At 59.5% G+C, this 57671-nt stretch carries 48 protein-coding genes, 1 tRNA gene and 1 pseudogene (1 of these 50 running past the window's edge); 19 read left to right on the top strand and 31 right to left on the bottom strand.

Annotation, left to right across the window (positions count from 1 at the left end; all coding sequences use genetic code 11):
• The 19 genes from ODQ19_RS17615 to ODQ19_RS17525 form a co-directional block, all read right to left on the bottom strand.
• Positions 1 to 7474, bottom strand: the 5' portion of a protein-coding gene (locus tag ODQ19_RS17615; protein ID WP_330210751.1) for a two-partner secretion domain-containing protein. The gene continues 5090 nt to the left of window position 1, outside the view; the window shows 7474 of its 12564 coding nt (coding positions 1-7474); the start codon lies at positions 7472 to 7474; its stop codon lies beyond the left edge, outside the window.
• Between the two features lie 30 nt (positions 7475 to 7504).
• Positions 7505 to 9229, bottom strand: a complete 1725-nt coding sequence (locus ODQ19_RS17610) for a ShlB/FhaC/HecB family hemolysin secretion/activation protein (protein WP_330210750.1) — start codon at positions 9227 to 9229, stop codon at positions 7505 to 7507.
• A 398-nt stretch (positions 9230 to 9627) separates the two neighbouring features.
• Positions 9628 to 9703 (bottom strand) — tRNA-Lys (locus ODQ19_RS17605).
• Positions 9704 to 9826: 123 nt separating this feature from the next.
• Entirely contained in the window at positions 9827 to 10474 is a 648-nt protein-coding gene (gene queE, locus ODQ19_RS17600) for a 7-carboxy-7-deazaguanine synthase QueE (RefSeq protein WP_330210749.1), read from the bottom strand.
• 164 nt (positions 10475 to 10638) lie between these two features.
• Positions 10639 to 11469 (bottom strand): tol-pal system protein YbgF, encoded by an 831-nt coding sequence (gene ybgF, locus ODQ19_RS17595; protein WP_330210748.1) that lies wholly within the window; start codon positions 11467 to 11469, stop codon positions 10639 to 10641.
• Between the two features lie 6 nt (positions 11470 to 11475).
• A complete protein-coding gene (gene pal / locus ODQ19_RS17590) occupies positions 11476 to 11976 on the bottom strand; it encodes a peptidoglycan-associated lipoprotein Pal (protein WP_003193861.1) in 501 nt (166 codons plus the stop codon).
• Positions 11977 to 12031: 55 nt separating this feature from the next.
• Complete coding sequence (tolB, locus tag ODQ19_RS17585) at positions 12032 to 13312, bottom strand: Tol-Pal system beta propeller repeat protein TolB (protein ID WP_032874245.1); 1281 nt, start codon at positions 13310 to 13312, stop codon at positions 12032 to 12034.
• 17 nt (positions 13313 to 13329) lie between these two features.
• Positions 13330 to 14403, bottom strand: coding sequence for a cell envelope integrity protein TolA (gene tolA, locus ODQ19_RS17580; protein WP_003193863.1), 1074 nt, complete (start codon positions 14401 to 14403; stop codon positions 13330 to 13332).
• Positions 14403 to 14855 carry a protein TolR gene (gene tolR / locus ODQ19_RS17575; protein WP_161793227.1) on the bottom strand — a complete coding sequence of 151 codons (453 nt, stop codon included), beginning with the start codon at positions 14853 to 14855 and terminating at the stop codon, positions 14403 to 14405. The genes tolA and tolR overlap by 1 nt, the downstream gene beginning before the upstream one ends.
• A gap of 23 nt (positions 14856 to 14878) precedes the next feature.
• Positions 14879 to 15574: a protein TolQ gene (gene tolQ / locus ODQ19_RS17570; RefSeq protein WP_003193865.1), complete on the bottom strand. Its 696-nt coding sequence runs from the start codon at positions 15572 to 15574 to the stop codon at positions 14879 to 14881.
• A gap of 1 nt (position 15575) precedes the next feature.
• Positions 15576 to 16031 carry a tol-pal system-associated acyl-CoA thioesterase gene (gene ybgC / locus ODQ19_RS17565; RefSeq protein WP_330210747.1) on the bottom strand — a complete coding sequence of 152 codons (456 nt, stop codon included), beginning with the start codon at positions 16029 to 16031 and terminating at the stop codon, positions 15576 to 15578.
• Between the two features lie 240 nt (positions 16032 to 16271).
• Positions 16272 to 17330 (bottom strand): Holliday junction branch migration DNA helicase RuvB, encoded by a 1059-nt coding sequence (ruvB, locus tag ODQ19_RS17560; protein WP_003193867.1) that lies wholly within the window; start codon positions 17328 to 17330, stop codon positions 16272 to 16274.
• Positions 17331 to 17942 carry a Holliday junction branch migration protein RuvA gene (gene ruvA, locus ODQ19_RS17555; protein WP_003193868.1) on the bottom strand — a complete coding sequence of 204 codons (612 nt, stop codon included), beginning with the start codon at positions 17940 to 17942 and terminating at the stop codon, positions 17331 to 17333.
• A gap of 72 nt (positions 17943 to 18014) precedes the next feature.
• Positions 18015 to 18539 (bottom strand): crossover junction endodeoxyribonuclease RuvC, encoded by a 525-nt coding sequence (gene ruvC / locus ODQ19_RS17550; RefSeq protein ID WP_057723842.1) that lies wholly within the window; start codon positions 18537 to 18539, stop codon positions 18015 to 18017.
• A gap of 171 nt (positions 18540 to 18710) precedes the next feature.
• Positions 18711 to 19457, bottom strand: coding sequence for a YebC/PmpR family DNA-binding transcriptional regulator (locus ODQ19_RS17545; protein ID WP_330210746.1), 747 nt, complete (start codon positions 19455 to 19457; stop codon positions 18711 to 18713).
• A 135-nt stretch (positions 19458 to 19592) separates the two neighbouring features.
• The gene (aspS, locus tag ODQ19_RS17540; protein WP_003193871.1) at positions 19593 to 21368 is read right to left on the bottom strand and encodes an aspartate--tRNA ligase; all 1776 of its coding nucleotides are present in this window, start codon (positions 21366 to 21368) and stop codon (positions 19593 to 19595) included.
• Between the two features lie 108 nt (positions 21369 to 21476).
• The gene (locus tag ODQ19_RS17535) at positions 21477 to 21698 is read right to left on the bottom strand and encodes an FmdB family zinc ribbon protein (RefSeq protein WP_003193872.1); all 222 of its coding nucleotides are present in this window, start codon (positions 21696 to 21698) and stop codon (positions 21477 to 21479) included.
• A 162-nt stretch (positions 21699 to 21860) separates the two neighbouring features.
• Entirely contained in the window at positions 21861 to 22214 is a 354-nt protein-coding gene (locus ODQ19_RS17530; protein ID WP_116665955.1) for a ribbon-helix-helix domain-containing protein, read from the bottom strand.
• 181 nt (positions 22215 to 22395) lie between these two features.
• The gene (locus ODQ19_RS17525; RefSeq protein ID WP_003193874.1) at positions 22396 to 22869 is read right to left on the bottom strand and encodes a Dps family protein; all 474 of its coding nucleotides are present in this window, start codon (positions 22867 to 22869) and stop codon (positions 22396 to 22398) included.
• A 427-nt stretch (positions 22870 to 23296) separates the two neighbouring features.
• Between ODQ19_RS17525 and ODQ19_RS17520 the strand changes: the two genes are divergently transcribed.
• Positions 23297 to 23899, top strand: coding sequence for a cold-shock protein (locus ODQ19_RS17520; RefSeq protein WP_003193875.1), 603 nt, complete (start codon positions 23297 to 23299; stop codon positions 23897 to 23899).
• Positions 23900 to 23974: 75 nt separating this feature from the next.
• Here ODQ19_RS17520 and ODQ19_RS17515 read toward each other — a convergent pair whose 3' ends face one another.
• Positions 23975 to 24181, bottom strand: a complete 207-nt coding sequence (locus ODQ19_RS17515; RefSeq protein ID WP_003193876.1) for a SlyX family protein — start codon at positions 24179 to 24181, stop codon at positions 23975 to 23977.
• 3 nt (positions 24182 to 24184) lie between these two features.
• Complete coding sequence (locus ODQ19_RS17510; RefSeq protein ID WP_116665953.1) at positions 24185 to 24610, bottom strand: HIT domain-containing protein; 426 nt, start codon at positions 24608 to 24610, stop codon at positions 24185 to 24187.
• Between the two features lie 742 nt (positions 24611 to 25352).
• On the opposite strand from ODQ19_RS17510, the gene ODQ19_RS17505 reads away from it, so the two are divergent.
• Positions 25353 to 26651 (top strand): OprD family porin, encoded by a 1299-nt coding sequence (locus tag ODQ19_RS17505; protein WP_116665951.1) that lies wholly within the window; start codon positions 25353 to 25355, stop codon positions 26649 to 26651.
• 182 nt (positions 26652 to 26833) lie between these two features.
• Here the strand turns inward: ODQ19_RS17505 and ODQ19_RS17500 are convergent, their stop codons facing one another.
• Entirely contained in the window at positions 26834 to 27676 is an 843-nt protein-coding gene (locus ODQ19_RS17500; RefSeq protein ID WP_014719720.1) for a mechanosensitive ion channel family protein, read from the bottom strand.
• 137 nt (positions 27677 to 27813) lie between these two features.
• On the bottom strand, positions 27814 to 28299 hold the full coding sequence (locus tag ODQ19_RS17495; protein ID WP_003193880.1) for a YajQ family cyclic di-GMP-binding protein: 486 nt from the start codon (positions 28297 to 28299) through the stop codon (positions 27814 to 27816).
• 123 nt (positions 28300 to 28422) lie between these two features.
• On the opposite strand from ODQ19_RS17495, the gene ODQ19_RS17490 reads away from it, so the two are divergent.
• From ODQ19_RS17490 to ODQ19_RS17480, 3 genes are read left to right on the top strand one after another with little or no spacing between them, the layout of a single operon-like run.
• Positions 28423 to 29340 carry a putative 2-dehydropantoate 2-reductase gene (locus ODQ19_RS17490; protein ID WP_330210745.1) on the top strand — a complete coding sequence of 306 codons (918 nt, stop codon included), beginning with the start codon at positions 28423 to 28425 and terminating at the stop codon, positions 29338 to 29340.
• 46 nt (positions 29341 to 29386) lie between these two features.
• Positions 29387 to 31423, top strand: coding sequence for a sensor histidine kinase (locus tag ODQ19_RS17485; RefSeq protein WP_330210744.1), 2037 nt, complete (start codon positions 29387 to 29389; stop codon positions 31421 to 31423).
• 2 nt (positions 31424 to 31425) lie between these two features.
• A complete protein-coding gene (locus tag ODQ19_RS17480) occupies positions 31426 to 32004 on the top strand; it encodes a cob(I)yrinic acid a,c-diamide adenosyltransferase (RefSeq protein WP_330210743.1) in 579 nt (192 codons plus the stop codon).
• Positions 32005 to 32130: 126 nt separating this feature from the next.
• Here ODQ19_RS17480 and ODQ19_RS17475 read toward each other — a convergent pair whose 3' ends face one another.
• The 3 genes from ODQ19_RS17475 to secA form a co-directional block, all read right to left on the bottom strand.
• Positions 32131 to 33075, bottom strand: coding sequence for a Nudix family hydrolase (locus ODQ19_RS17475; protein ID WP_330210742.1), 945 nt, complete (start codon positions 33073 to 33075; stop codon positions 32131 to 32133).
• A gap of 143 nt (positions 33076 to 33218) precedes the next feature.
• On the bottom strand, positions 33219 to 34436 hold the full coding sequence (gene argJ / locus ODQ19_RS17470) for a bifunctional glutamate N-acetyltransferase/amino-acid acetyltransferase ArgJ (protein WP_330210741.1): 1218 nt from the start codon (positions 34434 to 34436) through the stop codon (positions 33219 to 33221).
• A 124-nt stretch (positions 34437 to 34560) separates the two neighbouring features.
• Positions 34561 to 37296 carry a preprotein translocase subunit SecA gene (gene secA, locus ODQ19_RS17465; protein ID WP_116665945.1) on the bottom strand — a complete coding sequence of 912 codons (2736 nt, stop codon included), beginning with the start codon at positions 37294 to 37296 and terminating at the stop codon, positions 34561 to 34563.
• A 306-nt stretch (positions 37297 to 37602) separates the two neighbouring features.
• Between secA and ODQ19_RS17460 the strand changes: the two genes are divergently transcribed.
• Entirely contained in the window at positions 37603 to 38058 is a 456-nt protein-coding gene (locus ODQ19_RS17460) for a DUF721 domain-containing protein (protein WP_330210740.1), read from the top strand.
• A 4-nt stretch (positions 38059 to 38062) separates the two neighbouring features.
• Here ODQ19_RS17460 and ODQ19_RS17455 read toward each other — a convergent pair whose 3' ends face one another.
• Positions 38063 to 39541: a helicase HerA-like domain-containing protein gene (locus ODQ19_RS17455; RefSeq protein ID WP_330210739.1), complete on the bottom strand. Its 1479-nt coding sequence runs from the start codon at positions 39539 to 39541 to the stop codon at positions 38063 to 38065.
• Between the two features lie 205 nt (positions 39542 to 39746).
• Here ODQ19_RS17455 and ODQ19_RS28195 point away from each other — a divergent pair.
• The 5 genes and pseudogenes from ODQ19_RS28195 to ODQ19_RS17430 form a co-directional block, all read left to right on the top strand.
• Positions 39747 to 40778 (top strand): annotated as a pseudogene (locus ODQ19_RS28195) (HAMP domain-containing protein); the annotation flags it as partial.
• Between the two features lie 93 nt (positions 40779 to 40871).
• On the top strand, positions 40872 to 41636 hold the full coding sequence (locus ODQ19_RS28190; protein ID WP_370694806.1) for a methyl-accepting chemotaxis protein: 765 nt from the start codon (positions 40872 to 40874) through the stop codon (positions 41634 to 41636).
• 221 nt (positions 41637 to 41857) lie between these two features.
• On the top strand, positions 41858 to 42979 hold the full coding sequence (locus tag ODQ19_RS17440; RefSeq protein ID WP_330210738.1) for a glycosyltransferase family 4 protein: 1122 nt from the start codon (positions 41858 to 41860) through the stop codon (positions 42977 to 42979).
• Complete coding sequence (locus ODQ19_RS17435) at positions 42972 to 43724, top strand: polysaccharide deacetylase family protein (RefSeq protein ID WP_330210737.1); 753 nt, start codon at positions 42972 to 42974, stop codon at positions 43722 to 43724. The genes ODQ19_RS17440 and ODQ19_RS17435 overlap by 8 nt, the downstream gene beginning before the upstream one ends.
• Positions 43712 to 44821, top strand: a complete 1110-nt coding sequence (locus tag ODQ19_RS17430; protein ID WP_330210736.1) for a lysylphosphatidylglycerol synthase transmembrane domain-containing protein — start codon at positions 43712 to 43714, stop codon at positions 44819 to 44821. Before ODQ19_RS17435 ends, ODQ19_RS17430 begins: the two co-directional genes overlap by 13 nt.
• A gap of 123 nt (positions 44822 to 44944) precedes the next feature.
• Here ODQ19_RS17430 and purU read toward each other — a convergent pair whose 3' ends face one another.
• Positions 44945 to 45793 (bottom strand): formyltetrahydrofolate deformylase, encoded by an 849-nt coding sequence (gene purU / locus ODQ19_RS17425; protein ID WP_102061326.1) that lies wholly within the window; start codon positions 45791 to 45793, stop codon positions 44945 to 44947.
• A 351-nt stretch (positions 45794 to 46144) separates the two neighbouring features.
• Here purU and mvaT point away from each other — a divergent pair, with 351 nt between their 5' ends.
• Positions 46145 to 46519: a histone-like nucleoid-structuring protein MvaT gene (gene mvaT / locus ODQ19_RS17420; RefSeq protein WP_019821235.1), complete on the top strand. Its 375-nt coding sequence runs from the start codon at positions 46145 to 46147 to the stop codon at positions 46517 to 46519.
• Between the two features lie 90 nt (positions 46520 to 46609).
• Here mvaT and sbcB read toward each other — a convergent pair whose 3' ends face one another.
• A complete protein-coding gene (gene sbcB / locus ODQ19_RS17415; protein WP_330210735.1) occupies positions 46610 to 48037 on the bottom strand; it encodes an exodeoxyribonuclease I in 1428 nt (475 codons plus the stop codon).
• A 167-nt stretch (positions 48038 to 48204) separates the two neighbouring features.
• Here sbcB and ODQ19_RS17410 point away from each other — a divergent pair, with 167 nt between their 5' ends.
• From ODQ19_RS17410 to ODQ19_RS17385, 6 genes are read left to right on the top strand one after another with little or no spacing between them, the layout of a single operon-like run.
• On the top strand, positions 48205 to 48897 hold the full coding sequence (locus ODQ19_RS17410) for an RDD family protein (RefSeq protein WP_330210734.1): 693 nt from the start codon (positions 48205 to 48207) through the stop codon (positions 48895 to 48897).
• Positions 48894 to 49874 (top strand): stage II sporulation protein M, encoded by a 981-nt coding sequence (locus ODQ19_RS17405; protein WP_330210733.1) that lies wholly within the window; start codon positions 48894 to 48896, stop codon positions 49872 to 49874. Before ODQ19_RS17410 ends, ODQ19_RS17405 begins: the two co-directional genes overlap by 4 nt.
• On the top strand, positions 49861 to 51390 hold the full coding sequence (locus ODQ19_RS17400) for a DUF4129 domain-containing protein (protein ID WP_116665936.1): 1530 nt from the start codon (positions 49861 to 49863) through the stop codon (positions 51388 to 51390). Before ODQ19_RS17405 ends, ODQ19_RS17400 begins: the two co-directional genes overlap by 14 nt.
• Entirely contained in the window at positions 51387 to 52544 is a 1158-nt protein-coding gene (locus tag ODQ19_RS17395) for a DUF4350 domain-containing protein (protein WP_330210732.1), read from the top strand. The genes ODQ19_RS17400 and ODQ19_RS17395 overlap by 4 nt, the downstream gene beginning before the upstream one ends.
• Positions 52541 to 53524: an AAA family ATPase gene (locus ODQ19_RS17390; protein WP_116665934.1), complete on the top strand. Its 984-nt coding sequence runs from the start codon at positions 52541 to 52543 to the stop codon at positions 53522 to 53524. Before ODQ19_RS17395 ends, ODQ19_RS17390 begins: the two co-directional genes overlap by 4 nt.
• 7 nt (positions 53525 to 53531) lie before the next feature.
• On the top strand, positions 53532 to 54863 hold the full coding sequence (locus ODQ19_RS17385) for a DUF58 domain-containing protein (protein WP_330210731.1): 1332 nt from the start codon (positions 53532 to 53534) through the stop codon (positions 54861 to 54863).
• Positions 54864 to 54915: 52 nt separating this feature from the next.
• On the opposite strand, the gene ODQ19_RS17380 is transcribed toward ODQ19_RS17385, so the two are convergent.
• Positions 54916 to 55275 (bottom strand): PilZ domain-containing protein, encoded by a 360-nt coding sequence (locus ODQ19_RS17380; protein ID WP_330210730.1) that lies wholly within the window; start codon positions 55273 to 55275, stop codon positions 54916 to 54918.
• A 222-nt stretch (positions 55276 to 55497) separates the two neighbouring features.
• A complete protein-coding gene (locus ODQ19_RS17375) occupies positions 55498 to 55872 on the bottom strand; it encodes a tetratricopeptide repeat protein (protein WP_116665931.1) in 375 nt (124 codons plus the stop codon).
• Positions 55873 to 56045: 173 nt separating this feature from the next.
• Here ODQ19_RS17375 and pyk point away from each other — a divergent pair, with 173 nt between their 5' ends.
• Complete coding sequence (gene pyk / locus ODQ19_RS17370; protein ID WP_003193904.1) at positions 56046 to 57497, top strand: pyruvate kinase; 1452 nt, start codon at positions 56046 to 56048, stop codon at positions 57495 to 57497.
• The last annotated feature ends 174 nt before the right edge of the window (positions 57498 to 57671 follow it).

The following is a 57671-nucleotide window of genomic DNA, read 5'->3' as shown; positions in this document are numbered from 1 at the left end:
TTTCACCAGACGCCTCCGTTTTAAATACCTGCTGCCACACTAAGTGCGATGGAACGATTGCTGGACTGGTAAGGGGAGAGTCACATCCAAAACAGCGAGTACCGATAGAAGACCACAGCAAACTTGTAGCCTCAATATTAATGTCTTCCATTTTATTGGTCGTGATTTCAGACTTAAACAACATATTTTCTAGAGACTCAATCCTGCCGGAAAGGTTATCGACTCTACTGGCCCGCCCTCCGTTATCACCCGTGACCTCAAGACTCCCAAGGCTATAGATATCGCTATAGATATTGGTAAGTGTTCCTACCTGCAGCTTCATATCGCCACCACTGAGCAGTAACGAACCTTCATTCGCTCGAATGCGATCATTAGTCAGGGTCTGTGCATTGATTAGCAGGTTCTTCGCGCTGGCCAAGGTACCTAGGTTGCTGACACCCGTAGCGTTGACACTCATCCCACCGTCGGAGGTCAAGCGTCCGCGGTTGATCAACTGCCCTTCGACGTTCACCGTGGTCATCCCGCCACCGGCCATACTTGCCGGTTCGTTGAGAGTCAGTTGTGAGGCGGTTACATCAAGGGTCCCAACGCTGCTGACTCGACCACTGCCGCTATAGGCCCCGCCCAGAGTCAACTTGAGGTTACCGTCACTGGCAATCAACCCATCATTAATCCAATTACCGCCGTCACCTATAAGGCTGTCGGAGGCCAGCAATTGGCCTCCTGCGCTCTGGTTGAGCGTCTTGACGTTGACTGTCAACCGCCCCGCCTGGATCACACTGCTGTTGGTCCAACTGTCAGCGGTCAACGTCAAGCCCCCGCGGGTGATGAGGTTACCCCCAGCACCAGTCAGGTTGGCCATGCTAATGTCGAATGTGCCAGTACCAACGTGCAGTACACTGCCGCCAGTATTCTGAAGAGCACCGTTGAGCGTCAGGTCCGTGTTGGCAGTTTCCAGTCTGCCGTTGCGGTTATCAAACACCCCCCCAATCTGAAAGTCAGTCTTACCGCTCTTGCCCAAAGCCCGCAGTTGCCCGCCCTGGTTATCCACGCTATCCGCCTCGACCTTCAGCGTGGTGTCACTTTCAATAATGCCTTTCTGGTTGTTCAGTGCCCCGCCACTGAGTTTGAGGTCAACCTGCCCGCCTGCCACCTGGCCGCGTACATCACCGCCGTTATCAAAACTACTACCGATGACCTTGACCATCCCTTTGGCGTACAGCCCGCCATCGCGGTTGTCGAAGGCGCCGGTGGTGACGTCGGTGTCGCCGGTTTGCGCGGCGATGCGGCCGCCGTTGTTGTTGAGGCTGGCACTGGTGAGGATCAGGCTTTGGGCCTGGATGATGCCGGCCTGACGGTTGTTGCTCAGGTCGAAGTCGTTGCGCAGCAAGCCACCCAGCGCTTTGGCTTGCAGAGTGCCCTTGAGGCTGGCCAGGGTGCCGCCACGGTTGTCGATGGATGTGGCCTTGATGTCGACAGCGCCGTTTTGCGCGATGACTTTGCCGCTTTGGTTGTCGAGGGCGCCGCTGATGTCGAGGTTCAGGGCGGTCTGGCTTTGGATCGAACCCTTGGCATTGTCGAGGCTGGCGGCCTTGAGTTTCAGGTCGGCGTTCTGGCTGTAGATCAACCCGTCGCCGTCGTTTTGGATGGCGCCGGTGGTGGTGGCCAGCAGCGTGCCGTTGGACGCGACGGTGCCGCGTTTGCGGTTGTCCAGGCTGCCCGCGAACAGGGTCAGCAAGCTTTGGCTGACCAGTTGGCCGCCCTGGTTGTTGACCTCAGTGGCGCGTTTGAGCAGCAGCGCACCGGCGCTGGCAAGTTTGCCGTCGGTGTTGGTCAGGGCGCCGAGCAGGTCGAGGGTTACGCTGCCGTTGCCGATCAGGTTGCCGGCGCTGTTGTCGAGGCTGGTGCCGATAAGGCTGAGGGCCTGTTGCGCATTGACCGTGCCGCCTGCGTTGTTGAGTGTATGCACGTTCAGATCGAGGGCCGCGCCGCTGTCGATCAATCCACCGCCGGCGTTTTTGAGCACCCCGATGACGGTCAGGGTTTGCCCGCCCGCACTGGAAAGGATGCCTTTGTCGCTGTTGTCGAGGTTGGCGGCTTTGACGGTCAGGGCTTTTTGGCTGACCAGTGCACCGGCACCGCTGTTGAGCAGGCTTTTGCTCAGCGTGGCATCGACGTTGCCAAAACGGCTGGAGACGGTGCCTTGGTTGCGGTTGTCCAAGTCCACGCCATTGACACTGACACCTTGCCAACCCGAGATCAGGCCACCTTGGTTAGTCAGCTGGGTGCCGTCCAGAGTGAGCACAGTGTTGCTGATCAGTTTGCCTGCGCTGTTATCCAGCGTGCGGCCATTGAGGGTGAGGTTTTGCGCGGTGGAAATCTCACCACTCTGGTTGCTCAGGTCGCGCAGGCGTTTGATGGTCAGTTGACCTTCGGTGGTGATCAGGCCCTTGGTGTTGTTCAGGTCACCGCCGCCCAGGTCGATGGCTATCGACTTGCCCAACACAGAACCGCCCTGGTTGTTCACACCAGCGCTGTTGAGGGTTAGAGCATTAGCCGCGTTGATCAACCCCTTATCCTGGTTGGTAAGCTGGCCGTCGACATTAAGCAACGTGTCGCCACGGCTGGTCAGGGTGCCACCGCTGTTGTCCAGGGTGGTGGCGCGGCCGTCGATGGACTGGGCGGCAATCAGGCCTTTAACGTTATTCAGGGCCTGGGTGATGCGCAGGGTCAGGGCCTGGTAGCTGAGCAATTTACCGCGGCTGTTATCCAGGCTGTCAGCGGTCAGTGTGAAGGCTTGGGCACTGGAGATTTCACCGCCCTGGTTGTTCACGCCCTTGAGGTTTTTCAACATCAACAGCGGGCCATTAATCAGGCCGCCCTGGTTATTCAACTGGCCGTTTTTCAGGTCCAGTGCGACAGACGTGTTGCTGAACAGCTTCCCACCTTGTTGATCCAGGCCGGTGACATTGGCAGTCAGCGCTTTTTCGCTGGTCAGGCGGCCAGCGTCGTGGTTGGTCAATTGCCCTGCGGTGATATTCAGCGTGTCGCGGGTGCTGACGTTGCCGGAATGGCTGTTGTCGAATGCGCCGGTGGTGATGACCAACGCACTTTTGCTGCTCAACGTACCTTTCTGGCTGTTGTCCAGGCTGGTGCTGTTCAGGGTCAGGCCTGCGTCGGTGACCATCTCACCGCCCTGGTTATCGACGGCGCCGTGGGCGGTGACGTCCAATGCCCCAGCACCGGACAGCTTGCCTTTGCGGTTGTTCAGACTCCCAGCCTCGACGGTCAACAGACCTTCACTGCTCAGCCGCCCTTGGTTGTTATTCAGCTCGCCGCTGAGTTCAAGGCCAAGGTCTGTTTGGCTGATAAGGCTGCCGTCGCTGTTGTCCAGCGTGGTGCCTTCCAGGGTCACACCACTCTGGCCGCTGAGTTGGCCCTTGTTACGGTTGAGTACGTCATCGACGTTCAGCGTCAAGTCGGTCGCGGCGAGCACCATGCCGCCGTCACTGTTATCCAAACCTTGACCGGTTATCTGAACAGCGGCCTTGCTGGAGATCTCGCCGCCCCGGTTGTCCACCTTGGTCATTTTGACGTCGGTCTTTTGGGTGGCGCTCACGTAGCCTTTTCGTTGGTTATCCAGCGTCTGGCCGTCAAGGGATAACGCGCCTTGTGCGATCAACTTACCGTTCTGGTTGGTGATATTGGTGATGCCTGCGGTGAGGTCGCCTTTGCTGGAAATCTCCCCGTCATTGTTCTCCAGGCTGGCCGCCGTCAGCTTCATGCCCGCGTCGCTTACTATCGTGCCATCTTGGTTCTTGAGTACTCCATCGACGGTGATCGTCAACTGGCCCCGGCTACTCATCATGCCTTCACTGTTATCCAGGCTGGCGCCATTAATCTGCAACGCCGCAGCGGAAATTTTGCCTTTGATGTTGCTAATGGCCTGGTCGATGCGCAGGGTCAATGCCTGGTTGCTGATGAGCTTGCCGTTGCTGTTGTCCAGGCTTTTGCTGGCCAGGGTGAACGCCTGGGTACTGGAAATCTCGCCGTTCTGGTTGTTAACCCCATTGAGGTTTTTCAGCACCAACAAAGGAGCATTGATCATGCCTTGCTGGTTGTTCAGTTGGCCGTTGTTCAGGTCCAGGCTCAGTGACGTCACACTGGTAAGCTTCCCGCCCTGCTGGTCAAAACCGGTGACACTGGCGGTCAGTGCGTTGTCGCTGACGATGCGGCTATTCACACCGTTGCTGACCTGGCCAGCGGTCAGGGTCAGCGTGTCCTTGCTGATCAGGCTACCGGCGTGGGTATTGTTGAAAGCGCCGGTGGTCACTTTGGCCGCGCCCTTGGCGCTGAGTGTGCCGCTGCGGTTCTCCAGACTGGCACTGTTGAGGGTCAACCCTTTATCGGTGGTCACTGCCCCACTGTGATTAGTCAGCGCACCCGTGGCGCTCAGTGCAACAGCTCCGGTACTCGATACTTTGCCTGACGTATTATTTAGTCCGCCGGTTGTGGCGGTGATGCCGCTTTCGCTGGTGAGCAAACCACTGGTGTTATCCACGTCACCGCTATGGGTCAGGGTCAGACCGTGTACACCGGATACTGTGCCGCCACTGTTGTCCAGACTCTTACCTTGCAGCGTCACCTTGCCGTTACCGAACAACAGGCCTTCGCTCTGGTTGATGACTTGCGCCACCTTGAGGCCCAAGTCAGTGCCAGCCAGCAGCTTGCCCTTACGGCTGTTATTCAGGTACGTGCCCGCCAGGTTGACGTCTATGGCGCTGGAGATTGCCCCGGTCTGGTTATTGATGTCATCGACGGTCAGCGTCAGCGCTTTTGTCGCACCTATCGTGCCACCGTTACTGTTATCCAGCGTGCTGCCAGTCAGCATCATGGTGCCTGACGCAACCAACTCGCCCTTTTGCTGATTGAAATGGGTGACATTGGCGATCAGATCGCCTTTGCTGGAGATACGCCCGCTGGCGTTTTCCACGGTCGTCGCGTCCAGGCGCACCGGCCCGACGGCGCTGAGCAAACCACCCTGGTTATTCAGGGTCGCCCCCAGGTAACGGACCGCCGCCTGCCCGACCAGCAGGCCTTTGCTCTGGTTGTTCAAGCTGGCGACGTTGAGTTGCATGTCCTTGTCAGCGCTGACATTGCCGCCTCGGTTGTCGAGGCTGGCGGTGGTCAGGGTCAGCAAGTCTTTACCGCTCAAACTGCCGCCACGGTTATCGAGGCTGCCCGCCTGCACATCCATCTTGGCTTTGGCGCTAAGCAAGCCGGTGCTCTGGTTGTCCAGCAGGCCCGCAATACGCGTGGTAAGGCTGGCGTCACTGATCACTTTGCCGGTGTGGCTGTTGTCCAGGCTGGCGGCACTGATTGATACCGTCTGGCCGCTACCGAGCACGCCTTCTCGGTTGTTCAGCGCACCGCTTACATTGACCGTCAATCCGGTATCGCCGGTGAGTTTGCCACCGTGGTTATCCAGGCTGGCAGCATGCAACTCGGTGCTGTTGCCGCTGGAGACTTCACCTTCTGTGTTAGTCAACGCCCCATCCAACCGCACGGTCAAACCCTGCTCACTGAGCAGTTTGCCGCCGGTGTTGTCCAGGCTCTTCGCCGCGAAGGTGAAACCCTGTGTACTGGAGACTTCACCACCCTGGTTGCCGACGTCGGCGAGGTTGTTCAAAACCAGCGTCGCCCCTTTGATCAAACCTTTCTGGTTGTTCAGCTGGCCCTTGTTTACGTCCAGCGTCAGCGATGTGGTACCGGTCAGGTGTCCGGCGTTGTTGTTCAAGCTGGCGACGTTGGCGGTCAGGGCCTGAGTACTGGTAATGCGCCCTGCAGCACTGTTATCCACGGCCTTGGCGGTGAGGTTCAATGTATCCAGGCTGGTGAGTTTGCCGCCCTGGTTATTGATGGCGCCGCTGGCAGTGATGCGTAGGCCCTGATTGGCGGTCACTAAGCCTGCGACGTTGTCCAGCGTGGCGATATTCAGCGTAGCGGCGCCCAGGCTGGACACCTTGCCACTGCGGTTGCTCAATTGGCCGACAGTGGCGGTCAGCGGCCCGTTACTGTTGAGCAGCCCACCTTGGGCGTTGAGCAATTGGCTGGCGTTCAGCTCAAGACTGCCTGTGCTCAACACTCGGCCATTGTTCTGGTTGTCCAGGGTGCCGGCGCTGACATTGGCGGCCTGTTTGGCGCTCAAGGTTCCGCCCTGATTGTTCAGGGTTTGTGTGGCGGTGACGGTCAGGTTACGGCTGGCGACCACGCTGCCGCCGTTGTTGTTGTTGACGACTTGTGCGCTCAGGCTCAGATCGCCGATGGCGTTGCGAATGAGGTCTGGATTGATCCCGGACTCGATAATCCCGCGGTTGGTCAGTTGGCCGCCGCTGGACAGCGTGATGCGGTCGCGGGCACTGAGTTTGTTCTGATTATTCAAGTCACCGAGGCTTTGCACATCCAGTGTCGTGCCAGCATGTACATGCCCTTGCGTCTGCACACTGGCGGCCTTGATGTTGATAGCGCCGCTATTGGCTCTGGCCTCTGCCATCCTCAAATGCCCACTGGCATCGAGCTGAATATCCCCCCCACTGGCCATCAGCGCCCCGTCGAGCTTCACCCCAACCCCGGCCTCGGTCCCGACCAGTTTGATCGCCCCCGCGTACATCCCACCCAACGCCGTCGAGTCAATCGCCAGCTCCGGCTTGGCACTGCCGTCATCGGCCCGTGCAGTGGCACTCAAGGTTTGCGCATTAACATCATTGCGCCCAGCAACCACACTCAACTTGCGCGCATTGATCTGCGCATTGATCTTGGCCGAGCGGGTGATGATTTCGAAGTGGTCAACGTTGCCTGCATCCAGGCCCTGGCCGTCAACGGTCACCGCACCGCCATCGACCTGGTAGCGGTCCAGCCGGCCGTTATCGAGGATGGGTTTGCCGGTGGTCAGGGTGACATTGGGGGTGTTGATGAAGCCGCAGCCGTTGCAACTGATGCCGTAGGGGTTGGCAACGATGACCTTGGCCGACTGGCCCGCCACTTCGGTGTAGCCGCGCAACTGGCTGGGGCTGCCGCCGTTGACTTCGTTGAGGATGATATTGGCGGCGCGGCCTTGCAGGTTCGGGTTGCCAAGAATGAGGCCGCCCAGTTGCGTGGATTGAGTGCGTTCGGTGGCGTTGTTGAGGATCACCCCGTTGGCGCCAACGTTGTACTCCTTGAACTGGTTGTGGGACAAACCACTGCCATTGGGCGCCGCGATATTGACGATCGGCACGCCATTGCCGGCCGGCCCGACGGTTGTGCCAGGTGCGCTGACCACGATGCCGTCGGCATTGGCCAACAGGGGCTGCCAGAACAGAGCGTTCGCCAAAATCAGCACCAGGCCACGCTTGGGCAAACCCAAAAAATGCTCACGTGGTTGCACACGGGCAGAGGGTTGGCGGGCCATGAAGGCGAGGTGGCGAACGTCCATATTAAATTCTCGATGCAACTAGGCGTTGAATTACAGGAAAAAATCCATGCGGAAATAGATCGGCGTTTCGCGCTCAAGCAACGCGGCCGGTCGTTCCAGCGAGTGGGCAAAGGTCACGCTGGTGCTGACGTGTTGGCCGCGGGCGAACAACTCAAGCGAGTTGCTCGAGACTCGGCCGTGCTCTTCGCGGTTGTAGCGTCCATTACGGATCACGCCTTGGTCATAGCCGACGCTGGCGCCGTATTCACCGAACACCGGGCGCAGCCAACCGAGGGTCACCGGGCGACTCCAGCGCAGGTCATTGCGCCAGTAGCCGCCGCTGTCGCCATAGAGTTGCTGGTCCTTGAAACCGCGCACCGACGAGGAGCCCCCGAGGCTCAAACGCTGAGGGCTGAACAGCACATCTTCACTGCGCTGCCCGGTGGCCAGGCTGGTGAAACTGAACGACTCACCCCACAGCTTGAACGGCTGCAGGTAGCTGACGGTGGCGGTGTATTTGCGGTAGTCCGGGGTGGGGGTGAGATTGCCTTGCCGGTCGCGCTGTTGATCGTTGCTCTGGGCATCGAAGGCACCGATGCCGTTTTGCATACCGATATCGAAGTTGACGAACGCACTGCCGATACGTCGGCCGTGGTTAATGCCCAGTTGCAGTTCACTGAGGCGATTACTGCTCTGTCTGATACGGCTGCTTTCGATGTAGTTATTGGTGCGCAGGTGGGACAGGCCGACGTTGACCGACGTCTTGCTCACGGCATCGCGGTGGATCACCCGTTCAGCGCGCAGTTGGTGGTTTTGGCTGTCGCCGGTTTGCTTGAAATTGAAACCGTCGCCTTGGGCAATCGAGCGATAGTCGCTCTCGTTGTAGCTGTAGCTGAAGTTCCACCAGCCCCAGGGCACGTTGTAGTAAAGCATCGCGTTCTTGGCGGTTTTCTGGTGGTCGCTGATGGCGTCATGGCCGCCGCGCAAAATCAGCTGATCGGCCAGGCCCAGCGGGCTGTCCCATTCAAAGCCGGTGCCCCACTGCTGTTCGCCGGTGCTTTTCTGGCCATCGTTGTTACGCGACAGGCTGGCACGCCATGGCTTTTGCGGGTTGTTTTTGACCAATACCGAGCTGCCGCCCACGGCATCGCCCGGGGTCAGTTCCATTTGGGCTTGGTTGGACGGCAAACGGTTGAGTTGATCGACAGCCTGCTCGATTTCTCGCAGGTTCAATATCTCGCCGCTTTTGCCGGGAAAGGCCATGGCCAGTTCGCGATCCGACAGCTTGCTGCTGTCGGCGCCCTTCAAGCCTTCAAGCTTGCCCTCCACCACCAGGACTTGCAGATGCCCTTTGGACATATCTTGCTGCGGCAAGTAGGCGCGGCTGGTCACCAGGCCTTTGTCGATGTAGTAGTTGGTGATGTCTTTGAGCAGGGCGTTGAGTTGTGCGACGCCCAGGCATTGACCAGTGTAAGGCTTGAGCAGACGCTCGCGCTCAGCGGCAGGCAGGTGGCCGGCACCCTGGAGGTCAATGGTTTGGATCGGGAAGCAACGGCTGTCCACCGGGGCTGCCGGCGCTTCGGGCCTGGCCTCTTTGCCGGGCAGTTCCTTGAGCTGCTCAAGGCGGCGCTGTTGATCTTCCAACAGGCGGTTTTGCCGCTCGCGGATCAGGTCCTGATCACCCGGCAGGGTTGCCGCCATCACGCAGTGGGAAGCGAGGCAGGCAAGCAGGGCAATGCTCAGTGAATACCGAGTCCGTGGCAGTGAGGCAGACATGTTCGATCCAACGCGTGACGAAGGATGGCAAACTAACATCGCGGGAATGGCGCGCCAATAAACTGACTAAACTTTAGGAAATTTCCTACAAACAACTAACGTTATGATTTTTAACGTAAATATTAAAAACAAATAAATATCGACTGAAATCTTGAAGAATTTTCCGACAAGCGGTATCAGACTTGATACGCATTGAACACGCACACAAACGATCGGACTATTCGGCCAACGCCGGTCCGCGCATGAATATTTGATTGATTTAAGGCATGTCTGGACGACAACGGGAATCTGAGCAGACGCTGACCCAAGGTCGACTCGGCCAGGCCAAATGACAGGCAAAAAAAAACCCGGAAATCCTCACTTACGTGGGCCTTCCGGATTTTCTAAACCGCCAAAAATGGTGGGTCGTGTGGGATTCGAACCTACGACCAATTGGTTAAAAGCCAACTGCTCTACCAACTGAGCTAACGACCCGCTGTGTGGTGGCGCGTATAATACTGATTTCTAAGGATTATTCAACACCTTATTTTAAATAAATCAGAAAAAACGCATTTCAACTGTAATTCGGTGGGCAGAACGCTTCTCGCAGCCGCCGGATCAGCGCCCTGGCTCGTCGTTCCACAGGTACTTGTGCAGCTGCAATTGCAGGCGCACCGGCAGGTTGTCCGCCACTACCCAGTCGGCCAGCTCCCGGGCGTTCAGGTCGTGATGGCTGGGCGAGAACAGTACCTCGCCCGCACGGCGCTCCAGGCCATACTGGATCAGCTTGGAGGTGGCCCAGTCATAATCGTCGCGTGAACAGATGACGAACTTGACCTGATCGTTGGCCGTCAGCAAGTCCATGTTCTCGTAGCGGTTGCGGTGCGCTTCCTTGGAGTCCGGGGTCTTGAGGTCAACCACTCGACTGACACGCGGGTCGACCGCAGAGATGTCCAGGGCGCCACTGGTTTCCAGTGAGACCTCGTAGCCGGCATCACACAGGCGCTCGAGCAGTGGGATGGCATTGGGTTGCGCCAATGGCTCGCCGCCCGTCACACAGACGTAGCGTGGCCGGTAGCCGGCAACCTGTTCCAGGATGTCGTCGAGGGTGCGCACGGTGCCGCCACTGAAGGCGTAGGCGCTGTCACAGTATTGGCAGCGCAATGGGCAGCCGGTCAACCGTACAAAGACAGTGGGCAGGCCAGCAGTGCGCGTTTCACCCTGCAACGAGTAAAAGACTTCGGTAATACGTAATGTGTCTTGCATAGTCGCCACGGGCGTAACAGCTAAACAGGCTGTCCGCCTCCGTCAGGCACTTCAAGGGATTGCGCCAACGCGTCAACCCCAGGAAGCGTGTTTCATAAAAGGGCGTGGATTCTAACGAAAAAACCCGCGACAAGCGCGGGTTTCTTCTAAACGGGCTGCATGGCTTACAAGCGTTGCAGGTCCCGCTGGGCCAACTGCGCCGCGGAGGTACCCGGATACTGGGCAACCACCTGCTGCAGAATGCCTTTGACCTTGTCGGTATGACCCAGGCGGCGTTCTACGTCAGCGAGTTTGTACAGCGAATCCGGAACCTTGGCGTGCTTGGGGTACAGCTGGCTGACCTTGGCAAAAGCCTGGCCAGCCCCCTGCAAATCACCCTTTGCCAGGTTGACCTCACCCAACCAGTACTGGGCATTGCCCGCGTACTGGCTGTTGGGGTACTTGCGCAGGAAAGCGGTAAAGGCCTGGCTGGCCTTATCGAAATCCTTGGCCTTGATCAGGTCGAAGGCTGCATCGTAATACAGTTTTTCCTTCGCCGGATCACCCGGTTCACTGCTGGCGGCAGGGGCAGCCGCGGCGGCCCCAGCTGCTGCGCCACCGGCAGCAGCGCTTGGCGCGCCACCGGTAGAGGAATTATCAGGAGTAGCGGCAGGTGCAACACCGGCTCCAATACGACGATCAAGATCCTGGTAACGCTCCAGGCCTTCTTGCTTGAGCTGGTTCACCTGGTTCTGCAGCACTTCAATGGCGCCTTGTTGCTGGGCCAATTGATCCTGCATGCGTTGCAGCTGGTTGAACAGCTCGCCCTGTGCCGAGGGAGCGGACGTAGCCGCTCCCCCCGCATAGGCGCCGTTCGTGCCATAACCTGCTGGCGGATAACTGCTCCCGCTATTGTTATAGCCTGAGTTGCTATCCGTTACAGGAACCGCAGCCCACACCGCAAGCGGTGCGAGGCTGAGAGCCAATACAGTCAGAGCACGACGGCACGTTCGCATGACGAATTACTTACGCAGTTCGACGCGACGGTTCTGAGCCCACGACTGTTCGTCGTTGCCAGTTGCAACTGGACGCTCTTTACCGTAGGAAACCAGTTCCAGTTGGCCTGGAGCAACACCTTGCAGTACCAGGTAGCGCTGAACGGCTTTCGCACGACGCTCGCCCAGTGCCATGTTGTACTCACGAGTACCACGGGCGTCAGTGTTACCTTCCAGAACAACGCGAGCGCCGTTAGCTTTCAGGTCCTTGGCGTGAACGTCCAGAGCGCGCATGGCTTCTGGCTTCAGGTCCGAACTGTCGTATTCGAAGTAGAAAGTGGTGATAGCGCGCAGAGCAGCTTCTTCGCTCAGGGAGCCGTCGACCGCACCAGTGTTGGCGCCGTAACCAGCGTTTGGATCAACAGCTGCGCCTTCACCGGCATTGTCGCCGCCTTTAGAGGAGCAACCAACGGCTACGGACAGAGCCAGAGCCAGAGCAGCAAACTTACCAAACTTCAGCATTTCCATCGTGAAACTCCTAATGAACCCCAGTGTGTTAAGTACTTCTTTTTGTAGCGCCGCGTCAGTTCAGGTAAGGGGACCAGGATGGTTCTCTGACTTCGCCTTGTGCGGTAGGAAGTGGGAGCCTTACGCGTCCATTGATGGACACGAGCATCAAGACTCCCCGGCCCTGCTGGCGGGTGGCGTAGATTACCATGGTGCCGTTGGGCGCAACAGTGGCTGACTCATCAAGGTTGGTATCTGTAAGGATTTTTACGGTTCCGCGCTGCAAATCCTGGGCCGCAACCCGGAAATTAGTGAAACCATCCTGACGGTGAATCATCACCAACGTCTTTTCATCGGCCGAAAGCTTGGGGTTGGCGTTGTAGTTACCAATAAAGGTCACACGTTCCGCACCGCCGCCGTTGACATTTGCCTTGTAGACCTGAGGCTTGCCGCCACGGTCGGAGGTGAAGTAGATGGTCGAACCATCCTTACCCCAGAACGGTTCGGTGTTGATGCCCGGGCCGCTGGTCACACGCGAGAGTTGACGCGAGGCCATGTTCATCACGTAGATGTCCGGGTTACCGTCCTTGGACAGCACGAAAGCCAGGCGCGAACCGTCCGGCGACCAGGCTGGCGCACCGTTGAGGCCTTCGAAGTTGGTGATCTGCTCACGACGACCCGTATCAATGTGCTGCACAAAGATGCGCGGGCGACGCTGTTCGAACGATACGTAGGCGATACGCTTGCCGTCCGGCGCGAAGCGCGGCGACAGGATTGGCTCACGGGACTGCAGCAAGGTCACTGCACGTGCACCGTCGTAGTCCGAACGCTGCAGGGTGTAGCGGGTATTGTCTACAGAGAAACGCTCAGCCGTCACATACAGCAGGCGCGTCGAGAACGCCCCTTTGATACCGGTGAGTTTTTCAAACGACTGGTCCGAGATGTAATGAGCCATGTCGCGCAGTTGCTCGGCGGTACCCGATACGCTGCCGGTCAATACCTGCTGCTCGGTGGCCACGTTGAACAATGTGTACTGGATCTGAAGGCGACCGCCGGCTGGCGTGATGCTGCCGACCATCAGGTACTGGGCACCGACCGCCTTCCAGTCACGGAAGATGACTTCGCTGGCCTGGGTTGGCTGGCTGATCATGTTGCCTTTTGGAATCGGCGCGTAGTAACCGGAGTTACGCAGGTCGTCGCTGACGATCTGGGCCATGTCGTCCGGCAGCACGCTGCCGCCCTGCCAACCGAACGGCACGACTGCAATCGGGGTGGCCCGATCACTGCCGCTGGTTACCAGGATGTTCTTTTCATCCGCCGCCGCTATCCCTGCCATACAGCAAATAACGACAAGCATTCCTCGAAGAAGGTTTCTCACAAGGCTAGATCCTCAGGTGTGAATGTCATCTTGAATGAACGATAGGGAGCGAAGTCACTTGGTTTCATTCCCTGCATCTCGGTCAACCGGCCAATATTCTTGACCGCGGCAACCGCCGAACTGTCGAACGAACCGTCACCACTGGACTTGGCCACGCTGACCGAAGTCACCGTACCGTCCGGCAACATGCCGATCTGCAGCACTACTGTCATGCCTTTACGTGCCGAAGGTGGACGTGTCCAGCCTTCCGCTGCCCGCGCCCGAATCAGGTCGTCGAAACTGCCCGCGACTTCATCGCCACGCTCATCGGCCAAGGCTTGCTGACGCTGCGGCGTGTCGGAAAGCAAATCTGCCAGGGCCTGGGCCTTTTTCTCTTCGGCGGATTTGCGTGCTGCTTCCTGGGCCTTCTTCTTGGAGGCGTCGGCGGCAGCTTTCTTCTTCGCTTCGTCGGCGACTTTCTTCTTCGCCTCGTCTGCTTCAGCTTTTTTCTTGGCGTCTTCGGCGGCTTTCTTCTTCGCGTCTTCGACTATCTTTTTCTTGGCTTCTTCAGCGGCCTTTTTCTTGGCCTCTTCTTCGGCAGCCTTCTTGGCTTCTTCTTCCGATTTCTTCTTGGCTATATCAGCCAATTGTTTCTCTTCGGCCTTTTTCGCTTCGGCAGCTTTCTCGGCTTTCTTGGCTTCATCAGCCTTTTTCGCCTCGTCGGCCTTCTTGGCTTCGTCAGCCTTTTTCGATTCCTCGGCCTTTTGAGCCGCCTCTTCTTTCTTTTGTTCCGCAGCAGCCTTCACCGCTTCCTGCTCGACCTTCTTCTGTTCCATCTGCTCGACTTCAGTCTGGCGCGCGGCCGACTTCTGGGCCTCACCCGCAATCTTCTGATTGGTCTGGGTGGTAGCCTGGCTTTTCGATTTCAGCTGATACAGGGTCGCCTGCACGATCGGTTTGGCTGGCGGCAGGTCCGGGGTCATGGCAAAGCTGACAAACAGCATGCCGAACACCAGGACGTGCAGGGCAATTGCCCACACGCCAGGCCAGAAGTAGCTTTCCGAGGCGGACGGCTCTCGCTGTTGCTGCATCAGGGCGCCTCGGTAATCAAGCCAACGTTACCGACGCCGGCCTTCTGCAGCCCGCCCATAGCGCCCATGACGGAGCCGTAGTCGACCGATTTGTCACCCCGGATAAACACCTGGGTGTGCTTGCCGCCTTCGTTGCCGGAACGAATGATCTTGGTCACCGCATCGGTCATGGCCGGCAAGGTCAGGGCCTTGTCCTGCTGCTTTTGCGTGTCGACTTCGCTGCCAAGGTTCCAGTAATAGGTCTTGTCAGCCTTGATCGAAATGGTCAGGACCTGCGTGTTGTTGTCCTGCGGCAAGGCTTCACTGGAAACCTTGGGCAGATCAACCTTCACGCCCTGGTTGAGCATCGGCGCGGTCACCATGAAGATCACCAGCAGCACCAGCATCACGTCGATGTAGGGCACTACGTTCATCTCGGCGACCGGCTTGCGCTTTTTGCGAGCTCGAGCGATTAAAGCCATTGGGAATTACCTGCTTATTCTTCGCTGGTGTGCACTTTACGGTGCAGGATCGCCTGGAATTCATCGGCGAAGGTGTAGTAACGGCCGATCAAGGTTTCGCTGGTTGCGGCAAAACGGTTGTAGGCGATTACTGCGGGGATAGCGGCGAACAGGCCGATCGCGGTGGCGATCAGGGCTTCGGCAATACCCGGGGCCACGGTGGCCAGTGTGGCTTGCTGCGCTTGGGCCAGGCCGCGGAAGGAGTTCATGATGCCCCATACGGTACCGAACAGGCCGATATACGGGCTGACGGAACCCACGGTGGCGAGGAACGGCAGGCCCTGCTCAAGCTTCTCTTCTTCGCGGGAGATGGCCACGCGCATGGCACGGGCCACGCCTTCCATCACCGCTTCCGGGTCGACGCCAGGCTGCTGGCGCAGACGGGAGAATTCCTTGAAGCCGGCACGGAAGATCTGCTCGACGCCTGAGTCCGGGTCCGGGTTGCTGCCGGCCTGGCGGTACAGCTTGGACAGGTCGATACCCGACCAGAAGCGCTCTTCAAAGCTCTCCAGGGCACGTCGACCGGCGCGCAACATGTTGCTGCGCTGAAAAATCATGACCCAAGAGGTAACCGATGCGGCTACCAGGGTCAGCATGACCAGTTGAACCACAACACTGGCATTGCTGACCAGGCTCCACATGGAGGAATGGTCGACGACGGTAGGTTCCACGCTAAATCTCCTGCTTTGATTGTTGACCCGCGCCGCTCACGGCGGCAAAGGCCGCGCGTAGAGTTTCGGGAATGGCCCGAGGTTTCAAGCTGTTGGTGCGCACACACGCCACCAGGAACTGCCCCTCACAGAGCAGCGTTGCATCCGTGGCCCGCCTGACCTGCTGTTTGAAACGCAGGCTGGCACGGTTCAATTCAATGACTTCGGCACTGACCAGCAATTCATCGTCCAGTCGCGCCGGTGCGTGGTAACGCGCCTCGCTGGAATGCACGACAAATAACAGGTCCTCGCCTACCAGCTCGGACTGGGCAAAACCCAACGCCCGCAGCCGCTCGGTTCGAGCCCGTTCCATGAATTTCAGGTAATTGACGTAATAAACGATGCCGCCGGCATCGGTGTCCTCGTAATAAACGCGACAGCGATGTGCGAACGACTGATCCCCGTTTTGCGCGCGCATACTCTAGTGCTTACTCCTCGGGTTGCCAATTGGCTGGGCAACTGTTTTTTTCATTCCTGAACGCTTTCAGATGACGACGCCAGACACTGGGACAGCACAAAGCTCGGATAAATCTCCCCACATGACAAATACCCTGTAGGAGCGAGCTTGCTCGCGAAGAACCTGAGCGTGCCGCGGACAACCAGACATAGCGCGTTATCGTTGACGTTTTTTCGCGAGCAAGCTCGCTCCTACAATTTTTTAATCGTCTACTGCATCGAGGAATTCGTCTACCACAGGCATCTCTCCCAATCGTGACGGAATGTTTAGCCCAAAGTGCAGGTAAGCATGACGCGTCACCACCCTGCCCCGCGGGGTTCGCATGATGTAGCCCTGCTGAATCAGGTACGGCTCCAGCACATCCTCAATGGTATGGCGCTCTTCACTGATGGCTGCGGCCAGGCTGTCCACGCCGACCGGGCCACCGTCGAATTTCTCGATCATGGTCAAAAGTAGACGTCGATCCTGATGATCAAAGCCATGCTCGTCCACATCCAGCAGGTTCAAGGCCAGGTCCGCGACCGCCTTGGTGATGTGGCCCTTGGCACGCACCTCGGCAAAGTCGCGCACGCGGCGCAGCAGGCGGTTGGCGATTCGCGGCGTGCCACGAGCACGTCGAGCGATCTCAAAGGCGCCTTCCGGGTCCAGGGGCAAGCCAAGGATACTCGCCGACCGGCTGACAATGGTCGCCAGATCGGCGGTGCTATAGAACTCTAGACGTTGAACAATGCCGAAACGGTCCCGCAGCGGGTTGGTCAACATGCCCGCGCGGGTGGTGGCGCCCACCAGTGTAAACGGCGGCAGGTCGAGCTTGATCGAACGGGCCGCAGGGCCTTCGCCGATCATGATGTCGAGCTGGAAATCTTCCATGGCCGGGTACAGCACTTCTTCAACAATCGGCGACAAGCGATGGATTTCGTCGATAAACAGCACGTCATGGGGTTCAAGATTGGTCAGCAGCGCCGCCAGGTCTCCAGGACGCTCCAGCACCGGACCGGAGGTGGACTTGATCGACACGCCCATTTCCTGGGCGATGATATTGGCCAGGGTGGTCTTGCCCAACCCCGGCGGGCCGAAGATCAGGGTGTGGTCCAGGGATTCACTGCGCCCGCGCGCGGCCTGGATAAACAGCTCCATCTGCTCGCGCACGGTGGGCTGGCCGATGTATTCGGCCAGGCTCAACGGGCGGATGGCCCGGTCCTGGACTTCTTCACGGTCACGCGGGCCGGTGGCCGCGATCAGACGATCGGCTTCAATCACTTAAATCATTCCCTTCAGGGCACGGCGAATCATGTCTTCAGCGCTCAGGTTCTTGTCCTTGATGGCCGATACGGCCTTGCTGGCTTCCTGGGGTTTGTAGCCCAGGGAGATCAGCGCATTGACGGCATCGCTCTCCGCGCTGGCGACCTGGGCGGCCGGCATATCCGGCTGGTTCGGTACCAGGGCGAACATGCTCGGCACCACCTCCCAGGCTTTGAAGCGGTCCTTGAGCTCGACCAACAAGCGTTCGGCGGTCTTCTTGCCCACCCCCGGCACCTTGGTCAGGGCCGAGGTGTCCTGGGCCGATACAGCACGCACCAACTCATCCACTTCCAGGCTCGACATCAAGGCCAGGGCCAATTTGGGCCCCACGCCATTAAGACGAATCAGCTCGCGGAAGAAATCGCGGTCGCGCTTGCCGATGAAACCATAGAGTAGTTGCGCGTCTTCGCGCACCACTAAATGCGTGTGCAAGGTTATCGGCTCGCCGACCGACGGCAGGCGATACAGGGTGGTCATGGGCACTTCAAGCTCATAACCCAACCCATTCACATCCAGAATCAGGTGCGGCGGCTGTTTCTCAGCCAGGGTGCCGCGCAAGCGTCCAATCACGGTTCAGATCCTTAAAGCTTTGGGGGGTCAGATCGGGGCCTGACCGCAAAAATAACGATTGCACTGATGCTATCAGAGACGCAGGCGCCCGCCACGACTACGTGCTGCGCCCAAGCCGTGAGGCAACAGGCTGGAGCGGGTATGGGCATGGCAAATGGCGATGGCCAGGGCGTCGGAGGCGTCGATCTGTGGTTTTGACGTGAGCTTGAGCATGTGCATCACCATCATCTGCACCTGCTCCTTGTTGGCACCACCGGTACCGACCACAGCCTGCTTGACCTGGGTCGCGGTGTATTCAGCGATCTCCATACCCTCCTCGGCACCCGCCACGATGGCAGCGCCACGGGCCTGGCCGAGCTTCAACGCCGAGTCGGCGTTCTTGGCCATGAAGACTTTTTCGATGCCCATGGTGACCGGGCCGTAGGTCTGGATGACTTCACGTACGCCGCGATAGACGATTTGCAGCCGCTCGGCCAATTCCCCTGCGCCAGTGCGGATGCAGCCCGAGGCGACGTACACACAGCCGCGCGGGGTGTGTTGCACCACGCCAAAACCGGTGATGCGCGAACCGGGGTCGATACCTAGGATTAAAGTCATAACGCCTGCGGGTTGGATTTACAACGGTATGTGCCAGGCACACATTTGTGTAACAGCATAGAACCCCTGTGGGAGCTGGCTTGCCTGCGATACGGGCACCTCGGTACTTCTGTCAAATCGAGGTGATGCTATCGCAGGCAAGCCAGCTCCCACAGTGGATATTCATCGTTCTTAAGCGAGTTGTTCGGCCACAGACTCAGGGATGTCGGCATTCGAATACACATTCTGCACATCATCCAGGTCTTCAAGCATGTCCAGCAGCTTCAGCACCTTTTGCGCACCGTCCAGGTCCAGTTCGGCACTGGTGGTCGGCAGCATCACGATCTCCGCGTCGGTGCCGTTGAAACCAGCGGCTTCCAGGGCATTACGCACGGCGTAGAAGCTGGCGAACGAGGTGAGCACATCGATGGAGCCGTCTTCGTTGGTGACCACGTCATCGGCATCCGCTTCCATCGCGGCTTCCATCAGCGCGTCTTCATCGGTGCCCGGTGCGAAGGTGATCTGCCCCTTGCGCTCGAACAGGTAGGCCACCGAACCATCCGTGCCGAGGTTACCACCGCACTTGCTGAACGCATGACGTACGGCCGCCGCTGTACGGTTGCGGTTGTCGGTCATGCATTCGACCATCACCGCCACGCCGCCCGGGCCATAACCTTCGTAGGTCAGCTCGACCATGTCGTCGGTATCGGCCGCACCGGCACCACGGGCCACGGCGCGGTCAATGATGTCGCGGCTCATGTTCGCGCCCAGGGCCTTGTCCAGCGCCAGGCGCAGACGCGGGTTGGAACCCGGATCACCGCCACCCTGGCGGGCCGCGACGGTCAGCTCGCGGATCCACTTGGTGAAGATCTTGCCTTTCTTGGCATCCTGACGCTCTTTGCGGTGCTTGATGTTCGCCCACTTGGAATGGCCAGCCATAACACAACTCCGAATTCTCTAGAAACCTTATCAATCCCGCCCCAGGCGAGATTTCCCTCTTTTAAACGCAAAGGCGCATCCGAAGATGCGCCTTTTTGACTGCCTGCTACCTTATCGCGCTTTCACGCAGCAGCCTTACTCAGCCTTCGGCGTCTCGCGCAGGCGAATGTGCAGTTCGCGCAGTGCCTTGGCATCCACCACACCCGGCGCCTGGGTCATGACGTCCGCAGCGCTCTGGGTTTTCGGGAAGGCGATCACTTCACGGATCGACTGGGCGCCGGTCATCAGCATCACCAGACGGTCCAGGCCGAACGCCAGGCCACCGTGCGGCGGCGCACCGTATTTCAGGGCGTCGAGCAGGAAGCCGAACTTCTCTTCCTGTTCCGCTTCGTTGATGCCCAGCAGGCGGAAGACCGCTTGTTGCATCTCTTTGCGGTGGATACGGATCGAACCGCCACCCAGTTCAGTACCGTTCAACACCATGTCGTAGGCACGGGACAGCGCGCCTGCAGGGTTGGCCTCCAACTCTTGTGGGGAGCACTTCGGCGCGGTGAACGGGTGGTGCAAGGCGCTGAAGCTGCCGTCGTCGTTCTCTTCGAACATCGGGAAGTCCACAACCCACATCGGTGCCCATTCGCAGGTCAGCAGGTTCAGGTCGTGACCGAGCTTGATACGCAGCGCGCCCAGGGCCTCGCTGACGATCTTGGCCTTGTCGGCGCCGAAGAACACGATGTCGCCGTCAACCGCACCGACGCGATCAAGGATCACGTTCAGGTTGGCCTCAGGGATGTTTTTCACGATCGGCGATTGCAGGCCATCGACGCCGTTGGCGCGTTCGTTGACCTTGATGTACGCCAGGCCCTTGGCGCCGTAGATGCCGACGAACTTGGTGTAGTCGTCGATCTGCTTGCGCGGCATGCTCGCGCCGCCAGGCACGCGCAGGGCGGCGATACGGCATTTCGGGTCGTTGGCCGGGCCGCTGAACACCTTGAAGTCGACGTCCTTGAGCTGGTCGGCCACGTCCACCAGTTCCAGCGGGTTACGCAGGTCTGGCTTGTCGGAACCGTAGCGGCGCATGGCTTCTTCGAAGGTCATGTGCGGGAATTCGCCGAACTCCAGGCCCAGCACTTCCTTGAACAGGTTGCGGATCATCTGCTCGGTCAGGCCCATGATCTCTGTTTCATCGAGGAAACTGGTCTCGATGTCGATCTGGGTAAATTCAGGCTGGCGGTCAGCGCGCAGGTCTTCGTCACGGAAGCACTTGGCGATCTGGTAGTAACGGTCGAAGCCGGCCACCATCAGCAGTTGCTTGAACAGCTGCGGCGATTGCGGCAAGGCGAAGAAGCTGCCGGCGTGGGTACGGCTAGGCACCAGGTAGTCGCGCGCGCCTTCCGGGGTGGCCCGGGTGAGGATCGGCGTTTCGACGTCGAGGAAGCCGTTTTCGTCGAGGAAGCGGCGAATGCTGGTGGTCATGCGCGAGCGCAGGCGCAGCTTCTCGGCCATTTCCGGACGACGCAGGTCCAGGAAGCGGTAGCGCAGGCGGGTTTCTTCGCCCACGTCGGAGTATTCGTTGAGTGGGAACGGCGGGGTTTCCGATTCGTTCAGCACTTCCAGCTCATAGCCCAGCACTTCGATGCCGCCGGACGCCATGTTCTTGTTCACGGCACCGGCCGGACGCAGGCGTACCTTGCCGGTGATCTTCACCACATATTCGCTGCGCACGCGGTCGGCGGCGGCGAAACTCTCGGCGCGGTCCGGGTCGAACACCACCTGGGCCAGACCATCACGGTCACGGATGTCGAGGAAGATCACCCCGCCGTGGTCGCGGCGACGGTGAACCCATCCGCAAAGGGTGATTTCCTGACCTTCCAGGGTCTCGTTCAGTTGGCCGCAATAGTGGCTGCGCATCATGGTCGTGGTTTCACTTCTCGTAATTCGAAATTCGGTGGCAGGCCTGCCTCGTCACCGTACAGTTAAGCAGGGGACGGATAATGCAGGAGCCTGCGCGTAGAGTTCAACTCAGTCTGCTTTGTCGCCGCCCGCCAGGTTCTTCTTGGCGCCGGTCTTGAAATCAGTCTCGTACCAGCCGCTGCCGCTCAGGCGGAAGCCCGGCATGGACAACATCTTCTTCAACTCAGGTGCCTGGCAGGCAGGGCAATCGACCAGCGGCGCGGCGCTGATCTTCTGAATGGCTTCCAACTGATGACCACAGGAAGCGCATTGATAGTCGTACATGGGCATGGGGATGTCTCGGCGATCAGATCGTTACAGCGCCACGCCCTGCCCTGTGCATAAAGCCCGGCATGCGCAGCAAAGCGCGGGATTATATCTGGTAAATCAACACAGCGCAGCCGGCTTTGTGCCCAGGGCCCGGCCCGCCGGGATGACGGGCCGACCACCGGACTACTGCGCGAGCGTGTCCGCGGACGTGAGGGCGCTCCGCCCTTTGAGCACATGGACCACGCACACCACCCTCACCAGCCCACTGAAGTTCTTCACGCCTCCGTAACGCAAATGCACTTCCCGATCGACATAGGACAACAATGCACTGACCGAACAGGTATTGAGCCTAGCGATTTCCGTCAGGATGTTCCAATAGATCTGTTCAAGCCGCAGGCAGGTAGAAAACCCATTGAGCCTGACCGACCGGGACAGTGGCTTGGCCAGCCCCATATCAAAACCCTTGGCAAAAGGGTCGACCTTTATCTTGTGAAAACCACAGGTTTCCATCACTCCCTTACCCACTCCACGTGACATACACCTGACACTCCATTGCCAAACAGCAGCCAACAGGTTTCTCCCATTGGACGATGGGCCTATAAAACAGCAGCCAGCACAGAGCAGCCAGAAGACGGGGAGTTGTTAGTCGTAGGACAACGCCAGGAAGCGCAGGGAAACCAGCAGGCGGCGCCCAAAAGGCGCCGCCAGGGTTCGACAATTACTGGTTTTCGAGCAGGGAGCGCAGCATCCACGCGGTTTTCTCGTGAACCTGCATACGCTGGGTCAAGAGGTCCGCCGTCGGCTCATCACTGACTTTGTCGAGCAATGGGAAGATGCCCCGCGCGGTACGCGTGACCGCTTCCTGGCCGGCGACCAACTGCTTGATCATCTCTTCGGCGCTCGGCACACCCTCTTCTTCCTTGATGGAAGACAGGCGGGCGTAAATCGAATAGGCACCCGGCGCCGGGAAGCCCAGGGCACGGATACGCTCGGCAATGGAGTCCACTGCCAGCGCCAGCTCGTTGTACTGCTCTTCGAACATCAGGTGCAGCGTACGAAACATGGGGCCTGTAACGTTCCAATGGAAATTGTGGGTCTTCAGATACAGAACATAGGTATCGGAGAGCAGGCGGGAAAGTCCGTCGACGATGGATTTACGGTCTTCTTCACTGATACCAATATCGATTGCCATGTGTTTCCCCTTCAATTGACGAGCATTCATTGATCAGGTGCAGCTCCACTCTAGCAAGAGAGTGCGCCACGTGCAGCCCGACACACTCGGGTGGCATGCGGCAAATCGCCCCGCACCGCCTGCGGGATCTGATCTTGCAAGCCTGTTTACCTGTAGGAAGGATCTAGGCCGCCACTGAAAAAATCCCGCACCTGTCTAGGACAAGCGTTTGACGCAGAAATGCCGCGGCCGTGGCAATACCCCGAAATGCTTGATTTGAGTAGGCACAGCCTTTGCTGTTAAATAGACGCGGTGTGGCTGCCGTTTATTCCTGCGGCACGTCACATAGGCTGATACCCGCGCACGTGCTCAACGCCTCCCATTGTTCAGAAGCGAACCGTGCCAGTCAGCTCTTCCTTGTGATCCGTCTTAACGTGAGTTAACCAAAATGTTGAAAATCGTCCACCTGCTAACGGGCGTTGCAGCGTTGCTGCTGTCCTTTATTCCGAGCCTGCAGCCTGAAAGCCTGCCCTACCTGGAACAACACGACGCCCTGTACCTGGCCTTGTTCGGCCTTCTTAACCTGACGCTCGCACCGGTAATCCCTTACTGGAACAAAGGCACGCGTCATCAACTGCAAAACCTGGTCAGTGCGCTGCTGGTGCTGACTGTTGTCGTACAAACCCTTACCCTCCTGGCGCCCATGCCTGAAGTCGGGGGCCATCCGGCCATCCTGCTCAGCCTGGTGATTGCTGTGGTCGCCATCGTTCTTCACCTGGCCATCAGCTTCTACCGCTCGTCTCCAGCGGCCGCGTCGCAAAACTATGACATGACCAACCGGGATACCGGGACCGTCAAGTGGTTCAACACCTCCAAGGGCTTCGGCTTCATTTCCCGCGATTCGGGCGACGATATCTTCGTCCACTTCCGAGCCATTCGTGGCGAAGGCCATCGCGTCCTGGTCGAAGGCCAGCGCGTGGAGTTCTCGGTGATGAACCGTGACAAGGGCCTGCAAGCTGAAGACGTCATCGCTGCCCTGCCGCGTCGCTGATTCCACAGCCTTCGCAGCAAAAAAAAACCGCGATCCAGCCTTGGCTGGGTCGCGGTTTTTTTATTGCGTGCGCATTCAATAGTGGGGTGGCGGCGCTTCTTCTTCGGATGACTCGAACTGCCCGCCCATTTCTTCCTGGCGCTTGAGCAGTGCAGTCATCTGCAATTGCAGGCGTTCGACGGCCCGCTGCTGGGCAACCAGGATGTCATTGAGGGTTTCAATGGTGTCGTCCTGGAAGGCCAGGCGGCTCTCCAGGTCGGTGACGCGTTCTTGCAGGTCCATGGTTCAGTCCTGGGTAAAGATGAAGTCGGCAGGCAATAGCTCGCGCAATCGGCTGCGAATGGCGGCCACCTGCTCTTCGGTATAGGGCCGGGCCTGGTGCTTGCCCCACACCGGGGCTGGCCAGGCGGCATCATCGCGCTTGCGCACAATCACATGCACATGCAACTGGCTGACCACGTTACCCAGCGCGCCGATGTTCATCTTGTCGGCCGCCAGCCCCTCGTTAAGCATCTGCGCCAGGGCCGTCGTTTCTTGCCACAAGGTTTGTTGATCTGCGACATCCAGTTGAAACACTTCGCTGATACCTTCGATGCGCGGCACCAGAATGAACCAGGGGTAATTGGCGTCATTGGACAGCAGCAGGCGACAGAGCGGGAAGTCCCCAATGGCCAAGGTATCTTGTTGCAGGCGTTGATCTAAGGCGAACACGTGGGCACTCCGTTCGGCAGGTCAGTAACAGGTGCCCAGCATACCTTCGAATGCCCAAGGCTTCACGGGCAATGCTGGCGGCCTTGAGGCAACCGGGCAAAAAAATGCACCCTTTAGAGGCAGTGACCCAGGTGAGCAACGCTAGGCCGGGCCTTAACGGGATGCACCAAAATGACCCACCTGTGCCTCAAAGGGATCCGCCGATTACCCACTGATAAGGGTCAACCGGTAACGTTTTACCCAGGTACAGGATTCAGGTACCACCGAACCGGGGTAACACCCCGGCGTCAAGCCCAACCCAAATGGCGTACCCCCCCCGTGCTTATGCGGTTTTTACAGGTTCATCACACTTTTCACGAAAAAATGACATTCGGTCAGCGGTTTGAGCACGCTTGTTGCATTCACCCCCATATCGTCGGCAACGGCACCCGTTTGGACACAGGTGTTTCGCGATAAAAAACAGTGGCGTTTCAATGTGTATCAGGGAAGCGTTCAAACTTTGGAAGAAGTCTGAAAACAGCATTGAAGTTGTCAGCCTGGATACATTTCTGGCTGTGAATTTGCGACATGGATCTAGCGATTTACGACAGCCTCGTAAAGAAGCTGAAAGGATAGTTGAGTAAGTATCGTCAATAGGGTCTGCGTGAGATAACTTTGCGCCGACACAAAAAGAAAGAGCCGCCCAGATAAAAATACAGGTGGGACGGCAGTACTCTTCCTAAAACCAAAGGAGCAAATCACGATGCGCGTGATGAAGTGGAGCATGATCGCCCTGGCTGTTTCAGCAGGCACCTCGCAGTTCGCAATGGCGTCCGCCCAGGACGATTCCAAGGGCTTTGTTGAAGACAGCACGTTCAGCATCAATACTCGCGCGCTGTACTTCAGCCGTGACTTCCGTAATGAGCCAGGGGGCGGTTACAGCACCGTCAACGGCAAGCGTAAAAGCCGAGCTGAAGAAACCGGCCTGGGCTTCAATGCCCTGTACGAGTCGGGCTTCACCCAGGGCACCATTGGTGTCGGTGTTGACGTGATCGGCCTGATGGGCGTCAAGCTCGACAGCGGCAAGGGCCGCGCCGGCACCGGCCTGTTCCCAACCGGTTCCGACGGTCGTTCGCAAGATGACTATTCCAAAGGCGGCGGCGCGGTCAAGTTCCGCATCTCCAACACTGTGCTGAAAGTCGGTGACCAATACACCACAGCCCCAGTGTTTGCCTCCGACGACAGCCGCCTGCTGCCCGAGCTGCCACAAGGTATCTCGATCACCAGCAACGAAATCAAAGGCCTGAAGCTTGAAGGCGGTCACTTCACTTCCAGCGTCGCGCAGAACCAGACCTACCACGACAGCCTGGGCCTGACCAAAACCGACTTCGTCGGCGGTGTGTATGCCTTCACTCCAGAAGTCACCGGCAGCCTGTACTACGCGAAAACCGAAGATTACTTCCGCAAGTACTACAGCAACCTGAACTGGACCCACGCCCTGAGCGATGATCAGTCGTTCGCCCTGGACTTCAACATCTACGACACCAAGAGCGACGGCGCCGGCCTGCAACGCGCAGAGAAAGATGGCGTGACCAAGCTCGACAACCGCGCCTTCAGCTTGCAGGGCGCGTACACCATCGGTGCTCACACCTTCACCCTGGCAGCCCAGAAAGTCACCGGTGACGGCGACTACGGTTACGGCGTAGACGGCGGCGGCACTGTGTTCCTGGCCAACTCCATCGCCCGTTCCGACTTCAACGCCGAAGGTGAAAAGTCCTACCAGGCGCGTTATGACATCAACATGGCGACCTTCGGCATTCCGGGCCTGAGCTTCATGACCCGTTACGTCACCGGTAGCGGCGCCAACACCGGCACCACCTCGAACGGCAAAGAGTGGGAACGCGACATCGAAGCCAAGTACGTGATCCAGAGCGGCCCGGCAAAAAACCTGAGCCTGCGTCTGCGTCAAGCGACTTACCGTTCCGGTGATGGCGTGTACTACGGTTCGCCGTCGATCGACGAGCTGCGTCTGATCGCGAACTACCCGCTGAACATCTTGTAATTGCCGGTTTAATTACAACGATGGCTTGAGGCTTCGGCCTTAAACAAAAAGCCGCTCCTCTGTTTAAACAGGGAGCGGCTTTTTTATTGCAGTTTTATTTCATCCCGCAAAACAACTAGCAAGCTAAGTAACTAGTTTATCAAAGCTGACCTATCGGCCAACTTCGATAGCATCACGCCAAGTTATTTCGGCGCACTTTCCTGCATCACGCGAATAACCCGTTGCGGGAACGGAATATCAATCCCTGCCGCTTTCAAACGGTCACGCGCCAGTTCATTGAGCATGAACATCACGTCCCAATAATCCGGCGTGTTGGTCCAGCAACGCAGGGAGACGGTGATGGAACTGTCGCCCAAGGTCGACACCACCGCCACGGCGGCAGGGTCCTTCAGTACACGCGGGTCTTCAGCCAAAGCCAGCAGCACTTCTCGGGCCTTCTGCAGGTCCGCCTCATAGTCCACCCCCACGTCAAACACGACCTTGCGGGTCGGCTGGCGGTTGGTGTTGGTGATAAGGCCGTTGGACAGGCTGCCGTTGGGAATGATCACCGTCTTGTTGTCGCCGGTGCGCAACACCGTGTGGAAGATCTGGATGCTGTCGACGGTACCCGAGGTACCCTGGGCTTCGATCCAGTCACCGATACGGAACGGGCGGAACAACAGGATCAGCACGCCGCCGGCAAAGTTCGCCAGGCTGCCTTGCAAGGCCAGGCCGATTGCCAGGGTAGCGGCACCGATTGCCGCAACGAACGAGGTGGTGGCCACACCAATCATCGAGGCCACGTTGACCACCAGCATGACTTTGAGCGCGATGTTCGCAAGGCTGGTGATGAAGTGTTGCAGTGCCAAGTCAGCGTTGCGCATGGCCAGCAGACGGCCCACGCGGTGAGTCAAAACATTGATCAGCCACCAGCCAATGGCCAGGGTGACCAACGCCAGCAATACCCGGCTGCCGTATTCCATGATCATGGGGAGCCAAGACTGGGAGGTCTTGATCAGGTGATCCATTTCAGCGTTCAAATCCATCTACTTTCTCCTATTGTGCGGCGATAAGGCTGTATTGACTGCCTGACAACGCAATTGAGCCCCGAAGGGCTCAATTGTAGGCAATGATGCTTGGGGCGTGGGACGTCAAAAGTGCCCACAGGTTCCCCAAAGTGCCATCAGTCGCGGAAGTTATTGAACTGCAGCGGCATGTCAAACGTCTTGGCGCGCAGGGCCGCGATGGCCTCTTGCAGGTCGTCACGCTTCTTGCCGGTGACGCGAACCTGCTCGCCCTGGATGGCGGCCTGGACCTTGAGCTTGGCGTCCTTGATGTGCGCGACGATCTTCTTCGCCAGTTCCTTGTCGATGCCTTCCTTGAGCACGGCTTCCTGCTTCATCAGCTTGCCGGAAGCGTAGGCGTCCTTGACTTCAAGGCACTGCACGTCGATCTTGCGCTTGACCAGGGCCAGCTTGAGGATCTCGATCATCGCTTCCAGCTGGAAATCGGCTTCAGCGGTCAGGTTGACGGTCAGTTCCTTTTCCTTGAATTCGAAGCTGCCCTTGCCTTTCAAGTCATAGCGACGGTCCAGTTCCTTGACGGCGTTCTCGACGGCGTTGGTGACTTCGTGTTTGTCCAGTTCAGATACCACGTCGAACGAAGGCATGTGATTTCTCCAATATAAGGGGCGGGCTCAGTAGAGATGGAACGCGCCCGAGCTAAAATGCCGGGGCATTATAGCGGTTCTTTCGCGCCGTTCACCGCTGGCGACCTTATGGAGTACACACTGATGTCGACCCCCTGGCATATTCTTGGCGCCGGCAGCCTGGGCACCCTCTGGGCCACGCGGCTGGCGCGCGCAGGCGTGCCCGTCAGGCTGATCCTGCGTAACCAGGCGCGCCTGGCCAGCTATCGCGCAGGCAAAGGGCTGACCCTGGTGGAGCACGGCGTGGAACAGACTTATCCGGTCATCGGCGAAACGCCTGATAGCTCGGAGCCGATTCGGCGTCTGCTGGTCGCGTGCAAAGCCTACGACGCTCAAAGCGCCATCGCACAGTTGCAACATCGACTGGCGCCCGACGCGGAACTGATCCTGCTGCAAAACGGCCTTGGCAGCCAGGACACCGTGGCTGCGCAATGGCCGTCGGCGCGCTGCATCTTTGCCTCCAGCACCGAGGGCGCATTTCGCGATGGCGATTGGCGGGTAGTATTTGCCGGCCATGGCTACACCTGGCTGGGGGACGCGAGCCATCCCACTCCGCCGCTGTGGCTGGATGATTTGCAAGCGGCGGGCATTCCCCATGAATGGGCCACCGATATCCTGACGCGCCTATGGCGCAAGCTCGCGCTCAATTGCGCCATCAACCCACTGACCGTGTTGTACCACTGCCGCAACGGCGGTTTGAACGCCCACCACTGCGAGGTCGCCACGCTCTGCGCCGAACTGGCCGAACTGCTGGAGCGCTGTGGCCAGCCTGCGGCTGCACAGGACTTGCACAGCGAAGTCCAGCGGGTGATCCAGGCCACCGCCGCCAACTATTCCTCCATGTACCAGGACGTCGCCAACGCCCGACGCACCGAGATCAGTTACCTGCTGGGCTACGCTTGCCAGGCCGCGGCCCGCCATCAGTTGGCAGTGCCGCACCTGCAACAGGTACACACGCGGTTGGTGGCGCATTTGCTTGCACACGGATTGGCCAGCGACTGAGGCACGCGCTACCCTGCCTACCTGTCTATCACCTGGGAAAACCCTGATGCCACTGCGCCAGCGTCTTGAAAATCTACCAGTAGGACAAAAACTGCTGGCGGCCCTGCTGGTGCTTCTCACCACCGTATTGCTGGTGGCCAACCTGACGTTTATCAGCGCCGCCTACTGGATCTCCCAGGAAAGCATGGCCCCCCAGGCCTTGCAGGCTATAGGTAGACTGGTGTCCAACCCCTCGCTCGCCGCCGAGGCGCTTGAGTCTCCGACCAAAGCCGAGGCACTGCTCAATGAGCTGACCAGCTATTCGCCCTTGCGCGCCGCCGCGCTGTACGACGGCGAAGGCAACCGCCTGGCGCAAATGCAGCACGGCGACCGCCTGCACCTGCCAGACCACTACCGGCATATCGAAGCGTGGCGCCTCACCGAATTTCGCAGCAACCAGATCATCACCCTGCCCCGCGGCAACCAGCCTTCGGGGCATTTGTTGCTGGTGGCCAGCAGTGAGCTACCGGTGGCGTTCTATACCGGCACGCTGACCGCGAGCCTGGGCATCCTGATTTTCAGTGTGTTGCTGTGGCTGGTCATCGCCCGGCAAATCAAACGCCTGATCACACGACCGATTCATGAACTTGAAGAACTGTCCCGCCAGGTGACCCGCGAGGAGAACTACGCTTTACGCGCCGGGCGTGGCAACCGTGATGAAATCGGTAGCCTGGCCGAAGCGTTCAACACCATGTTGTCGCGCATCGAAGCCCGCGAGCAGCAGCTCAAACGCGCACGCGACGACTCCCAGGCTGCGTATGACCAGGCTCAGGGCCTAGCCGAAGAAACCCGGCATACCAACCGCAAGCTGGAACTGGAAGTCCAGGTACGCAGCAAGATCGAGAAAAAGCTCACGGGCTTCCAGAACTACCTGAACAGCATCATCGACTCGATGCCCTCGGCGCTGATCGCCCTGGATGAACAACTCTACGTTACCCAGTGGAACCAGGAAGCTACTGCCCTATCCGGCACGCGCCTGGACGAAGCCCTGAACCAGCCGGTGTTCCTGGCCTTCCAGCCGCTCAAGCCGTACCTGCCACAGATCAAGGCGACTGTGGAGCAACATACGGTGGAGCGGATCGAGCGAGTCACCTGGATCAAGGACGACGAGCCCAAGCATTACGCGCTGACGTTCTACCCATTGATGGGCGGCGCCGGGCGCGGTGTGGTAATCCGAATCGACGACATCACCCAGCGCTTGTCCCTGGAAGAAATGATGGTGCAATCGGAAAAAATGCTCTCCGTGGGCGGCCTGGCGGCGGGTATGGCCCATGAGATCAACAACCCACTGGGCGCGATCCTGCATAACGTGCAGAACATTCGCCGGCGCCTGTCCCCGGAGCTGCCCAAAAACCTGGAGCTTGCCGAGCAGGTGGGCATCGAGCTGGAGACGGTCAACCGTTACCTGCAAGGCCGTGAAGTCCCGCAATTGCTCGACGGCATTCAGCAGGCCGGGGCGCGTGCCGCCAAAATCGTTACCCACATGCTCAGCTTCAGCCGCCGCAGCAATCGCCAGATGGCCCCCTGCGATTTGCCGGCGCTGATCGACCAGGCCGTGGAAATCGCCGGTAACGACTTTGACCTGACCATCGGTTTCGATTTCAAGGGCCAGGCGATCATCCGCCAGTTCGATCCGCAACTGGGCCCGGTACCCGGCACCGCCAACGAGCTGGAGCAAGTGCTGCTCAACCTGCTGAAAAACGCCGCCCAGGCCATTCACCTGCGTGAAGACGACAGCGAACCTGGGCGCATTATCCTGCGCACCCGCCTCAACCCGCCGTGGGCAGAAATCCAGGTGGAAGACAACGGCATCGGCATGAGCGAAAACGTGCGCAAACGCACGTTCGAACCGTTCTTTACCACCAAGGAAATCGGCCAGGGCACCGGGCTAGGCCTGTCGGTGTCGTATTTCATCATCACCAACAACCACAAGGGCCAGATGGAAGTGCATTCCACCCTGGGCCAGGGCACCTGCTTTACCTTGCGCCTGCCTTTGGCCGGCAGCCAATTGCCCCCCACTGAACTTACCCAACTGGAGCACTGACCATGGGCTTTCGCCTGTCGAAGATCTACACCCGTACCGGCGACAAGGGCGAAACCGGCCTCGGCGACGGCCGCCGCGTGCCCAAGGACCATCCACGCGTGGAAGCGATTGGCGAGGTGGATACGCTGAACAGCCAACTCGGCCTGCTGTTGGCCAACCTTGAAGAACAAAGCGGCAAGCACCCGGCGTTGAAGGACGTGATTGAAGTGCTCACGCCTTGCCAGCATCGTCTGTTCGACTTGGGCGGTGAGCTGGCAATGCCGGTGTACAAGGCGTTGAATGCGGCGGAAGTGGATCGGCTGGAGGCTGCGATTGATCGCTGGAACGAGGAAGTCGGGCCGCTGGAGAATTTCATCCTGCCTGGCGGTTCAGCGTTGATCGCTCAAGCCCATGTGTGCCGCAGCCTGGCGCGCAGCGCCGAGCGCCGTTGTCAGCACCTGAATACGGTGGAACCGTTGGAGGGTGTGGGGTTGGCGTACATCAATCGGTTGTCGGATTTGCTGTTTGTGGCGGCCAGGGTGATTGCCAAACGCCAAGGTGTTGCGGAGGTGTTGTGGCAGGCGGCGGCCAAGCCACACTGAGCATTGCGGTGTTTGATCGGGCGCTTTCGCGAGCAAGCCCGCTCCCACATTTGATCGCATTCCAATGGTGGAACTCGGTCAAATGTGGGAGCGGGCTTGCTCGCGAAGAGGTCAGTCAGCGCACCATCACACCTGCGGCCAGAACGCTCGAATACCTGCCACACCTTGCGCACCAGCCTCCCAAGCCTGCTCCCGCTGCGCCGGCCCAACCCCGCCCAACAGAAACACCGGCTTGCTGAACCCGGCGATCAACTGCTGCGCCTGCACCCACCCCAACGGCTGGGCATCCGGATGGGTCTGGGTCGGCTGCACCGGCGACAGGGTGACAAAATCCACGTCCATCATTTCTGCCAGCGCCAGCTCTTCAGCGTTGTGGCACGAAGCCGCCAGCCAACGGTCTTTGGGCAGTGGGCGGCCCTTACTGGCGTATTTGCGCAACTGCGCCGAGGTCATGTGCCAGCCGGCAGCGGGGAAATCCCCCAGCCACTCGAACGGCCCCTTGAGCATCAACTGCGCCTTGCCGGCACACAGGCCCACTGCATCCACCGCCAGGTCACGGTATTTGGGGTCATAACCGTTGGGGGCACGCAATTGAACCAGCTTGATGCCACCGGCAATAGCCTTCTGGATACCGCGCAACAGCGTCGGGGTTTCCAGCTCGCCAGGCGTGATCAGGTACTCGGCGGGTAAGCGTGCCGCTGCGACAATCGGCGCATTCGCCGCCGGGAATTCATAGTTGACCAGGTCCCGCGGTGCCACCCACGCCAACGGCTGCCCTTCAGCGCCATGGGGCTCGCCGGTAAAAGCCGTGACTTCCCAGACATCCAGCAATACCTGTTTATCCGGGTAGTCATGTTGCACCTTGATCAGCGGCCGCGCCGTGGTGACCTGGATGCCCAGCTCTTCCTGCAATTCACGGGACAAGGCCGTGGCGACCGACTCATCGGCCTCCACCTTGCCGCCCGGAAACTCCCAGAGGCCGCCTTGATGCTGAGTATCGGCACGGCGCGCCAGCAGGACCCTGCCATCGACACCGCGGATCACCGCTGCTGCTACATGCACTCGTTTCACGCCACTGCTTCCTCTCGTCGTAGCCCTTTGTAGGAGCGAGCTTGCTCGCGAAGAACGTCAACGATAACGCGTGCATCCAGGATAACCGCGATGGCATTGAGTTTTTCGCGAGCAAGCTCGCTCCTACAGGGGGAGGGTCATTTTCAGGTACGGTATTCCGCGTTGATCTTCACGTACTCGTGGGACAGGTCGGTGGTCCAGATGGTTTCGCTGCAGTCACCACGACCCAGTTCGATACGGATGGTGATTTCTTCCTGCTGCATCACCGCCGAGCCCCGGGCTTCGGTGTAGGTTTCGGCGCGGGCGCCACGGCTGGCGATACACACGTCACCCAGGAACACGTCGATCTTGCTCACGTCCAGGTCCGGCACGCCAGCACGGCCGACAGCCGCGAGGATACGGCCCCAGTTCGGGTCCGAAGCAAACAGCGCGGTCTTGATCAGCGGCGAGTGCGCCACGGTGTAGCCCACATCCAGGCATTCCTGGTGGTTGCCGCCGCCGTTGACTTCAACCGTAACGAACTTGGTCGCGCCCTCGCCGTCACGCACGATGGCCTGGGCCACGTCCATGCACACTTCAAACACTGCCTGCTTCAACGCCGCAAACAATGGCCCTTCGGTAGAAGTGATTTCCGGCAGGTTGGCCTGGCCGGTGGCGATCAGCATGCAGCAGTCGTTGGTGGAGGTGTCACCGTCGATGGTGATGCGGTTGAACGACTTGTTGGCGCCGTCCAGCATCAGGCGTTGCAGCACATCGCGGGAAACTTTGGCGTCGGTGGCGATATAGCCGAGCATGGTAGCCATGTTCGGGCGGATCATGCCTGCACCCTTGCTGATACCGGTGACGGTGATGGTCACGCCCTCATGCACGAACTGACGGCTCGCGCCTTTGGGCAAGGTGTCGGTGGTCATGATGCCGGTGGCCGCAGCCGCCCAGTTATCCACAGACAGATCATCGAGCGCGGCTTGCAGGGCGCCTTCGATTTTTTCCACCGGCAGCGGCTCACCGATCACACCGGTGGAGTAAGGCAACACCTGGCTGGCATCGACGCCGGTCAACTGGGCCAGCTTGGCGCAGGTGCGCGCCGCCGCCACCAGGCCGGGCTCGCCGGTGCCGGCGTTGGCGTTGCCGGTATTGGTCAGCAGGTAACGGATCGACCCAGCCACCCGTTGCTTGGCCAGAATCACCGGCGCGGCGCAGAAGGCGTTGAGGGTGAACACGCCCGCCACGGTCGAGCCTTCCGCACAGCGCATCACCACCACATCCTTGCGCCCCGGGCGCTTGATGCCGGCCGAAGCGATACCGAGTTCAAAACCGGCAACCGGGTGCAACGTGGGCAAAGGACCAAGACCAACAGCCATGAATGCGCTCCTTAAAAATAGGTGATGTCTGTGCCGTCGCTATCGACGGTGGGAATTAATGGCAAAACGCCGCGACGGCAAAGGCCGGTCGCGGCGCGGGGTGTTGCAGCGTCAGGCGAAAATCTTATTCGATCTGGCCGTGGCAGTGTTTGAATTTCTTGCCCGAACCGCAGTAGCACAGCTCGTTGCGACCCAGCTTCTGGTCATTGCGAACCGGGGTCTGGGCCAGGGCCACATCGACCTCTTCACCCAATGCCTCAGGCGCATCCAGGCCCGGCGCTTCGTCGTGCTGGAACTGCATGCGCGCCGCCAATGCCTCGGCTTCCTGACGCAGGCGTGCTTCTTCCTCGATCGGGTCTTCGCGACGCACCTGAACGTGGGAGAGCACGCGAATCGAATCGCGCTTGATCGAATCCAGCAATTCGGAGAACAGCGTGAACGACTCGCGCTTGTACTCCTGCTTCGGGTTCTTCTGGGCGTAGCCACGCAAGTGAATACCGTGGCGCAAGTGGTCCATGGTCGACAGGTGGTCTTTCCACAGGTCATCCAGCACGCGCAATACGATCTGTTTCTCGAAGGTGCGCAGTGCTTCGGCACTCGCTTGCTCTTCTTTCTCGTTGTACGCCGCCAGCAGCTCGGCCATCAGTTTTTCGCGCAGGGTTTCTTCGTACAGGTGGTCGTCTTCGTCCAGCCATTGCTGAACCGGCAAGTCCACACCGAAGTCGCTCTTCAATGCCGCTTCCAGGCCGGCAACATCCCACTGTTCAGGCAGCGATTGTGGCGGGATATGGGCGCTGACAGTGGCGTTGAGCACGTCCTGACGGAAATCAGCGATGGTCTCGCCAATGTTGTCGGCGGCCAGCAACGTGTTACGCATGTGATAGATCACTTTACGCTGTTCGTTGTTGACGTCGTCGAACTCGAGCAGTTGCTTACGAATGTCGAAGTTACGGCCTTCTACTTTGCGCTGGGCCTTCTCGATGGCGTTGGTCACCATGCGGTGCTCAATCGCTTCACCGGACTGCATGCCCAGGGCTTTCATGAAGTTCTTCACCCGGTCCGATGCAAAAATACGCATCAGGCTGTCTTCCAGCGACAGGTAGAAACGGCTGGAACCGGCGTCACCCTGGCGACCGGCACGGCCACGCAGCTGGTTGTCGATACGACGCGATTCGTGACGCTCGGACGCGATCACCTGCAAGCCACCGGATTCCAGCACGGCCTGGTGACGCTTTTGCCAGTCGGCCTTGATTTGGGCGATCTGCTCAGGCGTCGGGTTGTCGAGCGAGGCCACTTCCACTTCCCAGTTGCCGCCCAACAGGATGTCGGTACCACGACCGGCCATGTTGGTGGCGATGGTCAGTGCGCCTGGGCGACCGGCCTGGGCGATGATCTCGGCTTCTTTCTCGTGGAACTTGGCGTTCAGTACCTTGTGCTCGATACCTTCCTTGTTGAGCAGGTTGGACACATGCTCGGAGGTCTCGATGGTGGCGGTACCCACCAGGATCGGACGGCCCTTGGCCATGCCATCCTTGATGTCATTGATGATCGCCGCGTATTTCTCTTCGGCGGTCAGGAACACCAGGTCGTTGTAGTCTTTACGCGCCAACGGCTTGTTCGGCGGAATGACCATCACGGCCAGGTTGTAGATCTGGTGGAATTCGAACGCTTCGGTGTCGGCCGTACCGGTCATGCCGGACAGCTTGTTGTACAGACGGAAGTAGTTCTGGAAGGTGGTGGACGCCAACGTCTGGCTTTCGGCCTGGATGTTGAGGTGTTCCTTGGCTTCGATGGCCTGGTGCAGGCCTTCGGACAGGCGGCGACCGGGCATGGTACGACCGGTGTGCTCGTCAACCAGTACCACTTGGCCGTCCTGCACGATGTACTCGACGTTGCGGTGGAACAGCTTGTGGGCGCGCAGGCCAGCGTACACGTGGGTCAACAGGCCCAGGTTGTGCGCCGAGTACAGGCTTTCACCTTCGGCCAGTTCGCCGATCTGGGTGAGCATTTCTTCGACGAACTGGTGGCCCGCTTCGTTGAGTTCGACCTGGCGGGTCTTCTCGTCGATGGTGAAGTGACCTTCTTTGGTCACCACGCCTTCCACTTCCTCGATGTGCTGCTCCAGACGCGGGATCAGCTTGTTGATCTCGGTGTACAGGCGCGAGCTGTCTTCGGCCTGGCCGGAGATGATCAGCGGGGTACGGGCTTCGTCGATCAGGATGGAGTCGACTTCGTCGATCACGGCAAAGTTGAGTTCACGCTGGAATTTTTCATCCATGCTGAACGCCATGTTGTCGCGCAGATAGTCGAAACCGAATTCGTTGTTGGTGCCGTAGGTGATGTCGCAGGCGTACGCGGCGCGCTTCTCTTCCGGCGGCTGGAACGGCGTTACCACGCCGACGGTCAGGCCGAGGAATTCATACAGCGGGCGCATCCAGTTGGCGTCCCGGCGAGCCAGGTAGTCGTTCACCGTCACAACGTGCACGCCCTTGCCGGACAGTGCGTTGAGGTAGACGCCCAGGGTTGCCACCAGGGTCTTGCCTTCACCGGTGCGCATTTCGGCAATCATGCCTTCATGCAAGGTCATGCCGCCGATCAACTGGACGTCGAAGTGGCGCATGCCCATGACGCGCTTACCGGCTTCGCGGGCGACCGCGAAGGCCTCGGGCAGCAGCTTGTCGAGGGTTTCACCTTTGGCTATGCGGGCCTTGAACTCTTGGGTCTTGGCGCGCAATTGCTCGTCCGACAGAGCAACCATCTGCTCTTCGAAGGCATTGACCAGCTGCACCGTCTTGAGCATGCGTTTGACTTCGCGCTCATTCTTGCTTCCAAAAAGTTTCTTTAACAAAGGCGCAAACATATCGGCAGGTTCTTCCACACATAGGGATGGAGGGCGCACCGTGAGTGGCCCGAGCAGCCCTCACGGCCGCATTGCGAACGCGCATTCTACCCGGAATCGTGGGTGAGGAAAGTAACGTTGTTTCCCGATGCAGGCGCGGCGCTATGAGAGGGCTTGTTTAAAATAAGGGCTTTTGCTGGAACTTCAACCCATCAGACGCAGAAGTTACTTATTGATTTCGCGGAAAAAGCTGTAGCAACGCAGAGCCTCGGGCTGTGCAGGCGCTTTCTGCTAAGATAGCGGCTCTGTTACCTAAGGTGTCTAAACATGGCATTTCGCCCTCTCGCAGCCCGCGCCCCCGGCGTGTTGCTCCGCGAAGCCAAACCGCTGAAAGCCATCTTTGGCCATGCCAAACGCCTGGGCCATTTGCAACGCCTGCTGGAAAGCCAGCTGCAACCTGCCGCACGTGAGCACTGTCATGTGGCGTCCTGGCGCGAAGGCAATCTGCTATTAATTGTCACTGATGGTCATTGGGCCACGCGCTTGCGTTATCAGCAAAAACGCTTGCAGCGCCAGTTGATGGCGTTTGAAGAATTCGCCGGCTTGACGCGCATTCAGTTCAAGGTACAGCCACCCACCGTCCCGCAAAGCGCAGTGGGGCATACCCTGGACCTGTCGGAAACGGCCGCCGAAACCCTTCAGGCCACCGCCGAAGGGATCAACGACCCGGGCTTGCGCGCCGCCCTGGAACGGCTGGCCGCCCATGCCCGGCCCAAAGCCTGAAACGCTATTTGCGTTTGCTGCCGCCCAATAACGAACCCAGCAGACCACGCACCAACTGGCGCCCCATCTGATTGGCGGCCTGCTGCATGGCCGACTTCAACGCCTTGCCCGCCGTGGTCCCCAGGAAGGCACCCGCCTTGTCGGTGAAGCTCGGCTCTTCGGCGGCCGGAGCGGCCTGCTCGGCAGGCCCAAGCTCCTTGCGGGCCATCAACACTTCATAGGCAGACTCACGATCCACCGGTTTGTCATAGCGCCCCAACAGCGGCGAACTGGCAACCAACGCTTTACGTTCGGCTTCGGTGAGCGGCCCGATCCGCGATTGCGGAGGAGCAACCAGTACGCGCTGGACGACTTCCGGCGTGCCTTTTTCCTGCAAGGTTCCCACCAATGCCTCACCGGTGCCCAACTCTGTAAGCACCGACAAGGTATCGAACGTTGGGTTGGGCCGGAAGCCGTCCGCCACTGCCCGCAAGGATTTCTGTTCTTTGGCAGTGAACGCACGCAAACCGTGCTGGATGCGCAGGCCCAACTGCGCCAGCACCGTATCCGGCAAGTCGCCCGGCGATTGGGTAACGAAATACACGCCGACGCCTTTGGAACGGATCAGGCGCACCACCTGCTCCAGGCGCTCCTGCAAGGCTTTTGGCGTATCGGCGAACAACAAGTGCGCCTCGTCGAAAAACAACGCCAACAACGGTTTGTCGGCATCGCCGCGTTCCGGCAATTGTTCGAACAACTCTGCCAGCAGCCACAACAGGAAGGTCGCGTAGACCTTCGGCGCCTCATGCACCAAGCGGCTGGCGTCCAGCAGGTGGATGCGCCCACGCCCATCACTGGCGGGCTGCAAAATATCTTCCAGTTGCAGGGCCGGCTCGCCAAACAAGGCTTCGGCGCCCTGTTGCTCCAGCACTGCCAGACGCCGCAACAAGGCCTGGCTGGAACCGGTGGTCATCAAGGCCGCGTCGTCGCCCAGCAGTTCCGGGTGATAGCGCAGGTGATTGAGCAGTGCCTTGAGGTCCTTGAGGTCCAGCAGCAACAGGCCTTCGCGGTCGGCCACTTTGAATGCCGCATAGAGCGCCGATTGCTGGCTGTCGGTGAGCTCCAATAGGCTGCCGAGCAAGAGCGGGCCCATTTCACTGATGGTGGTGCGCAACGGATGACCGGATTGGCCGTGGATATCCCACAGGGTGACCGGGTACGCCTGGGCCGTGTAATTAAGGAAGGGCATACCGGCGATGCGCTCGGCCACTTTGCCCTGGGGGTTGGCGGCGGCGCCCAGGCCGCAGAGGTCGCCTTTGATGTCGGCAGCGAACACCGCCACACCCGCATCACTGAAGGCTTCCGCCAGGCGCTGCAAGGTGACGGTCTTGCCGGTGCCCGTGGCGCCGGCGATCAACCCATGACGGTTGGCCAGGCGCATGGACTGGGCGATGGGCTGGCCGTCAAGGCCGGCACCGATAAGCAGTTGTGTGGAGTCAGGCATTTCGTCACCTATGGTTAATCTTTAGTGCCGCGAGGTCGATATAGACGGATGTAAGCCCGACAAAGACTAAAAAACGGTCAGATAATTCCGACATGGACCAACGGAGCTATCACCAGAAATACCACACCTTTTTTGACGCTGCCATTTTGCGCCTCCCGCATAGGATGCGCCTCGGATATTAAGACCTTAGCGGACCCTTCAAGCCATGAACAAAAATCTGCGCTTCAGCCACAAGATCCTGCTTGCAGCCTCCCTTATCGTCATCGCCGCCTTTGCGTTGTTTACCCTCTACAACGACTACCTGCAGCGCAACGCGATTCGTGACGACCTCAATAACTACCTGCATGAGATGGGCGACGTCACCGCCAGCAACATCCAGACCTGGCTCACCGGGCGTATCGCCCTGGTGGAAAACGCCGCACAGAACATCGCCATCAACCCTGAAAAAACCGTCGTCGCCAGCCTGCTGGAGCAGAAAGCGCTGACCTCGTCATTCATGGCCACCTACGTCGGTGACAGCCAGGGCGCGTTCACTATCCGCCCCGACACCAAGATGCCCGACGGCTTCGACCCGCGTGTTCGCCCCTGGTACAAAGGCGCCCAGGCCAGTAACGGTTCGACCCTGACCGAACCCTATATCGACGCTGCGACCGGGCAACTGATCATCTCTGTCGCCACGCCCAGCGCCAAGGGTGGCCAGAGCATCGGCGTAGTCGGCGGCGACCTGAGCCTGCAGACCCTGGTGGATAACATCGGCGCGTTGGATTTTGGCGGCATGGGTTATGCGTTCCTGGTCAGCGCCGACGGCAAAGTGCTGGTGCACCCGGATAAAGCCCTGGTGATGAAGACCCTGGCGGACGTTTATCCAAAAGACACGCCGAAGATCAGCGGCGACTTCAGCGAAGTGCAAGCCAACGGCAAGACCAATATCGTGACGTTCACACCGATCAAGGGCCTGCCCTCGGTGAACTGGTACCTGGGCGTTTCGGTGGATAAAGACAAGTCTTTCGCCATGCTCAGTGAGTTTCGCACCTCGGCGGTGATCGCCACGATCATCGCGGTGGTGATCATCATCGCCCTGCTCGGCATGCTCATCCGCGTCTTGCTGCAACCTTTGCACCTGATGACCCGGGCCATGCAGGACATTGCCGACGGTGAAGGCGACCTGACCCGCCGCCTGACCATCCAGAACAATGATGAATTCGGCACCCTGGGCAATGCGTTCAACCGCTTCGTCGAGCGCATTCATACCTCGATTCGCGAAGTGTCTTCAGCGACCGAGCACGTCAATGAAGTGGCCCTGCGGGTGGTCAGTGCCTCCAACTCTTCGATGGTCAACTCCGACGAACAGGCCAACCGCACCAACAGCGTCGCCGCCGCCATCAACCAACTGGGGGCCGCGGCCCAGGAGATCGCACGCAACGCCGCCCAAGCCTCCAGTCAGGCCAGCGATGCACGGCACCTGGCCGAGGACGGCCAGCAGGTGGTTGAACGCAATATCAAGGCGATGACGCAGTTATCCAGCATGATCAGCACCTCAAGCACCAATATCGAAGCACTTAACAGCAAAACGGTGAATATCGGCCAGATCCTTGAAGTGATCACCAGCATTTCCCAGCAAACCAACCTGCTGGCGCTCAATGCGGCGATCGAAGCGGCGCGCGCCGGGGAAGCCGGGCGTGGCTTTGCGGTGGTGGCCGATGAAGTGCGCAACCTGGCCCATCGCACTCAAGAGTCGGCGCAACAGGTGCAGACGATGATCGAAGAGCTACAGGTGGGTGCCCGGGACTCGGTGACAACCATGAGCGAAAGCCAACGTCACAGCCTGGACAGCGTGGAAATCGCCAACCTGGCCGGCGAGCGCTTGAACAGCGTGACCCAGCGCATTGGCGAGATCGACGGTATGAACCAGTCGGTCGCCACCGCCACTGAAGAACAGACCTCGGTGGTGGAGTCGATCAATATGGACATCACCGAGATCAACACCCTCAACCAGGAAGGGGTGGAAAACCTGCAATCGACCCTGCGCGCCTGCTCGGACCTCGAACAACAGGCCTCGCGCCTGAAGCAATTGGTGGGCAGCTTCCGGATCTGAGGTCCCCCACCTTAATCCACCTGTAGGAGCGAGCTTGCTCGCGAAAAACCTCAACGATAACGCGGGCTGCCTGAAGAAACGCGGAGTCTGTGAGTTTTTCGCGAGCAAGCTCGCTCCTACAGCGTGCTGTTTGTCCGCTCCCGCCACCGTCATGCTGCGAATCTAAACCGAACATCTATCCTTACCTCAGGTCCATCTAGGGAGAGCAATGGATCGGAGGGATGTTCATCGTGCATATCGCTGACATAACCATGTTCTACGCCCCGGCCAGCGGTGGCGTACGCACTTACCTTGACGCCAAGCATCGGCGTCTGGCGCTCAAACCGGGCATTCGCCACAGCCTGTTGATACCCGGTGCACACTTGAGCGAGCAGGACGGCATCTTCAAAGTACCGGCGCCCGCCCTGCCCTTCGGCAAAGGCTATCGCTTCCCCCTTCGCTTGGCGCCCTGGCGAAATGTCCTGCACGATTTACAGCCCGATCTGATCGAAGTCGGTGACCCTTACCTGACCGCCTGGGCCGCACTGGATGCCCGACGCCAATTGGATGTGCCGGTCATCGGCTTTTACCACTCCGACCTGCCACTGCTGGTGAGCAACCGCATGGGGCCTTGGTTTACCCCCAATGTTGAAGCCTATGTGCGCAAACTCTATGGGAATTTTGACCGAGTGCTCGCCCCCAGCCAGGTAATGGCCGACAAACTCACCGGGCTTGGCGTCAGAAATGTCTTCGTGCAACCGCTGGGCGTAGACCTGCAAACTTTCACCCCTGAGGTACGTGACCCCGGCCTGCGCGCCGAACTGGGGATTGGCGAAGACACTCGGCTACTGATCTTCGCCGGGCGCGGCTCCAAGGAGAAAAACCTGCCGGTGCTGCTCAACTGCATGAAGCGCCTGGGAGATGGCTACCACTTGCTGCTGGTGGGCTCCGGCATGCCGGCCAGCGTGCCGGACAATGTCACCGTGGTCGATGGGTTCCGCCCTGCCCAGCATGTTGCGCGGCTGATGGCCAGCGCCGACGCCTTACTGCATGGCGGCGACCAGGAGACCTTCGGGCTGGTGATCCTGGAAGCCATGGCCTGCGGTATTCCGGTGGTCGCCGTGGCGGCCGGGGCCTTTACCGAGATTGTCGACGAGCGTTGTGGCCTGCTGTGCGCGCCCAACAACCCCAAGGCCATGGCCGATGCGGTGCGCGAGCTGTTCAGTACCGACTGCCGACGCCTGGGTGCTCAGGCTCGGCGCCATGTCGAGCTGCATTATGCGTGGGACACGGTAGTCGACAGCCTGCTGGGGCATTACTACGCCGTACTGGGCAGCCATGAACCGATGCTCGCCCATGGCTGAGCGCGCGCTGATGCTGGTACTGCACGACGTGGCACCGCACACCTGGGCCAACTACCGGCCCTTCGTCGAGGCCGTCGATGCACTGGGTAACGTGCCCATCACTTGGCTGGTGGTGCCGGACTTCCATCACCATGACGACCTGGCCGCCCACCGTGATTTTCGGCGTCTGCTCGACAGCCGTGTCGCCAAGGGCGATGAACTCACCTTGCATGGTTATTACCATTGCGACGACCAACCTCGGCCGCGTACGCCAAAAGAATGGTTTATGCGACGCATCTATACCCACGAAGGCGAGTTTTACCAGCTGTCCGAGGCTGAGGCGTTGCGACGGCTGACCGCCGGCATTGAGGTATTCCAGCGCAATGGCTGGCCGCTGCATGGCTTTGTTGCGCCCGCCTGGTTGATGAGCGATGGCACCCGGCAGGCATTGCGCCAGTTGCCGCTGAGCTACACCAGCGACCCACACCATCTTTATCGCCTGCCGGACTTCACCCCCATCGACGCCCCGGGCCTGGTGTGGAGCGCTCGCAGTGCCTGGCGCCGCGGATTGTCAAAAGTCCTCAGCGACCGCCGTGAACAGCGTTGGCAGAAGGCCCCGCTGATCCGATTGGGATTGCACCCGGTGGACATGCGCCACAGATTTTCCCGCGATTATTGGCTGCACACCTTGCAACGCCTGCTCAACACTGGGCGCGTCCCCCAAACCAAGGCCGCCTGGCTGGCGACGCAGCCATGGGTCGACTGATCTGGCTGGTGCTGGCCCTCTTGGTGGCACTGGCCATTCCGGTATGGCTGGGCGGCGGCGAAAGCATTGCGCTCCTGCGCCAGTTTCCGTTGCCCCAGTTGCTGGGGATGTTCGCCATGATCATCGGCTGCTGGCTGATCAACAGCCTGCGCATCCGCCTGTTGCTTGGCGAGCATCGCGGCCAGTTAGGGCCGCTCAAAAGCCTTGGCGTGGTGATATCCACTGAGTTCGCCATGTGTGCAACTCCCGGTGGCAGCGGCGGGCCGTTGACCCTGATGGCCCTGCTGGCACGCAATGGCATTCGCCCCGCCCACGGCAGCGCGGTGTTCGCCATGGACCAGTTGAGCGACCTGGTGTTTTTTCTCTGCGCACTGGTGGGGATCTTGCTGTATGCGCTGTTCCATAGCCTTAGCCCGCGCCTGGAATGGTTGCTGGGGCTCAGCGCCGTGTCGATGGTGGGTGGGGTGATCAGTGGCTGGGCCGTGGTGCATTTTCACCGGCGGCTGATTCGCCTGGCGGGTTTGGCACTCAAGGCCATGAAGGTCGGCGCTACCACCCGCCGACGCTGGGCACGCCGGTTGCTACGTTTTCTCGCGGCGTTCAGCGCCACCCTGAAACTACCCCGGAGCACCTTGCTGGGGGTCTTTGTGCTGACCAGCCTGCATTGGCTGCTGCGTTACAGCGTGCTGTACCTGGCGCTGCGCGGGTTGGGGGGCGAGGTGCAGTGGGCCTGGAGCTTTCTGATCCAGATGTTATCCCTGACTGCGGGGCAGTTCAGCCTGGCGCCTGGCGGGGCCGGCGCTGCGGAATTGACGTCAGCGGCACTGCTGGCGCCCATGGTGGGCACATCCACAGCGGCGGCGGCGATTCTGATCTGGCGAGCGGTGACCTACTACTTCTATTTGCTGGCCGGTGCGCCAGTGTTTCTATTGATGGTCGGCAAACCGCTGCTCAAGCGTCTTTTTCGGGGACGGCAGGCGACGGGGCCTGCGCCAGTGTCTGTTCCCATAAACGCGCCGCGCCTGGAAAATCAGTACCATCCTCGGCATCCAGCGCGTCCGGGTCGTAACGACTCAAACAGCCCTCGCCCAAAGTAGCAGGTGCCCGTGAGGTGGCTTTATCCAGCGGATCGCTCATGGGAATCTCCTGAAACAGAAATAAAAAAGGGCCTGGAGAGTTTTACCTCCAGGCCCCTGTGTCTTTCAATCACAATCGCCGGGTCAGAAGACCACGGTCTTGTTGCCGTGCACCAACACGCGATCTTCCAGGTGATAGCGCAGGCCACGGGCCAGCACCATCTTCTCGACGTCACGGCCGAACCGCACCATGTCTTCAATACTGTCGCTGTGGCTGACGCGCACCACGTCCTGCTCGATGATCGGGCCGGCGTCCAGCTCTTCGGTCACGTAGTGGCAGGTTGCACCAATCAGCTTCACGCCACGCAGGGAAGCCTGGTGATACGGTTTGGCACCGACAAAGGATGGCAAGAAGCTGTGGTGGATGTTGATCACCTTGCCAGCGTATTCGCGGCACAGTTCCGGCGGCAGGATTTGCATGTAGCGCGCCAGCACCACCACATCCGCGTCATGCTGCTTGACCAGGCGCGACACCTCGGCAAATGCCGGCTCCTTGTCCTGTGGGTTGACCGGCACATGGTAATAAGGGATGCCATGCCATTCGACCATGCTGCGCAGGTCGTCGTGGTTGGAAATCACGCAAGCAATCTCGCAATCGAGTTCGTCGCTGTGCCAGCGGTGCAGCAGGTCTGCCAGGCAGTGGGATTCGCGGCTGGCCATCAGCACCACGCGTTTCTTCTGCTCGGTGTCGGTGATGTGCCAGGTCATCGAAAACTCTTCGGCAATCGGCGCAAACGCCTCGCGGAAGGCTTCCAGGCCAAAGGGCAGCGTATCGGCACGGATTTCGTGACGCATGAAAAACCAACCACTGAGATTGTCCGAGTGATGGCTCGCCTCGGTGATCCAGCCATTATGGGAAGCCAGAAAGTTACTGACCTTGGCAACGATGCCAACCCGGTCCGGGCAAGCAATCACCAGCCGAAAAGTGCGCATTAGGGGGAAACTCCAGAACTTCACAAAGGCCGCTATTCTAGCGATTACGCAGAAAAACTGCAGTATTCCCTTGCACCTTATCTTGAGGCATGGCCGTGGTAACACCCCTTAATCGTGTAAGGTTTTACCACCGCTATATGACGGTACAACGGCATGCTGAGGCCGGTAGCAAAAAATTAACGCGATTATCTTTGCGCTTAACGCTTACTAATTAACTCAGCGGCCAGGTTTTCTCACACACATTCAATGTCATTCACCTAAATACCGTCTTAAATGTTTACTTGATGAAATTGCCTGACTATTATTAGGCCACTCACCCTGTCATTCAGCGTTCTACATAAGGTAGTCCACATGTCACTGATCAACGAATACCGCGCCACCGAAGAAGCTATCAAAGAGCTGCAAGCCCGTTTGAAGAACCTGTCCGAAGACGACAAGCTGAAAACCGAGCTGGAATTCGAAGGCAAATTGCGCACCCTGATGGGTGAATACTCCAAATCCCTGCGTGACATCATCGCGCTGCTGGATCCAGAGTCGAAAGTTAAAGCACCGCGCGGCGCTGTGAAAACTACCGGCACCAAGCGTGCTCGCAAGGTCAAGCAATACAAAAACCCACACAACGGCGAAGTGATTGAAACCAAAGGTGGCAACCACAAAACTCTGAAAGAGTGGAAAGCCAAGTGGGGCGGTGACGTAGTTGAAGGTTGGGCAACCCTGCTGGGCTAAGCCCGGTCGGACGTTCACCCGATACGTCACACATGAAAAACGCCAGCTTGCTGGCGTTTTTTATTGTCTGAATATTCTGTAGTTATGCGCCTACAGATTCAGGCGCGCCGCTAATGAATCCACATAGTCCTGCCATTGCGCCAGCACCTGGCACTGAAACGATGTAGCACTAACCGCCAACTCCTCACGCGCCTGCTTAAATGCCAACAGGGTATTCGGCGCCCCCCACTGCGCATCCGACAAACGTTGCTGACAGAAAAGTTTCCAGCGTTGTTGCTCCTCATTGTTCAAGGTTTCAGGAAAGTTACGCGCCCGGTAGCGAAATAATAATTCCGGCAAACGATGATCATCGAACGGCCACTGCTGACGGGCTAATTGCGCGGGCTCTGCCATGCGAACTTGCTCACATAAACGGCGGTCACGGTCACCTATAAAACCATCATAGAGCTGCTGCTCCGGGTCCGCGTTCGACGCAAAGTCTTCCTCAGCATAAATGGCCGCTAACTTGTCCCGCCAAACTTCCTGTGCGTCAGTTAGCCGCAGCGCCCGCGCGAGGCAAGCCTCCTTATCCAGTTGCAGGCGCTCAAGGTCTTGCGGGCGCAGCACCTTCAACGGCGCAACCACGGGGCAGCGGTTGATATGCAGCAGCTTGAGCGGAACCGGCAGCTCACCTTCGGCCAACTCATCGCGGCGCATGTAAAGACGCTGGCGCAGGGTCGCCGCATCAAGGTCCAGCAGTCCTTGTGGATCGAGCCCCAGGTCACAGACGATCAAGGCATTGCGATTGCGCGGGTGCCAGGCCAGGGGCAAGACCACGCCCAGATAATGGCGCTCGGCAGAAAAACGCCCCGAGATATGCACCATCGGTTGCAGCAACCGCACCTGATCCATGACCCGCTGCTTGCTACGCAATTGAAACAACCATTCATACAACTTCGGTTGTTTCTCCCGGACCAACCGCGCCAGGGCGATGGTTGCACGCACATCCGACAACGCATCATGGGCCTGGCCATGGTCGATGCCGCTGGCCTCGGTCAAGCGTTCGAGCTTGAGGGTCACACGCCCGTCCTGCTCGGGCCAGTTGATGCCCTCCGGCCGCAGGGCGTAGGCGGTGCGCATCACATCAATCAAGTCCCAGCGACTGTTGCCGCCCTGCCACTCGCGCGCATAGGGGTCGAAAAAATTGCGGTACAGACTGTAGCGCGTCATTTCATCGTCGAATCGCAAGGTGTTGTAGCCGGCGCCACAGGTACCTGGCGCGGCCAGTTCGGCGTGCACCCGAGTCATGAAATCGGCTTCGGCAAGGCCCTTCTCGGCGAGGATAGCCGGCGTAATGCCCGTGATCGCACACGCTGCCGGATGAGGCAGGATATCGTCGCTGGGCTGGCAATAAAGGTTGATCGGCGCACCGACCTCATTGAGCTCAAGGTCGGTGCGGATACCGGCTACCTGGAGCGGGCGATCGTTGCGCGGGTTGATGCCGGTGGTTTCATAGTCGTACCAGAAAATCGAGGTCACGGGCTATTCCTGTGCTGAAGACCGACAAAGTCTAGGCGCTGCAAGGCGTTCGGGGCCAGCGATACCTTACTGTATAAATATCCAGAAAAACCTCGGGTGGTTGCTTCCATCGTCGACACTGCTAGCATCCGTGTCTCTTAAGCCGCTTCGCACTGCCAAGGATCGCAATGCCATCAACGCCTTTGGATACCCACTATCAGATAGAAACGCCCGAGGGCATCGACCTGCCCCTGCGCCCTGCTGGCCTGCCCTCGCGGGCATTGGCCTTTGCATTCGACCTGGGCGTGCGCGGGATCATCATGGGTATCCTGCTGGTGCCGCTGGCGCTGCTCGGCAATGTGGGGGTCGGGCTGGGTTCGCTACTGCTGTTCCTGGTGAGCTGGTGGTACATGGTGTTGTTCGAAGTGCTCAATCAAGGCTGCTCGCCAGGCAAGCAGGTCATGGGGCTGCGCGTGGTACAGGATGACGGCACGCCCATTGGCTGGTCGGCATCGCTGATCCGCAACCTGCTGCGTTTTGTCGACATGCTGCCCTTCGGTTATTTCCTCGGCGCGATCAGTTGCCTGCAGCATCCGCACTTCAAGCGGCTCGGCGACCTGGCCGCCGGTACGCTGGTGGTCTACCGGGAATTGCCGCTGGTACGCCCAAGCATCCCTCAAGCGCCCGCCCTGCGCCTGCCCTTCGCACTGCAGTTGAGCGAACAGCGGGCCATCCTCGGTTTCGCCGAACGCCAGGCCGAGCTCTCGGCCGAACGGGTGCATGAACTGGCCGCGATCCTCGCAGTACCCCTGCAGGTGTCTGCGCCGCGTGCCGTGGAGCAACTCAACGGTGTAGCCCGTGGTTTGTTGGGGCCGACATGAAGCAGAGCCTTTTTGAAAGCCGCCACCAGCACCAATGGCAAACCTTCGCCGAGCAGCTGACGCAACTGGAACAAGGTAAAGCCAAGGCCGCCGATGTTGCCGACTTCCCGCATCAATATCGACGCCTGTGCCAACACTTGGCCCTGGCTCAGCAACGCGGCTACAGCAGTTACCTGGTCGACCCGTTGCAACAACTGGCACTGCGCGGCCATCAACAACTGTATCGCCATCGCAGCCAACTGACGGCAAACATACTGGCGTTTCTTCTCGCCGACTTCCCGCGCCTGGTACGCGAACAATGGCGCTTCGTGCTGATCGCTGGCCTGCTGTTCTTTGGCAGCCTGGTGGGGATAGCCCTGCTGGTGTACCTATTCCCGGACCTTGTCTACAGCATCATCAGCCCCCAGCAGGTGGCCGAAATGCAGGGCATGTACAACCCCGACGCCAGCCGTCTGGGCCGTGCTGCCGAACGTGCCGCCAGCGAAGACTGGATGATGTTTGGTTATTACGTGATGCACAACATCGGCATCGCCTTCCAGACCTTTGCCGCCGGCCTGCTGTTCGGCCTGGGCAGTGTGTTCTTCCTGATTTTCAATGGCTTGGTCATAGGTGCAGTCTCCGGGCACCTTACCGACATTGGCTATGGCCAGACCTTCTGGTCGTTTGTCATTGGTCACGGCGCATTCGAGTTGAGCGCCATCACGCTGGCCGGTGCCGCAGGTTTGCAACTGGGCTGGTCACTGGTTGCCCCCGGGCGCTTGGCGCGCAGCGAGGCCCTGCGCCTGGCCGCCCACAAAAGCATACGGATGCTTTGCGGTGTCATGGTTTTCCTATTGATCGCAGCCTTTATCGAAGCCTACTGGTCGTCAACCACTCGCATCGAGCCCTGGATCAAATACGCAGTAGGCGCCGCGCTCTGGCTGCTGGTGGCCGCTTACCTGTCCCTGGCCGGGCGGAGTCGCCATGCGCCTGACTGACGCCAGCGTGGTGATTCGCCCGCGCACGTCCTGGGAAGCCATGGACCTGGGTGTGCTGATGGCCAGGGAACACCGTTTCCTGCTGATGAGCAGTTGGGCACTGGTGAGCCTGCCGGTATTCATCTTGTTGACGGTATTGCTCTGGAATTACCCGTCTTTGGCCATGTTCCTGTTCTGGTGGCTCAAGCCTGCCTTCGACCGCTTGCCGCTGTACATTCTGTCCAAGGCCCTGTTTGGTGAGCCTCCCAGCCTCAAACAGGCCGTTCGCCATTGGCCGCAATTGCTCAAAGGGCAACTGTTCGCCAGCCTGACCTGGCGGCGGCTGAGCATGAGTCGCAGCTTCACCCTGCCCGTCAGCCAACTGGAAGGCCTGGACGGTGACGCACGTCAACGACGTCTTGGGGTGTTGCTGCAACGTAACGCTGGCGCCGCACGCTGGCTGACGACGATCGGCGTGCACCTGGAAATCGGCCTGTGGTTTGGCGGCATGGCCCTGTTCTATCTCTTCATCCCGCAACAGGTGGAACTGGACTGGGACTGGCAACGGCTGATATTGGCGTCAGGCTCGGACGTACTTTGGCTTGAGCACCTGAGCAATGCCTTCTATGCCCTGGTCCTGGTGTTCTGGGAACCCATCTACGTCGCCTGTGGCTTCAGCCTGTACCTCAACCGCCGCACGGTGTTGGAGGCCTGGGACCTGGAACTGGTATTCCGTCGCCTGCGCCAGCGCCTGAGCAACGTTGCACCACTGTTGTTGCTGGTCGTTGGCCTGGCGTTGCTACACATCAGCCCACCGACCATGGCAGATGAAACCACAGCCCCTAAGCCCCTCAGCACCCAGGCCGCCAGCCAATCCATCCAGGCACTGCTGGAAAAGCCACCTTTCAAGAACCCGGAAACCGTCACACGCTATCGGTTTGGCGAAGAAAAAACGCCGGTTAAAAACAAGGCCAAGGGCGACGGCAAATTACCTGGCTGGCTCCAGGCACTGCTCGACAACCTTAACAGCGACACCTTCAAATACGTCGCCAAAACTTTGGAAATACTGCTCTGGAGCCTTGTGATTGGCGGCCTGGCCCTGGTGTGCTGGCGTTACCGTGAATGGTTGCGCACGTTCGTCAGCCGCCTTGGGCCCACTCGCACTACCGCCCCCTCATCCGCTCCCACTCAGTTGTTCGGGTTGGAGCTGGGCGCCGAGACATTGCCCAAAGACATCGCCAGCACCGCCGAACAGCTATGGCCCACCCGGCCACGGGAAGCCCTTGGCCTGCTGTATCGCGGGTTGCTCAGCCGGCTGTTGCACGAGTTCGACCTGCCACTGACAAGCGCCGATACCGAGGGGCAGGTACTGGAGCGCGTTCATCGTTTGCAACAACCGCAATTACTGGCGTTCAGCGATGAACTGACACGCCACTGGCAAAACCTGGCCTATGGTCACCGCCTGCCGCCTTCTTCAGCCCAACAAAAACTGTGCAGCGACTGGCGTGCTCTTTTCAGTGACGGAGCGAGCCAATGAACCGGGCGTTATTGTGGACAGCGCTGTTGCTGGCGTGCCTGTTGGGTGCGGGCGGCTTATATGCCTTGCACAAGGCAATTCCATACGACGAAGTGGTTGACCGGGGCCCGTCGCCAGAGGCTCGCGCCAATCCCTATCTGGCCGCCGAGCACTTTCTACGCCAGCAAGGCTTGGTCGTGGCACACGCCAAGGGCCTTGAACGACTCACCGAACTGCCCGCCAAAGGCCATAGCCTGTTGTTGCTGGGAGAGCGCAGCAACATGACCCCACGCCAGGTCGAACAACTGCTGGGTTGGGCAAAAGCCGGTGGCCACCTGCTCCTGGTCGCCGAGGCATTATGGGATGAAGAGGCCGGCACAAGCGGTGACCTGCTGCTTGACCGCCTCACTATCCGCCAAACCTTGAGCGACACCTTCGACGAACCCGTGCCACCGCGTAAAAAAACCAAACCGGATCTGACCAAGCTCTATGTCGACAACGAAACCGCACCGGCGTATTTCAGTTTTGACACCGACTTCAACCTCACCGACCCCAAGCACCTGGCGCAGTTTTCCGCCAACAGCGCCAAGTCCAGCCACCTGATGCAACTTGACCTGGGGCAAGGCCGCGTAACGGTGATCACCGACAGCGACCTATGGAAAACCGCAGATATCGGCAACCATGATAACGCCTGGTTGCTGTGGTACCTGAACCAGGGCACTGACGTCACCTTGCTGTTCAACAGCGACACGGACGATCTGTTTACCCTGTTGCTCCGTTATTTCCCCCAGGCCCTCGTCGCCCTGGTTGCGCTGCTTGCCTTGGGGCTGTGGCAGGCAGGCATGCGCCAGGGCCCGATCCAGGCACCGGCTCCCAAGGCTCGTCGCCAACTGCAGGAACACTTGAAGGCCAGCGCGGATTTCCTATTGCGCCGCAGCGGCCAGGGCACATTGTTGCAAGCCTTGCAACACGACATTCTGCGCGCAGCCCGGCGACGCCATCCCGGGTTCGAACACCTCGATGCGTCAGAGCAACGCCAAGTGCTGGAACACCTTACGCGACAACCCCCTCACATCATCAGCCAGGCGCTTGAGCCCGTTGCGCTGAAGCGGCTTTCCAGCGCCGACTTCAGCCGACAGGTGGCGCACCTGCAAACCCTCAGGAATGCCTTATGAGCGACTCTCCACTGACCGCCGAAAACCTTCAGCATGCCAGCCAGCAGGCCCAGGCGCTGCGCGTGGAATTGCGCAAGGCTGTGATTGGCCAGGACCCGGTGATTGACGACGTGCTCACCGCCCTGATCGCAGGCGGCCACGTACTGCTCGAAGGCGTGCCTGGTCTGGGCAAGACCTTGCTGGTACGGGCCCTGGCCCGCTGCTTTGGCGGTGATTTCGCGCGTATCCAGTTCACCCCGGACCTGATGCCCAGCGATGTCACCGGCCACGCCGTTTACGACCTGCAGACCGAACAGTTCAAACTGCGCAAGGGGCCGTTGTTCACCCACCTGTTGCTGGCCGACGAGATCAACCGTGCACCCGCCAAGACCCAGGCAGCGCTGCTGGAGGCCATGCAGGAACGCCAAGTGACCCTGGAGGGTGAAGCATTACCCATCGGCCAACCCTTCATGGTGCTGGCGACCCAGAACCCCATCGAGCAAGAGGGCACCTACCCACTGCCCGAGGCCGAGTTGGACCGCTTCATGCTCAAGGTGCGAATGGACTACCCGGATGCTCTACAAGAGCTGGATATGGTCCGCGAAGTGACTCGCTCGTCCAAGGCAGACATGTTGGAGGTGCAGCCGTTGCGTACCGTGCTGCAAGCCGAGGACGTAGTACGGATGCAGCAAATTGCCAGTGACCTGCCGTTGGATGAGCAGGTGCTCGACTACGCCGTGCGCCTGGCCCGTGCCACGCGCAGTTGGCCGGGGCTGGCCATCGGTGCCGGCCCCAGGGCCTCCATCGCTCTGGTACGCGGTGCCCGTGCCCGTGCGCTGTTGCGCGGTGGCGAATTCGTCACCCCCGATGACATCAAGGGCTGCGCCCTGGCGGTACTGCGTCACCGGGTACGCATCGCACCAGAACTGGACATCGACGGCTTGGAAGTCGACCAGGTGCTCCAACAGTTACTCGACCAGATTGCAGCACCAAGGCAATGACGCGGCCATGAAACCGACCCGTCTGCTCCTGACCTGGCTGAGCGTCCTGCTCGGACTGAGCACCCTGTTAGGCGCCACGGCAGCGTTGCAGTTGAAAGTGCCCGCCACCTTGCATTCCGTGGCCTGGGGCCTGCTGCTGGCCCTGTTGCTGTTGGCGATGCTGGATGCCGCACGCTTGCGTCGCCGTCCCTCGGCCCGCGTGTACAGGGCATTGCCCGGCAGCCTGGCACTGGGGCGCTGGGAAGAAATACGCCTGTGCCTGGAGCACGACTATAAACAGCCACTGACTGTGCAGGTGTTCGATCACGTGCCCGATGGCCTGGGTGAGGAGAACCTGCCTCAATCCATTCAACTACGCCCCGGTGAACGTGCTGAGCTGGGCTATCGCGTGCGCCCTTTGCGGCGCGGGCACTTCCATTTCAGTCGCTGTGAACTGCTGCTGCCAAGCCCACTGGGGCTGTGGTCGGCACGACGCTGGGTCGAAACCCACAATGCCACCCGTGTTTACCCGGATTTCGCACGTTTATACGGTGCGCAGTTGCGGGGTGTGGATAACTGGCTGAGCCAACTGGGTGTGCGCCAACATCAGCGGCGAGGATTGGGCCTGGAATTTCACCAACTGCGCGAGTTTCGTGAAGGTGACAGCCTGCGCCAGATCGACTGGAAAGCCACCGCCCGCCAACGAACGCCCATTGCCCGGGAATACCAGGATGAACGCGACCAGCAAATCGTGTTCATGCTCGATTGCGGCCAGCACATGCGCAGCCAGGATGATGAACTGTCCCATTTCGACCACGCCCTCAATGCCTGCCTGCTGCTGAGCTATGTCGCCTTGCGACAGGGCGATGCGGTAGGGTTGTGCACGTTCGCCAGCGACCAGCCGCGCTACTTGAAGCCGGTCAAGGGCAGTGGCCAATTGAACCTGTTGCTCAATGCGGTCTACGACCTGCAGACCACGCGAAAAACTGCCGACTACCAGGCGGCCGCCAGCCAGTTGCTGGCAAGTCAAAAACGCCGGGCGCTGGTGATCATCGTCACCAACCTGCGGGATGAGGAGGATGAAGCTTTGATGGCTGCCGTCCAGCGTATCGGCAGGCATCACCGGGTATTGGTGGCCAGTCTACGGGAAGAGGTCCTTGACCAACTGCGCCAGGCGCCTGTGCAGACATTGCCCGACGCCCTGGCTTACAGCGGCACGGTCGATTACCTCAACACCCGCAACCAACGCCATGATCGCTTGAGCGCCCATGGGCTTTCGGTGCTGGATACCTTGCCATCGGCGCTGGGTGCCGGGCTGGTCACGCGCTATCTGGAGTGGAAAAAGGCCGGGGTATTCTGAGGATGACTGCGCAGAGGTATGGCCAGGAAACGGCCACAACCCCACGCATAATTCAGACAGAGGCCTGCAAAGGATAAAAGCTGAAGTACTGCAACAGCGCGTTGATCAGGTGCCGGTACTCTTCGGGTGCCTCAAGCACGCTGAACCCCGAGTCGTAATGCTGCGGTGTGACATCCTCGTGGCTCCACAAGCAGGTTGCCGTGAGGTCAATCGCCTTGAACTCGCCTTGCGAAACCGGCACTTTCAAGCGTAGCTCGAACTCCACCTCGGTCATCATGGGTAACGAGCTGATCAGCATCAGACCGTCTTCAGACACATTTCCAAGATAGCCGATTGGCTTGTCAGTAATACGATTGAACACCTGCAGAAAATACGGCAGTTGATGCCGCTCGATCCTTCGTTCAATAAACATGGTGAAGTCGCCATCCAATAGCCAAAAATCTGGCCGTGCCAGTGATTCGGAACAAGCAATCGCTCGCTCTCCCTGGATCTCGGGGTGACAACAGGTACCGCTTGTCACTAAACAGCTGCCGAGTCCGGGCTTTGCATCCGTTCGAATGGGAAACTGCACAAACAGACATTCAAAGATTAGCCCAAGACTGGCGACAGGCCAGCTATAAAATGACAAATACCATCACAGCGACGCAGGCCTTGGTTTTGCCAGGCCTGCAGCCGGTAGATGCCCCAATTGCTGCAAGGTATCGAGCCGCGCGCGTGCTCGATAGGCGTACTCACTCGACGGGTAGTGGCCGATGATGAACTGATAGGTCTGTGCGGCATCGACAAACAGTTTCTGGCGCTCCAGGCACTGCCCGCGCAACATCGAAACCTCCGGTTGCACGTAGCGGCGGGTACGGCTCTCGCGATCGACCTGGGACAACTCCAGGGTGACACGCTCACAATCACCTACCCCATAGGCGCGGTAAGCGTTGTTCAAATGGTGGTCCATCGACCAGCGGGTACAGCCGACAACACTGACGGCCAGGGCAGCAACGAGCAAAATTCGCATGGGGTTCTCCTGTCTTGTGCAGTGTATCGACCCCTGGTCGAAAATCTTCAAGGCGTTTGCCCATTCAACCGCAGCCAAAACAAGCCAATCGTCGATAAGTAGTGCAAACGAACAATGACTACAACGAAAGAGCATAGTAGCCTTCCCCAGCGCTTGAACTCAGGAGTCCGTGCATGTCCGTCCGTCGTACCAAAATCGTCGCCACCCTTGGCCCGGCCAGTAACTCGCCGGAAGTCCTCGAACAGCTGATTCTGGCTGGTTTGGACGTCGCCCGTCTGAACTTCTCCCACGGCACCCCGGACGAGCACAAGGCTCGCGCCAAGCTGGTGCGTGACCTGGCCGCCAAGCATGGCCGCTTCGTTGCACTCTTGGGCGACCTGCAAGGCCCGAAAATCCGTATCGCCAAATTCACCAACAAGCGGATCGAGCTGAAGATCGGTGACAAGTTCACCTTCTCCACCAGCCACCCGCTAACCGAAGGCACCCAGGACGTGGTGGGCATCGACTACCCGGACCTGGTCAAGGACTGCGGCGTCGGTGACGAGCTGCTGCTGGACGACGGTCGTGTGGTGATGCGCGTCGACACTGCCACGCCGACTGAGCTGAACTGCACCGTGATCATCGGCGGCCCGCTGTCCGACCACAAAGGCATCAACCGTCGCGGTGGTGGCCTGACGGCGCCGGCCCTGACTGAAAAAGACAAGGCCGACATCAAGCTCGCCGCTGAAATGGAAGTGGACTACCTCGCCGTGTCCTTCCCGCGCGACGCCGCCGACATGGAATACGCCCGTAAGCTGCGCGACGAAGCCGGCGGTACCGCCTGGTTGGTAGCGAAGATCGAACGTGCTGAAGCCGTGGCCGATGATGAAACCCTCGACGGCCTGATCAAGGCTTCCGATGCCGTGATGGTTGCCCGTGGCGACCTGGGCGTGGAAATCGGTGACGCCGAGCTGATCGGTATCCAGAAGAAGATCATCCTGCACGCACGCCGTCATAACAAAGCGGTGATCGTTGCGACCCAGATGATGGAGTCGATGATCCAGAACCCGATGCCGACCCGTGCCGAAGTGTCCGACGTGGCCAACGCCGTGCTCGACTACACCGACGCCGTGATGCTCTCGGCTGAAAGTGCCGCCGGCCCTTACCCACTGGAGGCCGTGCAGGCCATGGCGCGTATCTGCGTCGGTGCCGAAAAGCACCCGACCAGCAAGACCTCCAGCCACCGCATCGGCAAGGTCTTCGAAAGCTGCGACCAGAGCATCGCCCTGGCTGCCATGTACACCGCCAACCACTTCCCGGGTGTCAAGGCCATCATCGCCTTGACCGAAAGTGGCTACACGCCGTTGATCATGTCGCGCATCCGCTCCTCGGTGCCGATCTACGCGTTCACCCCACACCGCGAAGCCCAGGCCCGCGCGGCCATGTTCCGTGGCGTGTACACCATCCCGTTCGACCCGGCGTCGCTGGCGCCGAACGAAGTCAGCCAGAAGGCGATCGACGAGCTGGTCAAACGCGGCGTCGTGGAGAAAGGCGACTGGGTCATCCTGACCAAGGGCGACAGCTACCACACCACCGGTGGCACCAATGGCATGAAGATCCTGCACGTGGGCGACCCCCAGGTCTGAGTGACAGGCTGAAAAACGAAAGCCCCGCCCTGTGAATGGCGGGGCTTTTTGCATTTCAATGCAGGCCACTGTGTTGAATTTCAGGGCCTCATCGCAGCATAGGTGTCTACACAACTTTTTAGTTGTAGCCGTCAACGGTAACCATGATGCGAAGCGAGTCGCTCTTGATCTTGC

Source organism: Pseudomonas sp. AM4(2022) (assembly GCF_036346515.1).
In the GTDB taxonomy this organism is placed as follows: domain Bacteria; phylum Pseudomonadota; class Gammaproteobacteria; order Pseudomonadales; family Pseudomonadaceae; genus Aquipseudomonas; species Aquipseudomonas paracarnis.
The sequence above is the reverse complement of the archived record's forward strand: the minus strand, read 5'-3'. Positions and strand labels throughout refer to the sequence as shown.

What these genes read in the sequence shown, in the direction of transcription:
- ODQ19_RS17495 (WP_003193880.1), bottom strand. Translation starts at nt 28,299, where the DNA reads ATGCCTTCGTTCGACGTGGTATCTGAACTGGACAAACACGAAGTCACC.
- pal (WP_003193861.1), bottom strand. Translation starts at nt 11,976, where the DNA reads ATGGAAATGCTGAAGTTTGGTAAGTTTGCTGCTCTGGCTCTGGCTCTG.
- ODQ19_RS28190 (WP_370694806.1), top strand. Translation starts at nt 40,872, where the DNA reads ATGGTCAACTCCGACGAACAGGCCAACCGCACCAACAGCGTCGCCGCC.
- queE (WP_330210749.1), bottom strand. Translation starts at nt 10,474, where the DNA reads ATGCAAGACACATTACGTATTACCGAAGTCTTTTACTCGTTGCAGGGT.
- ODQ19_RS17485 (WP_330210744.1), top strand. Translation starts at nt 29,387, where the DNA reads ATGCCACTGCGCCAGCGTCTTGAAAATCTACCAGTAGGACAAAAACTG.
- ODQ19_RS17505 (WP_116665951.1), top strand. Translation starts at nt 25,353, where the DNA reads ATGCGCGTGATGAAGTGGAGCATGATCGCCCTGGCTGTTTCAGCAGGC.
- tolA (WP_003193863.1), bottom strand. Translation starts at nt 14,403, where the DNA reads ATGCAGCAACAGCGAGAGCCGTCCGCCTCGGAAAGCTACTTCTGGCCT.
- ODQ19_RS17410 (WP_330210734.1), top strand. Translation starts at nt 48,205, where the DNA reads ATGCCATCAACGCCTTTGGATACCCACTATCAGATAGAAACGCCCGAG.
- ODQ19_RS17400 (WP_116665936.1), top strand. Translation starts at nt 49,861, where the DNA reads ATGCGCCTGACTGACGCCAGCGTGGTGATTCGCCCGCGCACGTCCTGG.
- ODQ19_RS17460 (WP_330210740.1), top strand. Translation starts at nt 37,603, where the DNA reads ATGGCATTTCGCCCTCTCGCAGCCCGCGCCCCCGGCGTGTTGCTCCGC.
- ODQ19_RS17515 (WP_003193876.1), bottom strand. Translation starts at nt 24,181, where the DNA reads ATGGACCTGCAAGAACGCGTCACCGACCTGGAGAGCCGCCTGGCCTTC.
- secA (WP_116665945.1), bottom strand. Translation starts at nt 37,296, where the DNA reads ATGTTTGCGCCTTTGTTAAAGAAACTTTTTGGAAGCAAGAATGAGCGC.
- ODQ19_RS17520 (WP_003193875.1), top strand. Translation starts at nt 23,297, where the DNA reads ATGTTGAAAATCGTCCACCTGCTAACGGGCGTTGCAGCGTTGCTGCTG.
- ODQ19_RS17385 (WP_330210731.1), top strand. Translation starts at nt 53,532, where the DNA reads ATGAAACCGACCCGTCTGCTCCTGACCTGGCTGAGCGTCCTGCTCGGA.
- ODQ19_RS17375 (WP_116665931.1), bottom strand. Translation starts at nt 55,872, where the DNA reads ATGCGAATTTTGCTCGTTGCTGCCCTGGCCGTCAGTGTTGTCGGCTGT.
- aspS (WP_003193871.1), bottom strand. Translation starts at nt 21,368, where the DNA reads ATGATGCGCAGCCACTATTGCGGCCAACTGAACGAGACCCTGGAAGGT.
- ODQ19_RS17525 (WP_003193874.1), bottom strand. Translation starts at nt 22,869, where the DNA reads ATGGCAATCGATATTGGTATCAGTGAAGAAGACCGTAAATCCATCGTC.
- mvaT (WP_019821235.1), top strand. Translation starts at nt 46,145, where the DNA reads ATGTCACTGATCAACGAATACCGCGCCACCGAAGAAGCTATCAAAGAG.
- ODQ19_RS17610 (WP_330210750.1), bottom strand. Translation starts at nt 9,229, where the DNA reads ATGTCTGCCTCACTGCCACGGACTCGGTATTCACTGAGCATTGCCCTG.
- ODQ19_RS17500 (WP_014719720.1), bottom strand. Translation starts at nt 27,676, where the DNA reads ATGGATTTGAACGCTGAAATGGATCACCTGATCAAGACCTCCCAGTCT.
- ODQ19_RS17535 (WP_003193872.1), bottom strand. Translation starts at nt 21,698, where the DNA reads ATGCCCATGTACGACTATCAATGCGCTTCCTGTGGTCATCAGTTGGAA.
- ODQ19_RS17455 (WP_330210739.1), bottom strand. Translation starts at nt 39,541, where the DNA reads ATGCCTGACTCCACACAACTGCTTATCGGTGCCGGCCTTGACGGCCAG.
- ODQ19_RS17440 (WP_330210738.1), top strand. Translation starts at nt 41,858, where the DNA reads ATGTTCATCGTGCATATCGCTGACATAACCATGTTCTACGCCCCGGCC.
- argJ (WP_330210741.1), bottom strand. Translation starts at nt 34,436, where the DNA reads ATGGCTGTTGGTCTTGGTCCTTTGCCCACGTTGCACCCGGTTGCCGGT.
- pyk (WP_003193904.1), top strand. Translation starts at nt 56,046, where the DNA reads ATGTCCGTCCGTCGTACCAAAATCGTCGCCACCCTTGGCCCGGCCAGT.
- ODQ19_RS17390 (WP_116665934.1), top strand. Translation starts at nt 52,541, where the DNA reads ATGAGCGACTCTCCACTGACCGCCGAAAACCTTCAGCATGCCAGCCAG.
- ODQ19_RS17405 (WP_330210733.1), top strand. Translation starts at nt 48,894, where the DNA reads ATGAAGCAGAGCCTTTTTGAAAGCCGCCACCAGCACCAATGGCAAACC.
- ODQ19_RS17395 (WP_330210732.1), top strand. Translation starts at nt 51,387, where the DNA reads ATGAACCGGGCGTTATTGTGGACAGCGCTGTTGCTGGCGTGCCTGTTG.
- ODQ19_RS17530 (WP_116665955.1), bottom strand. Translation starts at nt 22,214, where the DNA reads ATGTCACGTGGAGTGGGTAAGGGAGTGATGGAAACCTGTGGTTTTCAC.
- tolB (WP_032874245.1), bottom strand. Translation starts at nt 13,312, where the DNA reads ATGCTTGTCGTTATTTGCTGTATGGCAGGGATAGCGGCGGCGGATGAA.
- ODQ19_RS17545 (WP_330210746.1), bottom strand. Translation starts at nt 19,457, where the DNA reads ATGGCTGGCCATTCCAAGTGGGCGAACATCAAGCACCGCAAAGAGCGT.
- purU (WP_102061326.1), bottom strand. Translation starts at nt 45,793, where the DNA reads ATGCGCACTTTTCGGCTGGTGATTGCTTGCCCGGACCGGGTTGGCATC.
- ODQ19_RS17380 (WP_330210730.1), bottom strand. Translation starts at nt 55,275, where the DNA reads ATGTTTATTGAACGAAGGATCGAGCGGCATCAACTGCCGTATTTTCTG.
- ybgC (WP_330210747.1), bottom strand. Translation starts at nt 16,031, where the DNA reads ATGCGCGCGCAAAACGGGGATCAGTCGTTCGCACATCGCTGTCGCGTT.
- ODQ19_RS17435 (WP_330210737.1), top strand. Translation starts at nt 42,972, where the DNA reads ATGGCTGAGCGCGCGCTGATGCTGGTACTGCACGACGTGGCACCGCAC.
- ybgF (WP_330210748.1), bottom strand. Translation starts at nt 11,469, where the DNA reads ATGCGAACGTGCCGTCGTGCTCTGACTGTATTGGCTCTCAGCCTCGCA.
- ODQ19_RS17490 (WP_330210745.1), top strand. Translation starts at nt 28,423, where the DNA reads ATGTCGACCCCCTGGCATATTCTTGGCGCCGGCAGCCTGGGCACCCTC.
- ruvC (WP_057723842.1), bottom strand. Translation starts at nt 18,539, where the DNA reads ATGACTTTAATCCTAGGTATCGACCCCGGTTCGCGCATCACCGGTTTT.
- ODQ19_RS17480 (WP_330210743.1), top strand. Translation starts at nt 31,426, where the DNA reads ATGGGCTTTCGCCTGTCGAAGATCTACACCCGTACCGGCGACAAGGGC.
- ODQ19_RS17430 (WP_330210736.1), top strand. Translation starts at nt 43,712, where the DNA reads ATGGGTCGACTGATCTGGCTGGTGCTGGCCCTCTTGGTGGCACTGGCC.